This is a genomic window from Desulfobotulus sapovorans DSM 2055 (genome assembly GCF_059569355.1).
Map to the genome: position 1 here is coordinate 1 of NZ_JCANVJ010000024.1, position 57,671 is coordinate 57,671.

52 protein-coding genes and 1 pseudogene (1 of these 53 running past the window's edge) are annotated in these 57,671 nt (G+C 54.5%); 24 read left to right on the plus strand and 29 right to left on the minus strand.

The window, feature by feature from the left end:
- Window positions 1-247, plus strand: a pseudogene (locus BR04_RS13655) (IS1634 family transposase); the annotation flags it as partial.
- A gap of 103 nt (window positions 248-350) precedes the next feature.
- Entirely contained in the window at window positions 351-608 is a 258-nt protein-coding gene (locus BR04_RS13660) for a hypothetical protein (protein WP_496356579.1), read from the plus strand.
- A 174-nt stretch (window positions 609-782) separates the two neighbouring features.
- On the opposite strand, the gene BR04_RS13665 is transcribed toward BR04_RS13660, so the two are convergent.
- Both BR04_RS13665 and BR04_RS13670 read right to left on the minus strand, forming a co-directional pair.
- Window positions 783-2,447: a protein kinase domain-containing protein gene (locus tag BR04_RS13665; RefSeq protein WP_496356580.1), complete on the minus strand. Its 1,665-nt coding sequence runs from the start codon at window positions 2,445-2,447 to the stop codon at window positions 783-785.
- Between the two features lie 134 nt (window positions 2,448-2,581).
- Complete coding sequence (locus tag BR04_RS13670) at window positions 2,582-5,275, minus strand: FHA domain-containing protein (RefSeq protein ID WP_496356581.1); 2,694 nt, start codon at window positions 5,273-5,275, stop codon at window positions 2,582-2,584.
- Window positions 5,276-5,835: 560 nt separating this feature from the next.
- Here BR04_RS13670 and BR04_RS13675 point away from each other — a divergent pair.
- Window positions 5,836-8,895, plus strand: coding sequence for a hypothetical protein (locus BR04_RS13675; RefSeq protein WP_496356582.1), 3,060 nt, complete (start codon window positions 5,836-5,838; stop codon window positions 8,893-8,895).
- Between the two features lie 368 nt (window positions 8,896-9,263).
- Here the strand turns inward: BR04_RS13675 and BR04_RS13680 are convergent, their stop codons facing one another.
- The gene (locus BR04_RS13680; RefSeq protein WP_496356583.1) at window positions 9,264-9,695 is read right to left on the minus strand and encodes a hypothetical protein; all 432 of its coding nucleotides are present in this window, start codon (window positions 9,693-9,695) and stop codon (window positions 9,264-9,266) included.
- Between BR04_RS13680 and BR04_RS13685 the strand changes: the two genes are divergently transcribed.
- The 12 genes from BR04_RS13685 (at window position 9,695) to BR04_RS13740 (ending at window position 19,539) form a co-directional block, all read left to right on the plus strand.
- Window positions 9,695-10,120 (plus strand): hypothetical protein, encoded by a 426-nt coding sequence (locus tag BR04_RS13685; protein WP_496356584.1) that lies wholly within the window; start codon window positions 9,695-9,697, stop codon window positions 10,118-10,120. The genes BR04_RS13680 and BR04_RS13685 overlap by 1 nt on opposite strands.
- The gene (locus BR04_RS13690) at window positions 10,117-11,739 is read left to right on the plus strand and encodes a sensor histidine kinase (protein WP_496356585.1); all 1,623 of its coding nucleotides are present in this window, start codon (window positions 10,117-10,119) and stop codon (window positions 11,737-11,739) included. Before BR04_RS13685 ends, BR04_RS13690 begins: the two co-directional genes overlap by 4 nt.
- Window positions 11,740-11,931: 192 nt before the next feature.
- On the plus strand, window positions 11,932-12,498 hold the full coding sequence (locus BR04_RS13695) for a hypothetical protein (protein ID WP_496356586.1): 567 nt from the start codon (window positions 11,932-11,934) through the stop codon (window positions 12,496-12,498).
- A 294-nt stretch (window positions 12,499-12,792) separates the two neighbouring features.
- Window positions 12,793-13,764, plus strand: a complete 972-nt coding sequence (locus BR04_RS13700) for a cation diffusion facilitator family transporter (RefSeq protein WP_496356587.1) — start codon at window positions 12,793-12,795, stop codon at window positions 13,762-13,764.
- A gap of 5 nt (window positions 13,765-13,769) precedes the next feature.
- The gene (locus BR04_RS13705) at window positions 13,770-15,101 is read left to right on the plus strand and encodes a sigma-54-dependent transcriptional regulator (RefSeq protein WP_496356588.1); all 1,332 of its coding nucleotides are present in this window, start codon (window positions 13,770-13,772) and stop codon (window positions 15,099-15,101) included.
- A gap of 200 nt (window positions 15,102-15,301) precedes the next feature.
- The gene (locus BR04_RS13710) at window positions 15,302-15,646 is read left to right on the plus strand and encodes an ArsR/SmtB family transcription factor (RefSeq protein WP_496356589.1); all 345 of its coding nucleotides are present in this window, start codon (window positions 15,302-15,304) and stop codon (window positions 15,644-15,646) included.
- A gap of 72 nt (window positions 15,647-15,718) precedes the next feature.
- Window positions 15,719-16,891 carry a permease gene (locus BR04_RS13715; protein ID WP_496356590.1) on the plus strand — a complete coding sequence of 391 codons (1,173 nt, stop codon included), beginning with the start codon at window positions 15,719-15,721 and terminating at the stop codon, window positions 16,889-16,891.
- Window positions 16,892-16,964: 73 nt separating this feature from the next.
- A complete protein-coding gene (locus tag BR04_RS13720) occupies window positions 16,965-17,195 on the plus strand; it encodes a thioredoxin family protein (protein ID WP_496356591.1) in 231 nt (76 codons plus the stop codon).
- A gap of 290 nt (window positions 17,196-17,485) precedes the next feature.
- A complete protein-coding gene (locus BR04_RS13725) occupies window positions 17,486-17,968 on the plus strand; it encodes a rhodanese-like domain-containing protein (RefSeq protein WP_496356592.1) in 483 nt (160 codons plus the stop codon).
- Window positions 17,968-18,423 carry a MauE/DoxX family redox-associated membrane protein gene (locus tag BR04_RS13730; protein ID WP_496356593.1) on the plus strand — a complete coding sequence of 152 codons (456 nt, stop codon included), beginning with the start codon at window positions 17,968-17,970 and terminating at the stop codon, window positions 18,421-18,423. The genes BR04_RS13725 and BR04_RS13730 overlap by 1 nt, the downstream gene beginning before the upstream one ends.
- Entirely contained in the window at window positions 18,420-18,788 is a 369-nt protein-coding gene (locus BR04_RS13735) for a thioredoxin family protein (protein WP_496356594.1), read from the plus strand. The genes BR04_RS13730 and BR04_RS13735 overlap by 4 nt, the downstream gene beginning before the upstream one ends.
- A 34-nt stretch (window positions 18,789-18,822) precedes the next feature.
- On the plus strand, window positions 18,823-19,539 hold the full coding sequence (locus BR04_RS13740) for a cytochrome c biogenesis CcdA family protein (RefSeq protein WP_496356595.1): 717 nt from the start codon (window positions 18,823-18,825) through the stop codon (window positions 19,537-19,539).
- 70 nt (window positions 19,540-19,609) lie between these two features.
- Here the strand turns inward: BR04_RS13740 and BR04_RS13745 are convergent, their stop codons facing one another.
- The 6 genes from BR04_RS13745 to BR04_RS13770 form a co-directional block, all read right to left on the minus strand.
- A complete protein-coding gene (locus BR04_RS13745; protein WP_496356596.1) occupies window positions 19,610-20,008 on the minus strand; it encodes a thioredoxin family protein in 399 nt (132 codons plus the stop codon).
- A gap of 222 nt (window positions 20,009-20,230) precedes the next feature.
- Entirely contained in the window at window positions 20,231-21,421 is a 1,191-nt protein-coding gene (gene arsB / locus BR04_RS13750; RefSeq protein ID WP_496356597.1) for an ACR3 family arsenite efflux transporter, read from the minus strand.
- Window positions 21,422-21,499: 78 nt separating this feature from the next.
- The gene (locus BR04_RS13755) at window positions 21,500-21,673 is read right to left on the minus strand and encodes a hypothetical protein (protein WP_496356598.1); all 174 of its coding nucleotides are present in this window, start codon (window positions 21,671-21,673) and stop codon (window positions 21,500-21,502) included.
- Window positions 21,674-22,285: a methyltransferase domain-containing protein gene (locus BR04_RS13760; protein WP_496356599.1), complete on the minus strand. Its 612-nt coding sequence runs from the start codon at window positions 22,283-22,285 to the stop codon at window positions 21,674-21,676.
- A 10-nt stretch (window positions 22,286-22,295) separates the two neighbouring features.
- Window positions 22,296-22,748, minus strand: a complete 453-nt coding sequence (locus tag BR04_RS13765) for an arsenate reductase ArsC (RefSeq protein WP_496356600.1) — start codon at window positions 22,746-22,748, stop codon at window positions 22,296-22,298.
- 80 nt (window positions 22,749-22,828) lie between these two features.
- Entirely contained in the window at window positions 22,829-23,197 is a 369-nt protein-coding gene (locus BR04_RS13770; protein WP_496356601.1) for an ArsR/SmtB family transcription factor, read from the minus strand.
- Window positions 23,198-23,448: 251 nt separating this feature from the next.
- Here BR04_RS13770 and BR04_RS13775 point away from each other — a divergent pair, with 251 nt between their 5' ends.
- Complete coding sequence (locus BR04_RS13775) at window positions 23,449-24,288, plus strand: FecR family protein (protein ID WP_496356602.1); 840 nt, start codon at window positions 23,449-23,451, stop codon at window positions 24,286-24,288.
- A 20-nt stretch (window positions 24,289-24,308) separates the two neighbouring features.
- Here the strand turns inward: BR04_RS13775 and tsaB are convergent, their stop codons facing one another.
- Window positions 24,309-25,019 (minus strand): tRNA (adenosine(37)-N6)-threonylcarbamoyltransferase complex dimerization subunit type 1 TsaB, encoded by a 711-nt coding sequence (gene tsaB / locus BR04_RS13780; RefSeq protein WP_496356603.1) that lies wholly within the window; start codon window positions 25,017-25,019, stop codon window positions 24,309-24,311.
- On the minus strand, window positions 25,016-27,454 hold the full coding sequence (lon, locus tag BR04_RS13785; protein WP_496356604.1) for an endopeptidase La: 2,439 nt from the start codon (window positions 27,452-27,454) through the stop codon (window positions 25,016-25,018). Before lon ends, tsaB begins: the two co-directional genes overlap by 4 nt.
- Before the next feature lie 342 nt (window positions 27,455-27,796).
- Here lon and BR04_RS13790 point away from each other — a divergent pair, with 342 nt between their 5' ends.
- Window positions 27,797-28,564, plus strand: coding sequence for a prepilin peptidase (locus tag BR04_RS13790; protein WP_496356605.1), 768 nt, complete (start codon window positions 27,797-27,799; stop codon window positions 28,562-28,564).
- Between the two features lie 4 nt (window positions 28,565-28,568).
- Here BR04_RS13790 and BR04_RS13795 read toward each other — a convergent pair whose 3' ends face one another.
- On the minus strand, window positions 28,569-29,123 hold the full coding sequence (locus tag BR04_RS13795; protein WP_496356606.1) for a chemotaxis protein CheX: 555 nt from the start codon (window positions 29,121-29,123) through the stop codon (window positions 28,569-28,571).
- A gap of 86 nt (window positions 29,124-29,209) precedes the next feature.
- Between BR04_RS13795 and BR04_RS13800 the strand changes: the two genes are divergently transcribed.
- Window positions 29,210-31,195, plus strand: coding sequence for an acyl CoA:acetate/3-ketoacid CoA transferase (locus BR04_RS13800; protein ID WP_496356607.1), 1,986 nt, complete (start codon window positions 29,210-29,212; stop codon window positions 31,193-31,195).
- Between the two features lie 173 nt (window positions 31,196-31,368).
- Window positions 31,369-31,995, plus strand: coding sequence for a LysE family translocator (locus tag BR04_RS13805; RefSeq protein WP_496356608.1), 627 nt, complete (start codon window positions 31,369-31,371; stop codon window positions 31,993-31,995).
- A gap of 7 nt (window positions 31,996-32,002) precedes the next feature.
- Here the strand turns inward: BR04_RS13805 and BR04_RS13810 are convergent, their stop codons facing one another.
- The 3 genes from BR04_RS13810 to BR04_RS13820 all read right to left on the minus strand — a co-directional run bounded on the left by BR04_RS13810 (window position 32,003) and on the right by BR04_RS13820 (window position 36,973).
- Window positions 32,003-33,817 (minus strand): ABC-F family ATP-binding cassette domain-containing protein, encoded by a 1,815-nt coding sequence (locus tag BR04_RS13810; protein WP_496356609.1) that lies wholly within the window; start codon window positions 33,815-33,817, stop codon window positions 32,003-32,005.
- Window positions 33,818-34,127: 310 nt separating this feature from the next.
- Entirely contained in the window at window positions 34,128-36,233 is a 2,106-nt protein-coding gene (locus tag BR04_RS13815) for an acetate--CoA ligase family protein (protein ID WP_496356610.1), read from the minus strand.
- Between the two features lie 140 nt (window positions 36,234-36,373).
- Window positions 36,374-36,973, minus strand: coding sequence for a TetR/AcrR family transcriptional regulator (locus BR04_RS13820; RefSeq protein ID WP_496356611.1), 600 nt, complete (start codon window positions 36,971-36,973; stop codon window positions 36,374-36,376).
- A gap of 438 nt (window positions 36,974-37,411) precedes the next feature.
- On the opposite strand from BR04_RS13820, the gene surE reads away from it, so the two are divergent.
- The gene (gene surE / locus BR04_RS13825; RefSeq protein ID WP_496356612.1) at window positions 37,412-38,101 is read left to right on the plus strand and encodes a 5'/3'-nucleotidase SurE; all 690 of its coding nucleotides are present in this window, start codon (window positions 37,412-37,414) and stop codon (window positions 38,099-38,101) included.
- Window positions 38,102-38,159: 58 nt separating this feature from the next.
- On the opposite strand, the gene BR04_RS13830 is transcribed toward surE, so the two are convergent.
- From BR04_RS13830 to dnaA, 3 genes are all read right to left on the minus strand, one after another.
- Window positions 38,160-38,447, minus strand: a complete 288-nt coding sequence (locus tag BR04_RS13830) for a ComEA family DNA-binding protein (RefSeq protein ID WP_496356613.1) — start codon at window positions 38,445-38,447, stop codon at window positions 38,160-38,162.
- Window positions 38,448-38,973: 526 nt separating this feature from the next.
- Window positions 38,974-40,359 (minus strand): FAD-binding oxidoreductase, encoded by a 1,386-nt coding sequence (locus BR04_RS13835; RefSeq protein ID WP_496356632.1) that lies wholly within the window; start codon window positions 40,357-40,359, stop codon window positions 38,974-38,976.
- A 44-nt stretch (window positions 40,360-40,403) separates the two neighbouring features.
- Window positions 40,404-41,783, minus strand: coding sequence for a chromosomal replication initiator protein DnaA (gene dnaA / locus BR04_RS13840; RefSeq protein ID WP_496356614.1), 1,380 nt, complete (start codon window positions 41,781-41,783; stop codon window positions 40,404-40,406).
- Between the two features lie 298 nt (window positions 41,784-42,081).
- Here dnaA and BR04_RS13845 point away from each other — a divergent pair, with 298 nt between their 5' ends.
- The 3 genes from BR04_RS13845 to uvrA all read left to right on the plus strand — a co-directional run bounded on the left by BR04_RS13845 (window position 42,082) and on the right by uvrA (window position 46,661).
- Window positions 42,082-42,318, plus strand: a complete 237-nt coding sequence (locus BR04_RS13845; protein WP_496356615.1) for a hypothetical protein — start codon at window positions 42,082-42,084, stop codon at window positions 42,316-42,318.
- 453 nt (window positions 42,319-42,771) lie between these two features.
- Window positions 42,772-43,770 carry a 4-hydroxythreonine-4-phosphate dehydrogenase PdxA gene (gene pdxA, locus BR04_RS13850; protein WP_496356616.1) on the plus strand — a complete coding sequence of 333 codons (999 nt, stop codon included), beginning with the start codon at window positions 42,772-42,774 and terminating at the stop codon, window positions 43,768-43,770.
- A 56-nt stretch (window positions 43,771-43,826) separates the two neighbouring features.
- Window positions 43,827-46,661, plus strand: a complete 2,835-nt coding sequence (uvrA, locus tag BR04_RS13855) for an excinuclease ABC subunit UvrA (protein ID WP_496356617.1) — start codon at window positions 43,827-43,829, stop codon at window positions 46,659-46,661.
- 610 nt (window positions 46,662-47,271) lie between these two features.
- Here the strand turns inward: uvrA and atpE are convergent.
- The 9 genes from atpE to BR04_RS13900 all read right to left on the minus strand — a co-directional run bounded on the left by atpE (window position 47,272) and on the right by BR04_RS13900 (window position 52,780).
- Window positions 47,272-47,556 (minus strand): ATP synthase F0 subunit C, encoded by a 285-nt coding sequence (atpE, locus tag BR04_RS13860; protein WP_320354485.1) that lies wholly within the window; start codon window positions 47,554-47,556, stop codon window positions 47,272-47,274.
- Window positions 47,557-47,650: 94 nt separating this feature from the next.
- Entirely contained in the window at window positions 47,651-48,340 is a 690-nt protein-coding gene (gene atpB / locus BR04_RS13865; protein ID WP_496356618.1) for a F0F1 ATP synthase subunit A, read from the minus strand.
- A gap of 1 nt (window position 48,341) precedes the next feature.
- Entirely contained in the window at window positions 48,342-48,731 is a 390-nt protein-coding gene (locus BR04_RS13870) for an ATP synthase subunit I (RefSeq protein ID WP_496356619.1), read from the minus strand.
- The gene (locus BR04_RS13875) at window positions 48,731-48,949 is read right to left on the minus strand and encodes an AtpZ/AtpI family protein (protein ID WP_496356620.1); all 219 of its coding nucleotides are present in this window, start codon (window positions 48,947-48,949) and stop codon (window positions 48,731-48,733) included. Before BR04_RS13875 ends, BR04_RS13870 begins: the two co-directional genes overlap by 1 nt.
- 123 nt (window positions 48,950-49,072) lie before the next feature.
- Complete coding sequence (selD, locus tag BR04_RS13880; protein WP_496356621.1) at window positions 49,073-50,125, minus strand: selenide, water dikinase SelD; 1,053 nt, start codon at window positions 50,123-50,125, stop codon at window positions 49,073-49,075.
- Window positions 50,122-50,427 carry a hypothetical protein gene (locus tag BR04_RS13885; protein WP_496356622.1) on the minus strand — a complete coding sequence of 102 codons (306 nt, stop codon included), beginning with the start codon at window positions 50,425-50,427 and terminating at the stop codon, window positions 50,122-50,124. Before BR04_RS13885 ends, selD begins: the two co-directional genes overlap by 4 nt.
- A 31-nt stretch (window positions 50,428-50,458) precedes the next feature.
- Entirely contained in the window at window positions 50,459-51,205 is a 747-nt protein-coding gene (gene pgeF, locus BR04_RS13890; RefSeq protein WP_496356623.1) for a peptidoglycan editing factor PgeF, read from the minus strand.
- Window positions 51,202-51,978 (minus strand): carbon-nitrogen family hydrolase, encoded by a 777-nt coding sequence (locus tag BR04_RS13895; RefSeq protein ID WP_496356624.1) that lies wholly within the window; start codon window positions 51,976-51,978, stop codon window positions 51,202-51,204. Before BR04_RS13895 ends, pgeF begins: the two co-directional genes overlap by 4 nt.
- A gap of 43 nt (window positions 51,979-52,021) precedes the next feature.
- On the minus strand, window positions 52,022-52,780 hold the full coding sequence (locus BR04_RS13900; protein ID WP_496356625.1) for a ComFC family protein: 759 nt from the start codon (window positions 52,778-52,780) through the stop codon (window positions 52,022-52,024).
- A 233-nt stretch (window positions 52,781-53,013) separates the two neighbouring features.
- On the opposite strand from BR04_RS13900, the gene BR04_RS13905 reads away from it, so the two are divergent.
- Window positions 53,014-54,606, plus strand: coding sequence for a B12-binding domain-containing radical SAM protein (locus BR04_RS13905; RefSeq protein ID WP_496356626.1), 1,593 nt, complete (start codon window positions 53,014-53,016; stop codon window positions 54,604-54,606).
- A gap of 478 nt (window positions 54,607-55,084) precedes the next feature.
- On the opposite strand, the gene BR04_RS13910 is transcribed toward BR04_RS13905, so the two are convergent.
- On the minus strand, window positions 55,085-56,197 hold the full coding sequence (locus BR04_RS13910) for a PAS domain-containing sensor histidine kinase (protein WP_496356627.1): 1,113 nt from the start codon (window positions 56,195-56,197) through the stop codon (window positions 55,085-55,087).
- Window position 56,198: 1 nt separating this feature from the next.
- Window positions 56,199-57,671, minus strand: partial view of a GspE/PulE family protein gene (locus tag BR04_RS13915; RefSeq protein WP_496356628.1) — the 3' portion only. Its footprint extends 234 nt past the window's final position; 1,473 of the gene's 1,707 nt are visible here — the last part of the coding sequence; the start codon falls outside the window, past its right edge — the gene reads right to left on this strand; it ends in the stop codon at window positions 56,199-56,201.

Sequence of the window (57,671 nt, forward strand, 5' to 3'; positions counted from 1 at the left end):
CATACGAGGTCATGTCTTTTGCAGTTTTCTTGCTCTTTTACTCCGCAAAGAGCTCGCCATGAGACTTGAAGCCGCTGGTCATCACTTTGAATGGGCAACCATCCGCAATGACCTTGAGTCTCTGCAAAGAGTTATTGTGGAAGATAATGGTCGAAGACTTGCACTTCGTACAAGAAGTCATGGCGTATGTGGAAAAATATTCAAGGCTGTTGGTGTGGCCATGCCACAGGCAATTTGCGAAACATAAAAAAGAGCGTTTTGGGAAAACAGGATAACAGGTGGTGCCAAAGGTTTGTTATTGCTTTTTATCGCATTGAATTCATTGGATTATTAAAATTGGACTGTAGAAGATGAGCCAGACTTATACCTTAAAGTCGGAAAATTCATACATCATCGTTGCCATAGGAGATGAGGAAAGAGTTCAGGATATCGATCTGAAAGTCTTGGATGAAAACAACAATGTTGTCGGAAAGGATGATGACTCTGAAAATATCGCCATGGTTCAGGTAAGTCCGAAATCGTCAGGAAATTTTAAGATCAGTGTATCAGCCTATGAAATGGACAACAATGACGCTTTTTACGGTATCATCATTGCAAGAACAAATTAACAATCTGGCAAAGATTAAGCTGAAAGGGGACTGACTCCTTTCAGCCTGACAGCTTCCATGGGGTTAAGACGCTGGAGCGTCTTCAGATGCATTCCCACGCTGGAGCGTGGGAACGATGGGGAAATTGAAAATCCTCAGGTTACAGCTTCACAGGCCACGCCAAAAAGGCAAAAATCACTGTCCGCCGCGCACAAGACGCACCTGGGGGGCGTCACCCTTGCCGTTGTAGTAGACAGCGCCGTTGCCGAAATGGAGGTACCACCCATTGTAACTGGAGTAGGCAGCGGGCGAGGAAGACCAAAACCAGCTTGCCGGGGTATTGGGAAAGATCTCGGCATAAAGGGCAGGCTTCCGGTAATCCCCCCTGCAAGAACCGCTTTTTCCACTGCGTTTCCCGGAACTGCAAACCACCAGAGTGTCCAGTTCTTCGATGGTGGGCACACGCCAGTCCGACTTTCCTACAAAACGATGGGTTCTACCCGCTGCCAGGGCATCCTCCCAGGTATAGTTTCTCGCATTCCCTGTGCAGGTACTGCCGTTCCAGCTCTGGCCTAAAGAACAACGCATCCATTGCAGGCCGGTCTTTGTATCCGTTACCGTACCGTCGCCGTTGTCCCGGTAATCTCCGGCTTCAGGATTCCGCCACGGCGAATCCGTAAAATACGGATAAACAAGTGCCCAACTGCCCCAAACCAGCCCCACAATCCCCAAAAGCCAGAAAATCTTCCTCCCCTTTGACGCCTTCTCCCATGCGGCTATAGACGGCGGCGCTTCCCACCTGCCAGCAGGCATTTTCTGAGGTACGGAAGCCTGGTGACCGGAGGCAGTCACCTTCTCCTCCCTTTTCGGATGCACCCCTGCCCCATGGTTCTTCCCGGCCTTTTCCCGTCTTTCCTCTTCTTTATGAACAGGCGGCAACGGCGCATCATCAAAATCTTCATCATCCTCTTCCCTGCCCGCATCCATCCCCAGAAGGGCTTTCTGCATGGAAAAGGCATCGTCATGACGGTCCCTGGCATAGACGGAAAGCCCCTTATCAATGGCGGCAAGAAAGGCGGGCGTATACCGCTTTTCAAACACAGCGCCCTGAAGGGGTTTCAGGGTATCCTCGGGCACGCGGTCTGTGGCCACATCGGGAAGCCCCCCTGTGATGCCCTGGTACATACAGGCCGAAAGGCTGTAGAGATCGAGGCTGGCCGTGAAATTCCCCTTGCTGCCGTACTGCTCGATGGGGGCGAAATGGGGGGTGAGCACCTGGGTGAGCACCCGGCTTTTCATACCGATGGCCTGACGGGCCGCGCCAAAGTCAATCAGAACCGGCATTCCCCTGGAGGCCAGAAGAATGTTCTCCGGCTTGATGTCCCGGTGCAGAATCCCCCTTTCATGGATGTATTTGAGACCCTCCAGCAGGGGAATGAAGATGGATTCCAGCGCTTTCTGGCCGGGCTTCGGGTTCTCCTTCATCCAGTCATGGAGGGTTTTGCCCTCAATCCAGGGCATAACGAAACAGGCCGTACCATTGGCCTCGAAAAGGTCGGTCACCTTCACGATATTGGGATGGCTCAGGCCATGAAGAAGCTTTGCCTCCTTGAAAAAACTCGTAAGGCCCCACTGAAACAGCTCCTTCTGCCCCTGACTGCGAACGCTGACGTGCCGGGTTCCCGGATCCCGCACCCCGGAATCCGGAAAATATTCCTTGAGTACATGCTGGCTCTCAAGATGGCTGTGCCGCACACGGTAGGTGATACCAAAGGCCCCTTCTCCCAGCACCTTTTCCACCCGGTAGCCATGCAGCAGGGTTCCCGCGGGCAAGGCGTCCTGGCGCTCTTCGCTTTCCATTCTGTTTCCTTTCCATTACCTGAACCGAAATCATGGGCAGAAGCCCGACACATGGGATGCAGGATGTGTTTGTACCCAATCCCTGCCCGCTGCACAAAGAAAATGTGCAGAATGAGGCCCGTTTTTTAAATCGGTCAGACCCCTTTCAGCTTCTGCCAGACCCCGGCAAGGGGCAGAAGAATCAGCAGAAAAAGCATTCCGAAAATCAGGCTCATGGAGGCATGGTGGTTTCCGTAATCCCTGGCCATGAAATCCTGCATCAGCACACAGCGGGAAAGGGCGGGAGCCGGGGCGGAAGGGTATTTTCCCCTGCAATAGTGTTCCGGATCGTTTTTCGCCATAAACACGGCGGTCATGCCTTCCACGGCCCAGCGGGTGGGCGTAAGCTGGGCTGCGGCAAGGGAAAGAGGGTTGGGGTTCTCCCGCATCTGCTTAACACTGATAATCCCGCCGCCAAAAAGAATCATGGGCAGCAGCACCAAAGGAATAATGGCCAGAGCCTGGGCCTGGGTTTTCGAAAGTGCGGAGATCAGAAGTCCAAGGCTGAGACCCGCAAGGGAACTCATCAACAGAAGGATGAAAAAAAGCAGTATGCCGGATCCCAGCTCCAGACAAAAGGGCGTAAAGAGCCAGACCACCAGCAGAAGCGAAAAACTCTGCACCAGACAGAGCAGGGACAGCACAGAAAATTTTGAGGCCACATAGGCCCAGATATGCAGACCGACCCTGCGTTCCCGCTCATAAATGGCCCTTTCCGCCACAATCTCCCGCGAAGCGTTGATATTGCCGCACCACACCGCAGCAATGGCCAGCACAAAAAACAGGGTGGGGGCCATGCCGGGAAAACATTCTGTCCCCCAGTAAGCCTCCCTTGAAAAAAGCATGGCCACCAGAAAGGCGATGACCGGAGCCTGGATCAGGAGCAGCAGGGTTCCCGCCCTGTCTTTCTGCTTCACCTTCATGGCCCGCCGGCACAGAATCCCGAACTGGCGCAGACCGGACAGGCGGATCTCATCACTCTTCAGTTCCTGGGCCTTTCGCCGCCGCTTCGCCACATAGGTCTGATACAACTTCGACTCTCTGTACCGCTGCTGCCAGTAGCGCCCCTTTTCGCTGCGCTCCCGGCCTTCCTCCCTGGCTTCGCCAGCGTGCAGGCCCATAAGTGCCCTGTCCGGACTTGCAGGCAGATCCGGATGTTCAGTACCCGGATTGAAAAAACGGATGGAATCCGGATAACCGGGGCCGTAATAGGCCAGTTTCCCGTAAGAAAGGACAATCTGGTTGTCCATGAGCCGGTAGGTCTCCAGGCTGGGCTGGTGGATGGTAAGGAGGATGGTTTTTCCCTGATCTGCGAGATGCCGCAGAAGCTCCATGACCTTCAGGGCGTCCACTGCGGAGAGGCCGGAGGTCGGCTCATCGAGAAAGAGGATGGCCGGATCCGCCAGAAGCTCCATGGCAAGGTTCACCCGCTTGCGCTGCCCGCCGCTGATGCCCTTTTCCGTATCCGGAGAACCGATGACGACATGGGCCACATCGGAAAGGCCCAGCTTATGGAGAACGCTCTGAATACGGTCTCTGATTTCTTCGGGCCGGATGTCGGCGGGCAGCCTCAGGCCCGCATAGTATTCAAGGGCTTCCTGCACCGTAAGCTCGGGATGCACGATGTCGTCCTGGGGCACATAGCCGATGATTGTGCGAAACATAGGGTAATGCTCATGCAGATCCATTCCATTGATGAAGACACGGCCTTCCGTGGGCCTGTCGTAACCATTGAGAACCTTGAGAAGACTGGTTTTTCCCGCTCCGGAAAGGCCCATCAGCCCCACAAGTTCTCCGGGGTTTACGGCAAGGCTGATGGCGTCCAGAACACAAAATCCGTTGGCTGTGGTTCTGCCGACCTCTCTGGCTTCCAGGATAAAGCCGTCCAGGGTCTCTTTTTTCATCAGAACGCTTTTACCGGCAGTCGCCGCTTCCAGCACAAAGGCATAAAAGCCCAGAAGAATTTCATCCCCATCCCGGAGAAGGGTGGGAGCAGAAATCTGGTTTCCATTCACATAAGTGCCGTTGCTGGAACCCAGATCCTCCAAAAGATAGCCTTGGGCCTGCCTGGAAAGCCTTGCATGGTGCCAGGAGACGGAGGGATGGGAAATGACGATGTCCGCCTCAGGATCACGGCCCAGAATCTGCACATCCGCATCTGCCCGGATACGCTCCGGCTTTTTTTTCTGTGCTGCCTCCAGAAACTGGAGAATTCTTTCGGAAGGCAGCTTGTAGGTGCCAAGGTAAAGTACCTGCTGCGGCTCCAGACGGAACCGGGTCACCTTGTTGTCACGGGTCTGGAGGAAGGTGCCGTTGGAACTGCCCTGATCCTCCCCGTACCAGAAGCCATCCTCTCCTTTCCTGAAAACAAGATGCAGGGAAGACACCACGGATGACTCCACCACAATTTCATTGGTTCTCGCCCTGCCCAGCCGGATCTCAGGCCCCTTTTCTCCGGAAGCGGAAAAAAGAGGTTCTCTCTCCCTTTCCTGCGGGGTTTCCCGGACAAGGATGAAGGAGGATTCCGCAGCACCGAAAGACAGGGTATCCCCCAAATGCACGGCTCTTGGGCTGTGGGGCAAAAGGGCCCTGCCATTCACAAAAGTACGGTTTTTAGACTCGAGATCCTCCACAAGCACCATTTCGCCAGAAACGGTGATTCTGGCATGTGTCCGCGACACATGGGGAAACGCCACCACAAGGGGGTTTTCCGGAGAACGGCCAAGGATCTGGGTTCCTTCTTTCAGGACAAGATCATGATGCCGGTGAAGGCTGCTCTTTAAAATCATGATTTCCCTTTCATGCGCATCATGGCGTAAAGTTTTCTGATTTTTGATGTCATCCGTTCTTGCCAGATATCCCCCAAATGTCAAGAGAGCAAAGACGCATCTGCTTCCCCTTTTTCTTCAGTCAGCGTTCCCGTGCTCCAGTGTAAAAACGCACTACCGGGTGCTCCTGCGCCCAGGGCCAGTATCCTCGGGAATTCCTTCTCCGGGAACCAGGTATTGGCAAAGCACAGGTACGATCCAGACCCAAACATGGGGAGTGTCCGGTTTCTGAACGTCCTACAGGCTTTTGGGCCATGGCAGTGTTCCGGGATTCAAGACGCTGGAGCGTCTCAAGATGCATTCCCACGCTGGAGCGTGGGAACGATGGGCGCATGGCTGAGTCAGAAAAAAAAGGACTTTCCTGTCCGTTTTTCTTACACTCCATAAAAGGAAACGCCCTCTTTCCTGAACCCAAAGCAGCAGAAACCGACACGCCCCCCTGATTTCAAGACTTTCCCATATGAGGCATATTTTTTGCTTTTTGATTTTGGTTTTTTCTGTCTGTGAGCAAAGGAGGCATCATGGGAAAAAAATGGCAGAAACTTTTGTTTGATCCTGCGGATCACCACCTTCTCGAAATTGTCCAGGACATCCGCACCCGAAAAAAGGAACGCAAATACCTGCGTCAGCGTATCGGCCCCTATCTCCACCCCCGGGGCATCAAGGAAATGGCCGCCCCCCGCGAACTGCGCATGGCCTATGCCACGGTGCATCTTCTGGACAGTCTGGATGCGGGCCGGGTGGAAGACCGGCTCACCGCCCTCCAGGCTCTGGTGGAAGAGGTTATGAGTTCCACGGAAAGCGGCCTGCGTAACAACACGGCAAGGGTGATGCTCCAGCTCATGAAAGAACTGATCCGCAGCGAAGGCGATACCCTTCGCCAGCTCACCCTGGCCCATGATTTCAGACGGGCTGCTGCTGGAAAACCCAGGGTCATCCGCAGGCTGCTGCACCATTACCACCTGCTCGAAATGCCCGAAGAGTGGAACCAGATCAGCTTTGATGACCATGTCCACGACGCCAACACCAAGGGCCGGAAAAGCCCCTCCCACCTCATCATGGACGCCTGGATCAAGGGAATCCGGGAAATCCGGGTGATCTACTACAACCACATTCCGCCCCAGGCCATCTCCGAACTCATGAGCGCTGCCGCCATCATGGGCATCAAGGCCAGCATCGGCATTGAATACAGCGTCCCTTTTCGCAACCGCATGGTGCATTTCATCTGGACACCCTCCGGTCTGGACACAGTGGAAGCCATGGCCCGCTTCTTCAGCCTTCCCAGGGTGGAAGCCTTCATGGACAAGGCCCGCAGCGTTTCCCGCTACATGGCAGACGAGGTGCTGAAACGCCTTGCCACCTTCAACACCGTCCAGAGACCGGAGCTGGAAAACCTGCTGGGCATTTCCATCCCCGCTGCCAGAAAGGACGACTTTCTCGCAATGGTGGGATCGGGGCAGCCTGCCCTTCTCCACCTCTCGGCCTATCTGCATCTCCTCCTCACCGGAGCCATCCGCAGTGCCCTTGCGGAAAACAATCCCCCTGATGCCCCGGATCCGGATCAAAAAGACCTCCTGGAAGAACAGGCCCGGAAACTCCGGACAGCCCTTGAGGAGCTGACTCCGGAATCCATTGAACTCCGTTTTTTTTCGTCCAAAGACGAAGAGACGCTCCCGCCCCAGGGAGAAGATGTTCCCGAACTGCTCACGCGACCCGCTGAAATCCTGATGGCAGACCTTGCCGCCCTCCATCCCTCCTTCACCCTCACCCTCAACCTCAAGCACCTGAAGGTAGCCGATGTGGCCGAGCTGCTTTTCCGCTCAGAAGGCCGCATTTCCCACCTTGAAATCTACAATCTCAAGGATCAGGCCCTGGGCAGGGCGGGAGCCTACAAGGACATCAACGCCTTTCAGCTGGCCCTCAATCAGGGCAACATCATTGTCCTCAAACGTATGCTGCTGGACTGCTGTGATACCTTAGAAAACTCACCGGAGCAGGCGGCAAAGGAACAGGGCCAAAGCCTGGAGGAACTCATTTTTCAACTGGATCGTCTGGTGGCCCCTTACCGCAAACGGCCCTTGAAAACCCGGATCGGAACAGACTCCACCGGCAACTCTCCCCGCTCCTATGGCATGGGGCTTGTCCTCCGGGATACCCTCCCCCTGCGCACACGCCGGTATCTGGACCGGAAGATGGGCAAACACCACCACAGACCGGGTATCCGCATTCCCGTACGGCCCCGTACCACCTGGATTCCCGAAAAACCTCCCCTCCAGCGGCTGGCGCCCCTTCTCTACCGGCTCCGCTATGTGCGCCTTCTCCGTCCCATTACCCACAGAGCCGTATCCGAATTCGTTATCAAAAAAGATGCCGTCCGTCTGGAACCCAGGGGCAATGTCATCACCCTGGGCGGCACCCTGAATCCGGCAAAGGGCGCGTCAAAAACCTCATCGCCCCTGCATACAAGCCCCTTCCGCTTTCATCGGGCAAGCTACCTCAACACGGAACTCAGCCAGGGACTGAAGGTGCTCCTTGGCTTTATCCCGGCCTTCCTCACCTTCGCCCTTACCAAAGACTGGTGGCTTCTCGCCTATTTCGGTGCTGTGATCTGGTTTGCCATCACAGGACTTCGCAATATCCTGCAATCCGTGCTGGGCGGCGGGGGAATCCGCCGTTCCCCCCTTCTCAAATGGCACGACCATGTCCGCTGGGGCCGGGTGGCGGACTCCCTTCTTTTTACGGGCTTTTCCGTTCCCCTCCTCGATTATGTGGTAAAAACCCGTATTCTGGATCAGGCCCTGGGCATCACCACCGCAAGCAATCCCGTCGCCCTCTACGCCTTCATGGCCCTGGCCAACGGCGTCTATCTTTCCACCCACAGTTTTTTCCGGGGGCTGCCCAGGGCCGCTGTCATCGGGAATTTTTTCCGAAGTCTCCTCTCCATTCCCGTGGCCATTTTCTTCAGTGCCATCTGCGGTCAGCTTCTTACCGGTGCTGGCCATATCCAGGTGGACGCCATTCTGCAAAAATGGGCTGCGGTCATTTCCAAGGCCGCGTCGGATACGGTGGCGGGCATCATTGAAGGACTCGCCGACCGTTTCCACAACCTCGGTCTGCGCAGCCAGGATTACCGGAAAAAAATGCGGCAGATTTTTGATACCTGCATGAATCTTGAACTGGCCTTTCCCCACTCCCAGATTCTCGCCCTGCTGGCCGATTCCGATAACCGTTCCCTCCCGGAAACCCACCCGGAATCCGGACTTTCCACCATGGTGGCCATCAATGCCCTGGATCTTCTCTATTTTTTCATGTACCAGCCCAGGGCACAGGTAACCCTCAGGCAGCGCATCGACCGGATGTCCAGCGATGAAAGACGCATCTTCTACGCCTGCCATCTGGTTCTCGAAGAAGAAAAACATGTGAGTACCCTGCTCATCAACGGACTTCTGGGAAAAAACTTCGGCCCCGGTCTTTCCTTTTATCTGGCCCATTACAAGGGCTACCTTGAAACCCTGAGACGCTGGATTCCGGAGGCTTCCCTTTCTCTGCGAACAAAGGAAGTTCCGGATCCGCCCCCATAATCCTGTCCTGCCGCCCTTCTGCCGGACTTCCGTCTCGACCAAATTGTCGAGCTTCAACGCTGATTGTCGAACAGGGCTGAAAAAAGCGTAAAAAATCATTGAATTTACTGAAAATCATTATGGCACGTTCTTTGATAAGATAAAGGGGCAGGTAGCCGTATCCGATACCCCAACCCTCTTTCATCAAGGAGATCGACATGAAAATCCCGACAGTGGTAAAAATCAGCATGACAGGTCTGGCCATTGGCGTTATGACCGGCAGCGTATGGGCAGGCCCATCCCTTGAGATGCACACCTCTTCCCTGAAAACACAGCCGGCCTTCAGCGGTACGGTTCTCCACAAAAGTCCTTTCGCCCAGGACGGTCTTTCAGAAACAGGCCAATGGCTGATTGCCAAAGGCGGAAAAGGCAACGGGGGCAGGGGAAACGGTGGACAGGGCGATGGATCTGGTGACGGTGCGGGCAGAGGCGGCAATGGATCTGGCGATGGCACGGGCAGGGGCGGCAATGGATCTGGCGATGGTACGGGCAGGGGCGGCAATGGATCTGGCGATGGCACGGGCAGAGGCGGTAACGGGCCTGGCGATGGCACGGGCAATGGGGGCAATGGGCCCAAAGACGGCACAGGCCCACGGGGACAGGCCGGTACCTGTGTCAACTCCTGATTTCTGCTGAAACCGCAGGGTGACCTTCAGCGTCACCCTGCACGCATCCGTTTTCCGGACACAGGCCAGCCGCCATTGCCATTTCCCCCTCCGTCTCCATGGAAAACAGTCTCCTGCGGGAAGAAAGGGATTCAATGCGGCACATTCTATGGGTTCTCATACTCCTTAGCAGCCTGACAGGTCTTCTGGCTTCAGAAGCTTTCTGCGAAGAAAAGACCCTGTTCGGAAGGGTGCTCTCCGTCAACCGGGACCGGGGAGAACTCCGGCTGGAGACGATGTCCGGCGGAACCCAGGAAGAAGAGATCACCATCGCCTATGACCGGGACTCCTCCCCCCCATCCCTCCTCCCCGGTGATATCGTCCGGATCTGGGGAAATTTTTCAGAAAGCGATCCCCGCCATTTCACGGCCACCCATGTGGGGTTCGGGCAGGTACACAACAACGGCTTCCATACAGGCGAAGATCCCACAGGCGTCCGCTCCAGAATCGGACGGGGCCGGGGAATGGGCAGAGGCTCCCATGAGGGCAGAGGCTCCCATGGAGGCGGAGGACGACGATGAAACATCCCCCTATGGGCGCAGTCTGGAAGGCCAATCTTCTTGTCATCGCCATCCTCATTCTCATCGCCCTTTCCTATTATTACTGGCAGCTCCGTCAGGCCTCCCGAACCTTTTCCACCCATGTGCAGGAACATGTGGAAATGGTGGCCCTGGCCATCCGGATGAATGCGGATCGTGCCATCCTGTCCCAAAAAGTCATGGAAGAGATTCTCACCACCTTCCTCGGCAACACTGCCCGCTTTGTGGACTTTCTGGATGGGGTGGAACCCTTTTCCAACATGGAACTGGCCGCCTTTGCGCGGGAAGCCGGACTGAAGGGAATCCGCATTGAGCGAGACGGAAGTCTGTCCGAAGGCCCGGAAGGCTGGTATCCCCTTTCCGAAAAAAGCTGCCGGAAAAGCGGCCTGTTTCATCTGGAACAGCACCATCTGTATATGATGGCCCTCCCCGGAGAAAACGGCAGCCCCTGCATCCAGGTGGCACTGGAAGATCACCGGCTGGCAGTCCTGGGATACCGTATGGGGCTGGAAAACCTGATGGAAGGGATCTCCCGTCTCAGCGGCATCCGGTATATCCGCATGGAACCCAGAGTCACCGTCCCTCACGAACCCTCCGCTGCGGATCTTCCCGTTCACGTCACCTTTGAAGGGGAAGGGGAAGAGCGCATTGCCCATGCCCGTATGCCCATGGAAGGTCATGTGCTTCTGGTGGGAATGACGGCGACCCCCTTTTCCAGACGCATCCGCCAGCTCGGGCTGGAGTTCTGGGCCTTTACCGTGGTCATCGTGGGACTGGGAGGTCTCTTTTCATGGCTGCTCAAGCGTTTTCACGAAGCCCGTGTCCGGGAAGCCCTCCGCTATGAACAGGAGCTGGCCGCAGAAAAGGAACACGCCGCTCTGGGGCGGGCATCCGCCGCCATTACCCATGAAATCCGCAATCCCCTCAACGCCATCAGCATGGGCATTCAGCGCCTCAGACTGGAATCCGGAGGATTGCAGCCCCGGGATCATGCCCTTCTGGATGCCATGGGCGAAGCTGTCCGCAGAACCGATACCATTGTGGCGGAACTGAAACGCTACGCAAGCCCCCTTGCGCCCCGGAGGGTTCTCACCGATCTTAGCGCCCTTCTCGATACCCTTCTCGTGCTGTACCGGCCTCTCTGCGCTGAGAAAAACATCCGCATCCACGCTGCCCTCCCCTCTCCCTGCATGGTGGAGATGGATGCGGATCTCATGACGGAAGTTTTTGAAAATCTGCTTAAAAATGCCATTGAAGCCCAGGCTGAAGGCGGCGTTCTGCATATAGGTACCCGCCCGAATGAAACGCAGATCGAGCTCTGGTTTGAGAATCCCGGCCTGATCCTGCCACCGGAAGGCCTGGAAACCCTCCTTGCCCCCTATGTGACCACCAAAACCCATGGCTCCGGCCTCGGGCTCTCCATTGCCGTTCGGATTCTCCGTGCCCATGACGGTCATCTGGATCTTCGTCAGTCCCGTCCCGGCTGGCTGGGGGTCAGGGTCTGTCTTCCCCTGCCTTTCCAGAAAAAAAAATCCGCCCTCAGCGAATCCTTTTCCTCCCCTCCGGAAGGTGACCACCATGCGAATACTGCTTGTAGATGATGAAATTCTTAAAAGGAGGATACTTTTACATGATAAAGTAAAAACTTTTTTTCAAAAAATATCAAACTGGTACAAATCCAATGATATACATGCTTCTTTTTAGATATCAAATTTTACATGCATAAATTATTGATTTTTTATGTTTTTAAAAATTCTAACCTAAAATAATTATTTTTCATATGGGAGATCATAATGTACAACCACAAAGAAAAAATAGTCATAACCTTTATTGTTGTTCTGACAGCTTTTATAGTGTTTTCTGCCTTACCTGCTTGTGCCGATAGCGATTCCAAACATAAAAATATAAAAAAATACTCTCAGACGCTAAAAAAAGATCATGGCAATGAATCAAGTGGTGAAATTGCGGCATGGCTGTTCTTTTTAGCAAATATCCCAATTCTATTTCAAATATTTACAAAAACAATCCGCAAACAGAATTTTCTATCAAAGTCAAACCAAGAAACAATAAAATATCTCAATAAAACAAATTCAAAATATCTGATGCCTGCCCACTACGTTTTGAATACAATCGGAGTATTATCAGCTTTCATTCACTTTATGCTGTCATCTTGTGATTCCAGCATACTGCCAGATATCAGTCTCCTGGCTGTCGGCCTAATGGTATTAACTGGCATATCAATAAAATTCAAACTATTATCATCCAGTTACAGAAATTTTACTTATAAAATACACACAAGCAAAATATTGTGCAGCCTGATACTATTCATACTTGTTACTGGACACATAATTATTGATTAATATATACTTATAAAATCTTTAAAATAAAAGAAATACACTCAATTTAAATTATAATTATTTCCAATATGAGTATATTTTTTTTATCATAAATCAATCTCATTACTCCCCTGACTCAGCCATACCGTCTCAGGTGTTACCTCTGCCTCCATACATTTTCCCTGAGTAGGAGAGCAGGCGCAGGATTTACCCTTACAGCATGAAATCCATCGATCCTACGCTGAAGCGTGGGATCGATGGCTGAAGAAGAGTAGTAATCCTTTAAATCAAAACCCATAAATTTGCTAAAAGGCAACAATGGAATCAGAAAAAACGGATACAATACGCTATGTAACTTTCGTTGGTCTTTTGATAAATTTCTTTCTTGTGGCAATCAAATATGCTGCTGGCTGGTGGGGCAACAGCGATGCACTCACTGCGGATGCTCTCCATTCCGCAACGGATGCTATTACGGATATTGTTCTCATTATAGGTGCAGGACTTTGGTCAAAACCTCCTGATTCAGAGCACCCCTATGGACACCAAAGAATTGAAACACTGGTTACACTTACAATTGGAGGACTTCTCATTGCCGCAGCCATTGGTATTGGAATTGATGCTATCCAGAAACTCATTGCAGGAATCCGGTGTGAGCCGCTCCCAATGGCTGCCTATGCTGCTGTTATTTCTATTTTTACCAAAGAAGCCCTTTATCGGTGGACATACAAAGTAGGCCTTACCGTCAAAAGCCCCGCAATGATAGCCAATGCATGGCATCACCGCATTGATGCATTAAGTTCTATACCAGCCTTTTTTGCTGTTTCTACAGCCATTATTTTTCCTTCCCTGTTTTTTGTCGATAGCATAGGTGCTCTTATTGTAGCCATTTTTGTACTGCATGCATCCATCAAGATCCTTTGGTCTCCGATAAAGGAAATCATGGATACCGCGGCTTCACCTGAAATCCATCAAAAAATATCAATGTATACGCTTAAACATCCAGAAGTTCTGGATGTTCATAATATTCGAACCCGATTTTTAGGAACAGAAATACTCGCAGATATGCACCTTGTCGTTGATCAGTATTTAACAATAAAAAAAGCACATGACATTGCTGAGGAAGTACACAAAAACCTCATCAATCAAAATTTCGGCTTAAAAGAAGTCATCATCCATATTGAACCTCAAAAAGAACAGGCTGCACCAGCAAGCAAAAACAATATTTCCCTGCCTTTCCAGAAAAACAAAACCGCCCGTACCCAACCTTTTTCCAACCACTCCGGGGAATAAACGCCATGCGAATACTGCTTGTGGATGATGAGGCGCTTCAGCGGGACATGCTCAGAGGCTTTCTTGAAAATCAGGGATATACCGTGGCTGGAGCCGAAGACGGCCCCTCCGCCCTCCGGCTTTTTCAGGAAAAGGCCTTTCAGCTGGTTCTTCTCGATCAGCGGATGCCGGGCATGACGGGCGATACCCTGCTCCGGGAAATCAAAACCCTGAACCCCACGGTTCGCAGCATCATGATCACGGCCCATGCCTCCGTGGATACCGCTGTCCGCGTCATGAAACTGGGAGCGGACGATTTCCTTGAAAAACCCGTGGATCTCATGGCTCTCCTGGAAAAAATCCAGAAGCTTGAAGAAAACCTCCTCATTGAGGAGGAGTCCGGAGAAGTCAGCGACATGGCCGCCTCAGCCCCCCTTCCCCTGACCCTCATCGGTCAGAGCCCTCCCATGCAGGCCCTCCTTTCCATGGTCGGCCGCATTGCTCCCACCTCTTGGACCGCCCTCATTTCCGGGGAAACGGGCACGGGAAAAGAGCGGATCGCCCGGCTCGTACACATGCTCAGCCCCAGACGGGAGGCCCCCTTTATTGAGGTGAACTGCGCTGCCATCCCGGAAAATCTCTTTGAATCCGAAATTTTCGGCCATGAAAAGGGTGCCTTCACCGGTGCCGTTTCCAGACGCAGGGGCCGCTTTGAGCTGGCGGATAAGGGCACCCTTTTTCTTGACGAGGTGGGAGAACTTCCGCTTGCGCTTCAGGCCAAGCTCCTGCGTACCCTTCAGGAAAACAGACTAACCCGTGTGGGGGCGGAAACGGATCTTGCCATTGATGTCCGGGTACTGGCCGCCACCAACCGCGATCTGAAAGACATGGTACTCCAGGGCCGGTTCCGGGAAGACCTCTACTATCGCCTCAATGTGCTGGAACTCAAGATCCCGCCCCTGCGCCAGCGCCGGGAAGATATTCCCGAACTCTGCGCTTTTTTTCTCGAACGCTATGGTCTCCGGCCCATCAGCTTTCACCCGGATGCCATGGCCACCCTCATCAAATACAGCTTTCCCGGCAATGTCCGGGAACTGGAACACATGATCCAGAGAATTGTCACCCTGGTGCGCGGCAGCCTCATTCGCCCCCAGGATCTGCCCCATGAGGTGCGTTTTCAGGCTTCCGAACAAAAAGGCGCACTGGAAGAACGGCTGGAAGCCATGGAACGGGAAATGCTCACGGAAGCCCTGGAGGCCTCCGGCTGGGTACAGACCCGTGCTGCAGAAAGCCTTGGCATCAGCGAGCGGGTACTGCGGTACAAGATGAAAAAATTTGGCCTGCAAAAAAACGGCTGAATGCCCTTTTCTTTCTTTGTCCCGCAGACCTTCCGGATCTCCCATGCCCCCCTGCGTCTTTCTTCCCGGAAAAAGGCGGCAGACATCCTGCGCTGCCGGTCTCTTCCCCCGTTTTTTTCCAATATCCCCCCAACTTTTCCATTGACAGAATCTCCACACAGGAACATATTGCCATATGTCGATATGATGGAGGATAAACAATGAAACCCCTGATCAAAGTCATGAAGGCCCTCTCCGATCCGGGACGGCTCAAAATGCTCAAAGCCCTGGAAGACCGCAGGCTCTGCGTCTGCGAACTTCAGGAAGCCACGGGGCTTGCCCAGTCCACGGTCAGCAAACACCTAAAAATACTGGAAGAGGCAGGTCTTGTGTCCTGGGAAAAGGACGGCTCCTGGGTGAACTACACCCTGGCTCCGGAAGGGGAAAACCCCTATGCCCAAAGCCTCCTTGCCCAGATGCCGCACTGGCTCAATGAAGACAAGGCCGTAGCCGAAATGCGCGCCCGTCTTCCGGAGATCCACAGAGACCGCATCCGGAAAACATGAACAAAGCGTACCCGCCTGCCCGCCCTGATGACGGACAGCACTTCCCATCCGTTATGGCATAAGGAGAATCCCATGCAGGAAAGAAGCAAATTTTTATGGATCATCGGGCTTTTTGCCGGGGCCTATTTCATTCCCTGGGCCCACCCCCTCACGCGGCAGTCCGGTCTGGAAGCCTTTCTCATGCTTCAGGACTACGCAAGGGAGCATGTGCTCACCTGCCTCATCCCCGCCTTTTTCATCGCAGGAGCCATTGCGGTTTTTGTCTCCCAGGCTTCCGTCCTGAAATATTTCGGCGCTCAGGCCAAAAAGGTGCTGGCCTACTCCGTGGCCTCGGTGTCCGGCGCCATTCTCGCCGTCTGTTCCTGCACGGTGCTGCCCCTTTTTGCGGGTATTTACATGCGGGGAGCGGGTATTGGGCCGGCAACGGCCTTTCTCTACTCCGGCCCCGCCATCAACGTGCTGGCCATTGTGCTGACGGCCCGGGTGCTGGGCTGGCAGATGGGCCTTGCCCGCGCCATCGGGGCGGTGTCCTTTGCGCTTATCATCGGTCTTCTGATGGCCTTCATCTTCAGAAAGGACGACGCCGCCCGCACCGCAGGCCAGTTCTATCTTCCGGATGAAGAGAATCCGGGCAGAAGCCTCTGGCAGGACGCAGGCTTCATGCTGGTCATGGTGCTGATCCTTGTCTTTGCCGCCTTTGCCCGGCCCGGCGAAGGGGAGTCCGCCATCTGGCAGTTTCTCTTCGGAATCAAGTGGTATGTCACCGCCCTTCTCCTTGGCGTGCTGGGCCTCATGCTGAGAGCCTGGTTTGTTCAGGAGGAAAGAAAGGCCTGGGTGGCCTCCACCTGGGATTTTGTGAAGCAGATTTCCCCCCTCCTTGCGGCCGGTGTGCTGGTGGCGGGTTTTCTTCTGGGCCGTCCCGGTCATCCGGCCCTTATCCCCGAATCCTGGATCGCAGAGCTTGTGGGCGGCAACTCCCTTTTCGCCAACTTCTTTGCCTCCCTTGCGGGTGCCCTCATGTATTTTGCCACCTTAACGGAAATCCCCATCCTCCAGGGGCTGGTGGGCGCAGGCATGGGCCAGGGCCCGGCGCTGGCCCTGCTTCTGGCGGGCCCGGCCCTCTCCCTGCCCAACATGATCGTGATTTCCGGTGTCATCGGCATTAAAAAAACCGCTGTCTTCAGCCTTCTTGTCATTGTCATGTCCACCGCTGCCGGAATGTTCTATGGCAGTTTTTTCGTGTAAAGAAATCTGACGGGAAACTGCCGGAAAACGATCCGGGCAGCCCCGTCCCCATCCTGAAAAAGGAGAAGCAAACATGGAAATCAAGGTTCTGGGGCCAGGATGTCCCAAATGTACACAGGCGGAAAAGGTGGTGAAGGAAGCCGTCGCCGAAGCCGGCGTTGAGGCTTCCGTTGAAAAGGTATCGGATCTTCTGAAAATCGCAGGGTACGGAGTCTTTGGCACCCCCGCCATCATCATCAACGGAGACGTGAAAATGGTGGGGAAGGTTCCCAAAAAGGAAGAGGTGATGGGCTGGCTTCGCTGAACGGACAGGGGAAGGGATTCTTTTCTGGCTTCCTTCCCCTTTTTTTTAGGAGATGAAAATTTCCAATATACTCATTGAAATTCGATTCTTCATTTCAGACGAGAGCCGTGAACTTCACGGACGGTATATCCGTATTTTTCAACTCCCTTAGTCCGTTCACCCTGAGCCTGTCGAAGGGTGGGTCGAAAAAAAACAAAGGTCATCCCTTTTGCTTTTTCGTCACGGTTCGACAGGCTCACCGTGAACGGTGTGAGGGAGACAAAGGGCTAATCCATCCCTTAGGGCAAAATATGAAACTTCATGAAATTCTTCAGAAAAGCCTCTGGCAGATTCCCCTCATCCTTGCGGTCTCCACCTTTCTGGCCCTTGGCGTGAACCTTCTCAGAAAAGAGGGCCTCCCCCTTTTCAAAACCCCGGAAGCCCTCATGGAAGCTTCGGGGGAAACCCTTTCCATAAAAGAAGCCCGGAATCTTTTCCTTAAAAATCAGGCTTTTTTTGTGGATGCACGGGACAGGGGAAGCTATGATCAGGGTCATATTAAAGGCGCACGCCTGCTGCCCTATGGCGACGTTGACAGCCATATCGCTGCTTTTTTTGAAGAGGTGGCACCGGAAACCGTTCTTGTGGTGTATTGCGATGGCAGGCACTGCGATTTGAGCCACGGCGTGGCAAGGCTTCTGCGGGAGCTTGGATATAAAAAGGTACGGGTTCTCGTCAATGGCTGGAGCCTCTGGCAGGAAGCGGGTCTTCCCGTGGAAAGAAAGGAGCCGTGATGCAGCATCCGGCCTTATCCCGGAGGGATTTCCCATGGGAGGGACTGGCCCTCGTGGCAAGGGTCAGTCTGGCTCTCATTTTTCTTAGCGCGGGACTCCCCAAAATTCTCGACCCCAGGGGCTTTTCCCAGATGATCGCCCTGTACCAGATTCTCCCCGATACCCTCATCCATCCTGCGGCCCTGATTCTCCCCTGGCTGGAGGTGCTTCTCGCCCTTCTCCTCCTTTTCCGCATCGCCTGGCCGGGAACCCTCATCCTGACCAACGGCCTTCTTCTCGGATTTACCCTGGCCCTTGCCTTCAATCTTTACCGGGGGCTTGACATCGCCTGCGGCTGCTTTTCCACCCAACCGGGAGAAGCTTCCGGAGACACCCTCTTCTATCTTCTGAGAGATGCCTCCTTTCTTCTCCTCTCCTCCTACCTCTTCCTGGATCTTTTAAGGAATAAAGCATGAACTTCTTCAGATTCATCGTATTCGGCCTGGTACTCTGCTCTGTTTCCCCTGCATCCGCAAACACTGGAATTCCCGAACTGCCCGTCAAGGGCATGGTCACCATGATTGATCTCGGTGCGGAAAGCTGTATCCCCTGTAAAATGATGGCTCCCATCCTGAAAGAACTTGAAAAAGAATACGAAGGCCGGGCGGCCATTGTCTTCATTGATGTGTGGAAACATAAGGAAGAAGCCAGAAAATACGGTATCCGGGGCATACCCACCCAGATTTTCTTTGATAAGGAAGGAAAGGAAGCGGGCCGTCATGTGGGCTTCATGGACAAAAAAAGCATTGTAGATGTACTGAAACAACTGGGCGTGGAATAAACAAAAAAGAAATCACCACCGGGAGAAAAGAACCATGTTCCATGACTTCTTCATGACCCTGCATCAATGGATGATGGGCGGTTTCTGGATTGGAGCCGCAGGCAGTTTTCTCTGGGGTGTGGTGAGTGTGCTGCTCTCCCCCTGCCATATGGCCTCCATCCCCCTCATTGTGGGCTATGTGGCGGGCCAGGAAGAAAACCCCAGAGCCTCGCGGGGAGTCTTTTACGCCCTGGCCTTTACCCTGGGACTTTTCATCACCATTGCAGTGCTGGGAGTTCTCGCCACCCTTCTGGGGCGTATGATGGGAGACATCAGCCCCTACTGGACCCTCCTTGTGGGAGTCCTTCTTCTCTGGGTGGCTCTGGACATGCTGGGGGTTCAGGCCTGCTCCATGTCCGGCGGTGCCCTTTCGAAACTGCGGGTGCGGGGGCTTTCCGGAGCCTTCATCCTGGGGCTGGCCTATGGCATTCTTTCCGGCTCCTGCACCTTCGGCTTCATCGCCCCCATCCTCGCCCTCATGACCCTTCAGGAAACCCTGGCCTCGGGCCTTGTCTTTATCGTGCTCTTTGGCATCGGCCACTGTCTTCCCATCGCCATCGCCGGATCCAGCATGGCCTTTGTCCGAAAGGTACTGGAAAATGGTTTTTTCCAGCAGAGCGGTCTGTGGTTCAAGAAATCCGCAGGCCTTGGCATCGGTGTGCTGGGTCTCTACTTCATCCTCAGACCCTTTCTTGCGAATGCCCCCTTATAAACCAGCCGGGACAAAAAAGGTTCTCCCGCTGCTTCGTCCCAGACTCCCTGCCCAAAACGCCTTCCTTCCCCTACAGGCTTTCCAGCACCTCAAGAAATTTTTCAGGCGGAAGATAGCCCTGCCGGTTCAGCAGCACGGTTCCCTCCGGAGAAAGGAAAATACTTGCGGGAACCGTTTCCAGACCAAAGCTTCGGGCCAGATCCCTGGCGCTGAAAACATTGATCTTCACCGGCACAAAATCCGCATTAAGCCTTGTGATGACCGCCTCTGCGGAAAGGGTCTCTTCCGCCATGGTTTTGCACCAGGGGCAGGTGGGCGTATAAAAATAATAATAGACCTTTTTGCCAGAAGCCGCCGCTGACTCCAGCGCCTTTTCAAGCGGCGTCCAGCTCAGGCTTTCTGCGGAAACGCTAAGAACGCTCAACAGCATGAAAACAACCAAAAAAAGCCCTTTGCGAAGTGTCTGCATCAACAATCTCCTTGTATCCGGAATAGGGTGGTCTGGTGTCTGGCCCCGATGGGGAGAAAGGATCCCGCGTGGAACGCTAAAGAAAGGGAAGAACTCTGTCAAGGATGTGGAGCGCGTCATCTCTGCCCTTTTTCCCAAAAACGGCCCCCGCACCTTCCTCAAAAAAAAGGTGCGGGGGATCCTTTTTTCAAATCGTCATCAAGGAGGCGGAGCACCGATCCATCAGGATGTTCTGGGAGAAAACCATCCGGCCGTGGCCTTGCAGAAGGCCACCAGCATGAGCATGAGGGGCACCTCGATGAGCACCCCCACCACCGTGGCAAGGGCTGCACCGGAGGACAGCCCAAAGAGCATCACCGCCGTGGCGATGGCCACCTCAAAATGGTTGGAGGCACCGATCATGGCCGCAGGTGCCGCATCCTCATAGGAAAGCTTCAGCATCCGGGCGGCACCATAGCCGATGGCAAAAATAAGAAGGGTCTGGAGGGTCAAAGGAATGGCGATCCAGACAATGGTCATGGGATTGGCCAGAATCACCTCTCCCTTAAAGGAAAAGAGCAGCACCAGAGTAAAGAGCAGGGCCGTGATGGTCACAGGAGTGAGCACATGGAGAAAACGCTCCTCAAACCAGGTTTTTCCTTTGATGGCCAGAATCCATCTGCGGGAAAGATAGCCCGCCACAAGGGGAAGGGCCACATAGATGGCGATGGAGAGCAGAAGGGCCTGCCAGGGAATGGGCAGACGGCCCACACCGAGCAAAAATCCGCCCAGAACCCCATACAGCACCAGCATGGTGAGGGAGTTGATGGCCACCATGACAAGCGTCAGGCCGTCATTGCCCCTGGAAAGATAGCCCCAGACCAGCACCATGGCCGTACAGGGCGCAATCCCCAGCAAAATACAGCCCGCAAGGTAGGAGCGCCACAGGGGGATTTCCAGCATACGCACCCCTTCATGGAGCACCACCGTACCGGCTCCGTGTGCCGCCCCCAGAGGAAGATCCAGACCCAGAGGCATTCTTACCAGATCCGTGGCTTCAGGCCCGATAAAGCCCCTGAAAAGAAAGCCCAGGAAAAAAAGGGCGATGGCGTACATGGTAAAGGGCTTGATGCCCCAGTTAATGAAAAGGGTGAGAAGGACGGGTCTTGCGCTTTTTCCCGCCTTCACCACACTGGCAAAGTCAATTTTCACCATGATGGGGTACATCATGAAAAACAGACAGATGGCAATGGGAAGGGACACCACCGGGGCTCCGTTCACCGTGAGGGCCATACCATCCAGGGTTCGGGCGAAATCCGGGGCAAGCTTACCCAGAACAATGCCACCCACAATGCAAAGCCCCACCCAGAGGGTGAGGTAACGCTCAAAAAGGCTTTTCATCCGCCTTTCTTCCATTGCCGCCTGCTGTGCCATCTTCTTTTCTCCTTTTACGGTATGAGGGTGCGGAAGTTCAGCTCCCGTAAGGTTCCCCATGAAAAACCGTCCATCCGCTCAGGGTTTGCGGGCCTGAATCCGGGCGCTGCACACACAGGCACCGGCATCCGTACCCGGTACCCATTCCCGGATAAATTCCCGGCTTTCTTCCTGAATTTCAATATGAATATCCGTAAACCCCGCATCTTCAAGGAGCTTCTCCAGAAGCTCCGGGCCAATGGCGCCCGTCACTCAGGCGCAGAGGGCATCGGGATGTTCCAGAAGGGCATCGCTGAAAGGCCGGATCTGCACCACGTCCGAAACGGCAAGCCGCCCGCCCCTGCGCAGCACCCGGAAGGCCTCCCGCAGAACCTGATCCTTTCTTGAGGAAAGGTTCAGGACACAGTTGGAGATGATGACATCCACGGAAACATCCGCCACGGGAAGGTATTCAATCTCGCCAAGGCGGAAGGAAACCTGGGACACCGCCGCCTTTTTTGCATTGGCCCTGGCCTTTTCCACCATCTCCGGGGTCATGTCCACGCCAATGACATGGCCTTCCGGCCCGACCCGCTCCGCCGCAAGAAAGGCATCAAAGCCTGCCCCGCTGCCCAGATCCAGCACCACCTCTCCGGGCTTCAGGGCCGCAAGGGCCAGGGGGTTGCCACAGCCAAGGCCCAGATTGGCCCCTTCGGGCACCACCTTTTCCTCTGCCATGGTATATCCGAGACGTTCTGCCGCGATACTTGCAAAACCACCGTCTCCGCAGCAGCCCGAAACCTTTCCCGATGCCACAGCCCCATAGCGTTTCCGTATCCGAACACCCGGTTCTTCTTCCGGCAGCCCAGCCTTTTCTTCAGACATGCAGCCTCCTTCAGGCAGGGGAATTTCCCTGATTGTCAAGGCTTCCGGGCAGGGTTTCCACAAAGGCCCGGATCTCATCCCGCACCCTGCGGTAGCAGTTCAGTTTTTCTTCAGGATCGTCAAGCTCTGCGGCAAGTCTCGGAGGATCATCAAAGCCCACATGCATGACCCTGGCCTTTCCCGGAAAATACGGACAGGTCTCATGGGCATGGCTGCATACGGTCACCACATAATCAAGATTCACATCCCGAAGCGCATCCAGAAGCTTGGAGCTGTGCCCGGAAATGTCCACCCCTGCTTCGGCCATTACCTGAACGGCATTGGGATTGAGTCCGTGGGTTTCAATGCCTGCGGAGTAACTCTCCAGCACATCGCCCTTCAGATGTCTGGCCCAGCCTTCGGCCATCTGACTGCGGCAGGAATTGCCGGTACACAGGAAAAGCAGCTTCTTTTTTTCTGTCATGACGGGTTTCCTTTCTTGAGGATCAGCACTTTCATATACGCCCTTTATGTTTGCTTTGTGTGGGGCCTTTAAAAATATTGTCAGGACAAGCCCCCACAACAGGAGGCTCCCGTGTAGCCAGAACTTTTAGGTATCTGGTTTCGGACAAACTCCCTGTCCCTCAGGATCACCCCCTCTTCCGGCACATGGATTTTCATCCAGGCAAGAAGGGCGTCTGCCTGCGGGACACCGGAACAAAGGCTGTAATGCATCCATTTTCCGCACTTTCTGGCATCCACCAGACCGGCCTGACGCAACACCCCCATGTGCCGGGAAACCGTTGCCGGTGTAACCCCCAGCATGTCCACCAGATGGCAGGCACAAAGATCCGGAACCTCTGCCAGCACCATCAGCACCCTCAGGCGACTGCTGTCCGAAAGCGCCCTTGCAAGGGCCACAATGGCATCCATGGAACCTCCTTGTTTTGTCATTTAGCCAACAAGCAAAATATAGCAGCACACTCCGCTGCTGCCAAGCCCTTTTTAGCTGCGGATTGTGTGGCCTTGTTTTTCATAAAAGGCCATTATGGGCAATGTCGCCCGTAAGGAAATCCGCAAAAGCCATTTGAATTTTCTCCGTCAAAGGCATAAAACGACTCCGATGTCCGTGAAAACGGTGCGTACACCTACACTCATAGCTCTCGACCCAAAGGAGCCCCGACATGCACGTCCCTTTCCGTCTTTCCGTCAAGATCCTTTTTCTCTGTTTTGTGATCCTTGCATCTTCCGGAACCCGAGGCTTCTCCCAGGGGAGCCAGCCGCCTTCCCCTGAACCGGTCTCCCCTGCGGAGCCTTCAGAACCCGAATCCCCCCAGAAGGCTCTGATACTGCAACGGATCGAAGGAGCCGTACGTATCCTGGAACCGGGATCTCCCTTTCCCAAGCCTCCGGGAACACTTCCCCGCGTTCTGAAAACGGGCGAAAAAATTCAGACCACCCGCGCCGCCAAAGCCCTGATCCTGTCTCCGTACGGGGAAGTGCTTCTCGATGGAGACAGCCTGCTCACCGTGCTGGCCCCGGATGCCACAAAGCTTGAATCCGGTCTGGCTCTTTTTGAAATCACAACACGGGACGGGCGCAGAATCACGGCCCAGACCCCCCTTGTGGTCATCGGTGTCAAGGGAACCCGTTTCATGGTCTCCAGCACGGGAAAACGTGAAGATATCTCTCTTTTCAAGGGAAATGTGGGCGTACAGCGTCAGGACGGACAGGCCATGGCCCATTTCGAGGCAAAATCCCCAAAGGACATGAGCTTTTCCGAATATGCGGCATTTGAAAAAAAGACCTTCGGGGATTATCAGACGGCCATGATGCAGGATTTCATGGATTACAAAAAAATCATGGCCGCAGAATTCAAGGCTTTCAAGGAAGAAATTGACCTGCGCCCGGGAAGGCGTCTGACCATGGGAGGGGGAGAAAAAACCGAGGCTGTGGAAGCAGATCTGGACAAGGCCAGTCAGGAAGCCGCCCAGAGTCTGCAACGCTGGAAAAATCAGCCCTGACTTCCGGCCTTTTCAGCCCTTCAGGCCTGTACCCCGGATTCCTCCCCGTTTTTCCGGATCCATTGCAGCTCCGCATCGGACTGGCGCAGATACAGGGGCAGGATACGGGAAGCAGGCCTGGCAGCATCCAGGCCCTGTAACAGAGCCAGGAAGGCCGCTTCCCTGGCATCCGGGTCATGGGAGAGAAGCCCTGGCCAGAGTGCTCTCTCGCCCATTTCCGCCAGAATCTCTTCCCTGTAGGCAAGGGCGCCGCTGCCCGCAAAAAGAACGGAGCCGTCAAGATCCGCAACAATCCTCCGGGGGTCTGCGGCCATGGGCTCCCCCAGAGCTTCCGGACTTTTTCCCGAAACCCGGAAAAGCTGGGTGTACACTTCCTTTCTCCGGGCATCCAGCATGACACAGACAGGCTGGGGAAAGGCCATAAAACGGGCTGCAAGAACCTCCAGTGTGGAAACTCCCAAAAGGGGCAGGTGCTGTGCCATGGCAAGCCCCTTCAGGGTGCTGACACCGATACGCACCCCCGTAAAACTTCCCGGCCCGATGGTGGTCACCAGAGCCTGTAAATCCTGCAAACCCAGGCCGGAATCCGCCAGGGCCTCCTGAATCATGGACAGGAGGTGACGGGAATGGGTCTCCTCGGGGTGGACAAAACGGGTGGCCAGCACCCGCGTCCCGTCAAGGACACAGACACTGGCCGCCGTACCACTGGTATCCGCTGCAAGAAGCCTCATGCCTCAGCCTTCTTTTTGCGGGGTTTTGCTGTTTTGGCCGCAGGCGGGGTTCCCGAAAGAATATCTTCGGAAATGGCCTGTTTAAGAACCTCTTCCACATCCTTCACCACAACAAAGGAAATCTTACGCTTCACGGCTGCCGGAATTTCCACAAGATCCTTGCGGTTTTTCTCCGGAATCAGAATGGTATGCACCCCTCCCCGCAACGCTCCCAGAGCCTTTTCCTTCAGGCCCCCAATGGGAAGCACCCGGCCCCTCAGGGTCACTTCCCCTGTCATGGCCATATCCTGATTCACGGGTTTTTCCGTGATGACGGAGGCAAGGGCCGTAATCATGGCCACACCGGCAGAAGGCCCGTCCTTGGGAATGGCACCTGCGGGCACATGGATATGAATGTCAAAATCGTCCAGATAATGCGGCCCTTTGCCCATACGCCCCAGATTGGCCTTGACATAGGTGAGGGCTGCCCGGGCGGACTCCTGCATGACCTCGCCGATCTGCCCTGTGATGATCAGCTCCCCCTTGCCAGGCAAAAGGGAGGCTTCAATGTACAGCACCTCTCCCCCGACGGAGGTCCAGGCAAGGCCTGTGGCAAGACCGACCTGATTTTCTTCCTTGTCCATCTCAGGCTGAAATTTGGAGATCCCCAGAAATTTGGAAAGATTGCCACATCCCACCCGCACCTTGCCCGTATGCCCTTCGGCGATCTTCCGGGCCGTCTTGCGACAGATGGTACCGATCTCCCGCTCCAGATTCCGCACCCCGGCTTCTGCGGTATATTCCTCGATAATCAGCTTTAAAGCCGCATCCCCCAGAACCAGAGTCTCTTCCTGCAGTCCGTTTTCCTTCATCTGACGCGGCAGAAGATAGCGCTTGGCAATCTCCAGTTTTTCTTCCGGAGTGTAACCGGGGATCTCGATAATTTCCATGCGATCCAGAAGGGCACAGGGAATGGTATCCGTCATGTTGGCCGTAAGGATGAACATGACGCCGGAAAGATCAAAGGAAAGATTGAGGTAATGATCGGAAAAATCCCCGTTCTGCTCCGGATCCAGCGCCTCCAGCAGGGCTGAGGAAGGATCGCCCCTGTAGTCTGACCCCACCTTGTCAATCTCGTCCATCATGAAAACCGGGTTTTTGGACTCACACTGCTTCAGTCCCTGAAGAATACGGCCAGGCATGGCACCGATATAGGTTCTGCGATGTCCCCGGATTTCCGCCTCATCCCGTATCCCTCCCAGAGAAAGACGGTAGAACTTCCGGCCCATGGCGGCTGCGATGGCCTTGCCCAGAGAGGTTTTTCCCACTCCCGGAGGCCCGAGAAAACAGAGAATAGGCCCCTTGGTGGCGGGATTGAGTTTGCGGACACTCAGGTAATCCAGAATACGTTCCTTGACCCGCTCCAGGCCAAAATGTTCCTTCTCCAGAAGCTTCTGGGCCTTTTTGATATCCAGGACATCCTTGGTAGATTTGTTCCAGGGCATGTCCAGCATCCAGTCCAGATAGGTGCGTACCACAGCGGTTTCCGAGGAATCCGGATGCATCTGCTCCATCCTGCGCAGCTGTTTTCCCGCTTCTTCCTGGGCGGCTTTGGGCATTTTGGCTTTTTTGAGACGCTTTCTGTATTCTTCGATTTCCTGGATGCGCTCATCCGCCTCACCCAGTTCCTTATTGATGGCCCGTACCTGCTCCCTGAGAAAATAATCCCGCTGGGTCTTGGAAATCTCATCCCGGACATCGGAATGGATCTTGGCCTGCATGGCAGAAAGCTCCACCTCCCGAATCAGAAGATCACTGACACGGCGCAGCCTTTCGACAGGATCTTCAATTTCCAGAAGTTCCTGGGCCTCGGACAATTTCAGCCTCAGGTTGGAGGCCACCAGATCCGCAAGACGGCCCGGATCTTCCAGGCCTTCCAGAATGATGCTGACATCCCCGGTCATCTCTCCACGGAAAGACATGATCTTTTCACTCTGATCCCGCACCGTGCGCATCAGGGCTTCCGTTTCCATGGAAAGTGTTTCCATTTCCGCTTCTTCCATCAGCTCAATGCGTACCATAAGCGGCCCATTCTCCGGCAGAAACTCCAGAATACGGGCTTTGCAGATTCCCTGAACCAGGGTTTTCATCCGCCCATCGGGCAGCTTGAGCATACGAAGAATACGGCAGACCGTTCCCACACTGTAAATTTCAGAAGGTTCCGGATCCTCACTGGCCGGATCCTTCTGGGTTGCCATCATCATATAACGGTTGGAAGAAAGGGCCTTGTCCACCGCATATACGGAACGCTCCCGTCCAATGAAAAGGGGGAGCAGCATATCCGTAAAAATCACCACATCCCGCACGGGCATGAGGGGAAGGGTTTCCGGAATATCTTCCACATCATGATCTTCTTCTATGATGCTGATAAGATCATCCTTATCAATTTCCGCCATGGACTCTCCTTAAAATTTCCCACCCACACAAGGAATAAACGCCTGTAGGCTGCAAAAACAACACTTCCAAAAAAAGGGACGGTCTTCCATGAATGGTGAAAAAGACCGCCCTGAAACTTCTCCTGTCCGCATCCTTTCCGGACACAGATTTTCTTATTATAGTAAAGATCGCTCAGGGCGCAAGGGCAGGAAACAAAAATTGTCCGGAAGTAAACATCGGGCAGGGATTGATTTTTAAAAGCCTTGCTCTCATACTGTCGGACTTGAAAGCTGTTTTTGACCGGAATCGCCCCCGAACACGGCCATATGCCCCCCTTTACCTTCGAAAACAAGGATGCTTCCGTGACCTTTTTTCTCGTTTCCGCCTTTATCTTTGGAGCCATTGTCGGCAGTTTTCTCAATGTCTGCATCCTCAGAATTCCTGAAGAGCTTTCCATTGTGCACCCCGCCTCCCGCTGCCCTTCCTGTGAACAGCCCATTGCCTTTTATGACAATATCCCCGTCCTTTCCTGGATTTTCCTCAAAGGAAAGTGCCGCAACTGCAAGATTCCCATTTCTCCCCGCTACGCGCTGGTGGAAGTGCTCACAGGATGCCTGGCAGCCGCTCTGATGTGGCGCTTTGGCCTGCAAGCCATCACCTTAATTCTCTTTGTCTTTAGCGCTGCTCTGGTGGTCATCACCTTCATTGACCTGGATCACCGTATCATTCCGGATGTCATCTCGCTACCCGGCATTCCTCTGGGCTTTCTTGCCAGTTTCTTTTCCATCGGACTCATGAACTCCGGCATCGGTATTCTGGCGGGAGGAGGCAGCCTCCTTGCCGTTGCCCTTGGCTACAGACTCCTCACGGGAAGGGATGGCATGGGCGGGGGTGATATCAAGCTGCTGGCCATGATCGGTGCCTTTATCGGATGGGAAGGTGTGCTGTTCACCATTTTTGCGTCTTCCCTCACCGGAACCCTGGTCGGTATTCTCGCCATGGTGAAACAAAAAAAAGGGATGCGTCTGGCCATTCCCTTTGGCCCCTTTCTGGCTCTGGGGGCCCTGCTCTACATCTTCTGGGGCCCCATGCTGATCCGCCTTTACCTTGAAAGTCTGGGCCGGGCCTGAAACCTTAAGGGCCGGTAAAAAACACCTCCATAAAAAATGCACCGGAAGGGGTTTCAATGGGAATGAGCAGTACAGGCCCCGCCCCCCCATGCTCAATGAGGTGGTTCTCACCGGAAAGCACCCGGCTCAGTTCGGCCTTTCTGGAAATACCGGACTGGGCAAGGCTGTTGTTTGCCTGACCGCAGACCTGGTTCATCATTTCCCCCACCGCGTCCCTGATCTCCTCATTGATTTCCGTAAGCTCTTCCCCGAACATCCGGGATACGGCGGTCAGGATACAGGAGGCGGAAAAGGTCAGGGCCAGGGAAATTTTCGGCTCCCCGGAAAGAAGAATACAGCCCGTTATGGGGCCCAGGGCCTTCTGGTCTTTCTTGATGTAGGGCGGTTTCGTACGCCCCTCCAGGGTTGCCGTGGTTTTCAGTACCTTCAGGGCAGCTTCAATAAAAGGATTGATCAGGGCAGCATCCACACGCTTCTCCTTCCCGAAAAAAGGGGCATACAGGAAAAGGGCATCAGGACGTTTCCTGCGGCCCTTGCCAAACCCTTCTCCCACAGGCATATTTGATACGCCTGATTATAGACATCAGCAGACCAAACCGCAACGAAACCCTCACGCAGAGGTATTTTTTCGATCAAGGAGCCTCCATGACCCAGCCCCGCCATCCCATTGTGTCCAACCTTGCCTCCAGCAGGGTAAAAAAAGGTAAAATCGTTTCCGCCAGGGAAGCCATACGGGTCATCCGCAACGGCGATACCCTGGTGGTCAGCGGCTTTGTCACCACAGGCGTTCCCGAAGAAATCCTCATCGCCCTTGAAGAGGAGTTTCTCACCTCCGGAAAACCCAAAGACCTGACCCTCATTTATACTGCGGGCATCGGAGACAGAAAAGACAAGGGCATGAACCGCCTTGGCCATGAAGGCCTTGTAAAGAGGGTCATCGGCGGACACTGGGGGCTTGTGCCGAAACTTCAGAAGCTTGCCATGGAAAACCGCATTGAAGCCTACAACCTGCCCCAGGGCGTTATCTCCCACATGTACCGGGACATTGCCGCAGGCAAACCCCGTACCCTCAGCCGGGTGGGGCTGGGAACCTTTGTCGATCCCCGTCTGGAGGGCGGTAAAATCAATACCCGTACCCAGGAAGATCTGGTGGAGCTGATCCATTTTGACGGGAAGGAATATCTTGCCTATAAAAACCAGCCCATCAACGTGGCCATACTCCGGGGTACCACGGCGGATCTTGACGGCAATATCACCATGGAAAAGGAAGCCCTCACCCTGGAAGCCCAGGCCATGGCCATGGCAGCCCACAACTCCGGAGGCTTTGTCATTGTGCAGGTGGAACGCATCGCAGAGCGCAACAGTCTCTCCCCCAGAGCCGTAAAAATCCCCGGTATCCTGGTGGACTGTGTGGTGCAGGCCAGCCCGGAAAACCACTGGCAGACCCTTTCCTCCTTTTACAACCCCGCCTACAGCGGCGAAATCCGGGTGCCCTCCCAGTCCCTCGAAGACATGCCCCTGAACCTGCGCAAGATCATTGCACGCAGGGCCGCCCTGGAGCTGAGGCCCAACAGTGTGGTGAACCTTGGGATCGGTATGCCCGAAGGCATTGCATCCGTAGCCCACGAAGAAAAGGTGCTGGATTACCTCACCCTGACGGCGGAACCCGGTGTCATCGGCGGTATTCCTTCCGGAGGTCTCGATTTCGGAACGGGCATCAACACGGATGCCATCATCGACCAGCCTTCCCAGTTCGATTTTTACGACGGCGGTGGTCTGGATATCGCTTTCCTCGGCCTTGCCCAGGCCGACCGTTTCGGTAACCTCAATGTGAGCCGTTTCGGCAAAAGCCTCACCGGTGCAGGCGGCTTCATCAATATCAGCCAGAATTCCAAGCGGGTGGTCTTTGTGGGATCCTTCACCGCAGGCAGACTGGAGGTCGCCATTAAAAATGACCAGCTTGTGATTTTACAGGAAGGAGAAAGCCGCAAGTTTGTTGAAGATGTGGAGCAGATCACCTTCAGTGGCAAGGTAGCCTCCCAGAATGGTCAGGATGTCCTCTATGTGACGGAGCGCTGTGTCTTCCGGCTCACCCCCCATGGTCTGCTCCTGACAGAAATCGCTCCGGGTATGAACCTCGAAAGGGATATTCTGGCCCACATGGGCTTTCCCCCCCGCATTGCAGACAATCTGGAAACCATGGATCCAAGAATCTTCTCCCCCGAACCCATGGGCCTGAAAAAGGATCTGCTGGAGCTTCCCCTGGCCCATCGGCTGCACTACCACAGCGAAGACAATACCTTTTTTGTCAATTTTGAGGGCTTTTCCATCTGGGCGGAAGCGGATATCCGGGACATTGAGGAAGCCGCCACAAGCATTCTGGAACCCCTGGGGCACAAGGTCGCCGCCATTATCAACTACGACAATTTCCGCATCCATCCCGAACTCATGGACAGCTATGTTGAAATGGTGGATCGTCTGGTCAAACGTTTCTATACCGGTGTCACCCGCTACACCACCAGCGCCTTCATGCGTATGAAGCTGGGAGACGCCCTGGCCAGACGGCAGGCAGCTCCCCACATCTATGAAAGTCCGGAAGAGGCCAGAAAGGCCCTGGAAAACTTTATCTGATTCCCCCCTGCTTCAGCTGCCGTTCCCATGCTCCAGCGTGGGAACGGTGGGGTCAGTGCTGTATGGGGCAAAGTACGGCTGTTTCGCCTCTCCGGGAAAAGGCATGGAGGCAAAAACAGGATCTGATACGCCCACAAAGCAGGTAATCCCTGTAAACAAAAAAAGAGGCCCCCATGATCCCCCTGGAAATTCTGATTCCCTTTGTGACCGCATCCCTGCTTTTAGCCCTGGCTCCGGGGCCGGACAACATCTTTGTTCTCACCCAGTCCGCCCTGCACGGCAGCGCCGCAGGCCTCATGGTCATGCTGGGACTCTGCACAGGTCTTGTGGCCCACAGCAGCGCCGTGGCCCTTGGCGTGGCTGTGATCTTTCAGACTTCAGCCATGGCCTTTTCCCTTTTGAAATTCGCAGGAGCAGGCTACCTTCTCTGGCTGGCATGGCAGGCCTTTCGCGCTTCCGGCACCCGGATTTCCGCAGGGATGGAACCGAGACCCGGTCTTCTGGCCCTCTACGGCCGGGGCATTCTCATGAACATCACCAATCCCAAAGTGGCCATTTTTTTCCTGGCCTTTCTGCCCCAGTTCGCATCCCCCTCCAGAGGATCGGTTCCTCTCCAGATCCTTCTGCTGGGTGGTTTTTTCATCCTTGCCACCTTTGTGGTGTTCGGCGGCATTGCCCTCATGGCCGGAACCCTCGGCCAGTGGCTGAACCGCTCCCAGGGCGTACAGAAAATCCTCAACCGCCTTGCAGGAACGGTTTTTCTCGGCCTTGCCCTGGCCCTTGTCCGGGCAGAACGCTGAAAGGCTTCTAGCCCTGGGCCTCCTCCCGCAGGCGCTCCAGTTCCTCCCACCTGGCATAGAGGCTCTCCACTTCCCTCCCCGCCTCTTCCATCTCCAGGCAAAGATGCTGAAGGGCGGCCCCGTCAGACTGAATTTCCGGTGCAGTCAGCCGTAAATTCAAGTCCTGAAGCCGGGACTCCGCGTCGAGAATGCGCTCCTCCATACCATCCAGTTCCCTCTGCAGTTTATACGAGAGCTTTCCAGGACTGGTCTTTTTTTCCCGAACCTGGGTCCTGGGAGGGCTTTCCTTTTTTTCCTTCGGAGTTTCCTTCCGCCTCACATCGGCAAGCCACTGATCCATGGTGGCAAAAAGTCCTGTTCCACCCTCGCCATCAAAACCCAGAACCCGCTGACAGACCGTATCCATGAGATAGCGGTCATGGGAAACCAGCACCACAGCGCCGGGAAACTCCTGAAGACTGTCCTCCAGCACCTCAAGGGAGGGAATGTCGAGATCGTTGGTGGGTTCATCCAGAAGCAGTACATCCGCAGGACGGCGCATGAGATTGGCCAGAAGAATCCTCGCCTTCTCTCCGCCGGAAAGTTTCCCTACAGGCTGGTGAAGCTGTTCAGCCCGGAAAAGAAAACGGGAGGCCCAGCTTACCACATGCAGGCTTCGTCCCTGATAAAGCACGCTGTCCCCGTCCGGGCAGAGCGCCTGTTTCAGGCTGATCTCCGGATCAATGTCTTCCCGTCTCTGATCAAAATAGACCACGGAAAGCCCGTCTGCCCACTTCACCTCCCCTGAATCCGGACGGATCTCTCCTGCCAGCATCCGCATGAAGGTGGATTTTCCCGCGCCATTCCGTCCGGCAAGTCCCAGCCGCATTCCAGGAGACAGCACCAGGGAAACATGGGAAAAGAGACTGCGCTCTGCCACCCTTCCCCCAAGATCCACAAGCTCCATGAGCTTTTTGCTTTTCCGCTCCGTGCTGTCGAATTCCAGAGTGACACGGGTCTGCTGACGGTTCCGGAAACGCACGGCGGAAAGCTCATCTTCCAGCCTGCCCGCGGCGTCAATACGATACTGGGCCTTGGTCGTCCGGGCCTTGGGCATACGACGCAGCCATTCGGTTTCCCGGCGCATCCGGTTTTCCAGGCGGGCTTCCCTTTCCTCCTGCTGCTGCAGAAAAAGCTCCCGCTGCTCCCGGAACCGCTCATACCCCCCATTCATGGAAAAAAAGCCTTCGGGATAGTAGCGGCCCAGTTCCACAATGCGCTGACTGACACGATCGAGAAAACGACGGTCATGGGAAACGGCGATAAAGGCAAAATCCGCTGTTTTCAGACGCTCTTCCAGCCAGAGAATCCCCTCGACATCGAGATGGTTGGTCGGCTCATCCAGAAGAAGCAGTTCGGGAAGACGCACCAGTTCCCGTACAATGGCCAGCCTTTTACGCCATCCACCGGAAAGACTGTCCACCCCTGCATCCAGATCGGGAAACCCCGCCTCGCCCATGATGCGCCGGATTCTGCCGTAGGCTTCAGGGTCTTCCGGGCCTGAGGCTGCGGCATCTTCCAGAATCTCCCGAACGGATCGGCCTGAAGGAAAGCTGTCCTCCTGAAAAAGAAAGGCCAGTCTCAGCCCTTTTCGCATCAGCACTTCACCGGAATCCTGACTCTCCTGCCCCCCCAGAATTTTTAACAGGGTACTCTTGCCGGATCCGTTGGGACCGATCAGCCCCAGACGTTCCCCCTCCGCCACGCCGAGATTCAATCCTTCAAAAAGGATCTGTTCACCATAAATCTTGCCCAGTCCTTTCCACGAAAGCAGTGCCGCCATAACATACGCTCCTGAAAAGCCTCCTCCCGCTGAGACAGAAAAAGGCTCCATGTGATTTCTTGTGATCATCCATCCTGAAATGGAGGGACTCCGCCGGCCTCCGGCCAGAAACCTTGTACATGAGCTGAAAAATGAAAACCAGATCTTTCTGAGACCCCAAAAAAGGGAGCCTGTCCCGCACATGCCGATGCCCTTCCCCGGGCTATGACGCAGAACGGGGAAGGCCAGCGCCTTCCCCGTTCCCCGAGACCTTTTCCCATCACCTCAAAAAACCAGCTATTCCGTCTGATGCGGGCAAAAAATCCCGGATTCAGCCCTCAATACGTGCACGCACATCCAGGGCCATAACCCGCCCATCCCTGAAAATCCGCACAGGATTCAGATCCAGCTCCACAATCTGAGGATGGGCCGCCACCAGGGTGGAAACCCTGGAAACCAGATCGGAAAAGCCTTCAATCTCAACCGCCATCCCCCCCCGCGCTCCCTGAAGAAGGGCATAGGATTTAAGAGATTTAAGACGTTCTGCCACTTTGGACGGGGATGCCGGACAAAGCAGGTTGTCCACATCCTTGAAGATCTCCACAAACACCCCGCCATACCCAAAAAAGACCACTGGGCCGAAGGCAGGATCCTGGCTGGCTCCCACAAACATATCATGCCCTTCCGCCGCCATTTTCACCACACGCACCCCTTCAAAACGGGCCTCAGGAAGGTGCTGAAACAGGGATTCCCGGATAGCGGTAAAGGCGGATGCCACCTCCTCTCCGCTCTTCAGTCCCACCCGGACACCGCCCACATCGGACTTGTGCAGGGCATCGGGACTGACCACCTTCAGCACCACAGGATAGCCCATGGTCTGCGCCGCAGCAACCGCCTCCTCTGCCGTGGCTGCAACACAGTTCTCAGGAACGGCAATGCCATGGGCCTTCAGGACTTCCAGAAACTCTTCGCCCACATCCCCGGAATGGGAAGCCAGAACACGCCCAACCGAAGCCTCGGTCTCTGCGGGCGGAGCCGCCGCCTCCACGGCCAGGGCTGCACGTCGGGCATAATAATCCCGCTGCATGGCCAGGGCCGCAATCATGGATTCCGGGGTATTGAAAAGGGGATAGGCAAAATTACGCTTCAGCCTGTCCATGGTGGGGGCTGTTCCAAGAATCACGGCTCCCAGAGGTTTTCCGGAAGAACGCACGGCACCGACGGCTTCCCGGGAGATATCGGTCTTGAACATCCGGGTGAAAATATCCTTTTCCTCACCCTTGGGCATATCCGGCCACTGGCTCAGAAAAACAACCCCATCCACGCCTTCACTGTGCAGTACTCCATGGAAAATGGGCGCATAATGCGCCATATCATACACATCTCCCAGATCCAGGGGGTTGGAAAACTTAATGATTCCCGCATTGCCCATCTTCTGCATACGGCGGTAAAAGTCCTCTCCGGGATCGGCCAGGATAAAACCGTTCTTTTCGCAGATATCTGCCATGATTACGGCAAAACCACCGGCAGGACTCATGACCATAAGCCGGTTTCCCCTGAGGGGGGGAAGATCAAAGGCCTTGGCTGCGCTGATAAAATCCTCGAAATTGTTCAGCCGGATGATCCCGGCTTCCCTGAAAGCAGAATTCATCACGCCCTCATCGGAAGCCAGAGAAGCGGTATGGCTCATGGCCGCCTTCTGACCCGCCTCCGTGGTATTGGATTTATAGATGAGAATGGGTTTATCGATTTTCCGGGCTGCTTCCACCAGGGCTTTGCCATCGGCAATGGACTCCAGATAAATACCGATCACCCGTGTGTCCGGATCCTTGCCCAGGTATTCCAGAAGATCAATTTCCGTTACATTCAGCTTGTTACCGATACTGGCAAATTTGGCCAGTCCCACATTCTCGTTCCTGAGCTGGTTCCACTGAAAAAGCCCCAGCCCCCCGCTCTGGGAAATCAGGGAAAATCCACCGGATGCAGGTTTGAAGGTCGGGACAAAGGGCAGGCAGAGTCCGTTTCGGGTATTGGCCACAGCCAGACAGTTGGGGCCCACAAAACGGACACCATGTTTTCCTGCAATTTCCAGGGTTTTCTGTGCCAGCCTTTCCCCCTCCTCTCCCAACTCATTGAAACCGCCGGACATCAGGGCCAGATGCCGGATACCGAAGCTGCCACAGGCCTCCACCGTTTCCGGAACATAACGGGCAGGAATGAGCAGCACGGCCAGATCCGGAATCATGGGAAGATCTTCCACACGACCATACATGGAAATTCCGGAAACCTGCTCTTCCCTGCCTCCGGGATGTACACCGAAAATCCGTCCCCTGTATCCCCAGCGCAGCAGATTCTCCAGAATCAGGCGGGGAATATTGTCGGATTTTGCGGACAGCCCGAAAATAACGATGGATTCCGGATTGAACAATTTCTCCATAGCCCTGCATCCTCCTTGACCCCAAAGGGTCGGTATGGTTTTTATAAGTGAGTAAAACTCACTTTTTAAATTTAAAAAAACGGCCCCGGACAGCACCACCCCCGTGACGGGGCGCCCCCGTGGGTACTGTCCGAAACCGTCTATGGGGAAAGCGTAACCCCTTCACGCAGCACACGCACCAGCTGACTTGCCACACCCGCCACATCAAGATCCCTGTGGAAAAGAACCCCCCAGAGACAGGTATGCTCTATGGCTCCCAGCAGAATATCCCGCAAAAAACGCACATCCAGATCCTGACGAATCACACGGGATACCCGCCCTTCTTCCAGAAGAGCCTGCAACATACGGCTGTACACCTGCACACAGCCATAGGCACGGCTGGTAAAAAAATCCGGGAGGCTCCGCACCTCAATAAGAATGATACGGGCAAAAACACGCTGACTGGCATAGACAATGACGGTTTCATCAATGAAGGCATGGAGCTTTGCAAACACATCCGTTTCCAGATCCATACGGGCACGAATCCGCAGAATAACCCCTTCAAACATCTCTTCCAGCACCTGATAAAGCAGATCCCGTTTATCCTTGAAATATTTATAAATCAGTCCCTCGGTTACCCCGGCAAGACGGGCAATTTCAGCGGTGGTGATGGCGTCAAAGCCCTGATCCTCCAGAAGAAGGCGCAGAGCCTGCATGATCTTGATTCTTCCGGGAGGCTGCTTTCTTGGAGGTAGAGCCATGCACATTCTCCTCTACAAAATGGAAACAAAAAGGTGAGCGCTACTTACCCTTTTAAACCAACAAAAGTCAATGGTTTTTTTCATAAAAATCAAATCCTTATATGATTTTAAATTCTATAAACGAATAATCATTCAAAAAGAGCAGATCATGTTCCGCGTTGACCCTGTCCGAATACTCCCATAGAATCCTGTCCAGCCTGAGAATGCCATGCCCTTCTCCCCTTTCCCCATGGGAAGAAAGGGCCAAGGATTCACACCAGCATCCGGCTTTTCTCAAAAAATGAAAAGTTACTCCCCTGGCCAGGCATGCCCTTTCCCTGAAAGGCGAAAACAACCGTTCAGTTGACCATACGGCATTGCCCCGTCGCTCCCATGCTGGAGCATGGAAACGACAGCTGAAGTTAAGGTTATCCTCCGAAAAAGGAAAACAGCAAAGCCATGAAAACTTTTTTAATTACCAATGATGACGGCATGGATGCTCCTGGACTGGCAGCTCTGGAAGCCGCCCTCAGGCCCATCGCCCGTGTCGTAATCCTGGCTCCGGACAGCCCCCAGTCCGGCATCAGCCACAGGGTCTCTCTCTGGGAGACCGTTCAGGTGGTGGAAGAAGGCAAAAATCGCTACAGAATTTCGGGAACCCCAGCGGACTGTGTTCGCATCGGACTCAGCCATATCGTCCCGGAAGCAGACTGCGTTTTTTCAGGTATCAACATCGGCGCCAATCTCGGCTATGATATCTATCTTTCCGGCACCGTTGCCGCAGCACGGGAAGCAGCCTTCCAGGGCAAACCTGCCATGGCCCTTTCCCAGTATATTGCTGCCAACAGTCAGCCCAACTGGGAGGCGGCCCGGATTCTCTTAAACAACCTGGTACCCGAATTCCTGAACCTGCCCATCAAAAAAGGAGAATACCTCAACATCAATCTCCCCCAGACATCGCCCCTTCAAACAAAAATTCCGGAATGGCACTTCTGCCATCCGGAAAAAACGCCCTATGATACCTGCATCCGTATCCACAGCCAGCAATATGCCTATACAGCAGACATCCACGCAAGACCGAGACCTGCTGGCTCGGATGTGGATGTCTGTTTTAGCGGCGACGTTTCCGTCAGTCGCCTTTTCATCTGAACACTGTCTTCAGCAGGAGCCGACACCATTTGTCGGCTCCCCCCAAAAGCGCATGTCGTCAGGAAGGATTTTTCTCTTCCGGTACGGAAACCATGACAAAGGCCCGTATCTTCTCAAGACTTTTCGCACCGATCCCCTTCACACGCTGGAGATCCTCAACACTTTTATAAGGACCATTGGCCGTACGCTCCGCAATGATACGCTCTGCGATGGCCTTTCCAATCCCCTTGATCTGCACCAGCTCCTCCACCGTTGCCATGTTCACATCGACCTTGCCCTCCTGAGCGCCCCCCATCCCCGCAATGGCAAGACTGAAAAAAAGAGAAATCAGAAGCACTGCCCACATTTTTCGCAATCCGTTCATAAAGTATTCTCCTCCTTAATCCATGTTAAGGCATGGGCACAACACCTCCGTCGCCGCAGAGAACATCAGATATAACCAGATGATTTTAAACAGATAAATCAGTTAACTATAAAAGTATGTCTCAACAGGCACAAAGGGAACCCAAGCGCAGATGTTAAAAACCGGATGCCAGTCACCCGGAAACCTGCATAAAAAAATCCAGACCCTTACCCTGAAAAGGTATTCTTTTTTAAAAAAAACTCAAAGGATCTGAAAATAAAGAAAAAATGGCTATAACATCATATAGAAAGGAATAAATCGTGGGAGAGAATTTAAAGAATATCGGGGAAAAGGGCAAGTCTTATTTTCGGTATTTACTTTTTTTAAAACGCACAAAAAAACATCAGAAACTCTTTCAGGATGGGTTCAACGCTGTATGGATCCCATGTACGGCTGTTTTCGTCTTTCATGGAAAGGGCATGGAGGCAAAGGCAAGACCTGAAACGGCATGGCTGAGTCCGGATAACACTCAGAAAATCTTTTGGGGGTTCAGAATCCCTGCGGGATCAAAGGCTCGTTTAAGACGCAGCATCAGCGCCTTTTCATCCGGCCCGATCTCCATATCAATATACGGCTGTTTGGAAGTACCAACCCCATGTTCACCGGAAAGCGTTCCTCCAATGGCCAGGGTATAGCGGAAAAGCTCCTCCACAGCCCAGTTCGCCCGGCGCAGGGCCTTGGCATCGTTTTTATCCAGCATGATATTAAAATGGATATTCCCGTCTCCGGCATGACCGAAACTTACCATCATAAGACGGGTCTTTTCCTTGAGCTCCCGTATTTTCTCCACCACATCGGGAATTCTGGAACGGGGTACCACGATATCTTCGTTGATCTTATGCGGCCCATAGCGGAAAAGGGCCGGAGAAACGGCCTTTCGCGCTGCCCAGAGCCGCTTGGCTTCCTCAGCGGAAGCCGCAACCCGTACCTCCCTCGCCCCCATTTTCCGGCAAAGAGCCGCCACATCCTCCACCATACCTGCGGTTTCCGAGGCCCGCCCATCCACCTCAATAATAAGCATGGCACCGGCATCCAGGGGCAGCTCCCCCGGCATACGGGTTTCCGCACAGGCGATAGCCGCCTGATCCATATATTCTATGGTTCTCGGAATCAGTCCCTGACGGATGATCTCAGAAACCGTTGCCGCAGCCTGGTTCATGGCATCGAACACCACCGTCAGAGTACGTACGGATTCGGGCAGGGGCAAAAGACGCAGGGTCATGGCCGTGATCACCGCCAGGGTACCTTCGGATCCCACAATGAGACGGGTGAGATCATAGCCCACCACGCCCTTGGCGGTCTGCACACCCGTCTGAAGGATCTCGCCTGTGGGCAGCACCACCTCAAGCCCCAGCACATAATCCCGGGTAACACCATATTTCACGGCCCTGGGACCACCGGCACACTCGGCAAGGTTGCCGCCTAAGGTACAGAAAGCGGAACTGGCAGGATCCGGAGGATAAAAAAGCCCCCTGGATTCCACAAATTTATGAAAATCCCCGGTGACGACTCCCGGCTCCACCCGGGCCACCAGGTTGTCCGTATCCAGAGACAAAATACGGTTCATGCCCGCCATGACCAGTACCACCCCACCGGCCACAGGAATGGAGCCTCCGGTCATCCCCGATCCCCCTCCCCTGGGCGTTACGGGAATACCATGGCGGGTCGCAAGCGTCATCAGAGCGGCAATCTGACGGGCATCCTTTGCCCAGACTACGGCATCGGGCAGGGCTTTTCCCGATGTGGCGTCATAGCTGTACAGCAAGCGATCGGCCTCGCTGTCGGAAAAGGCATCCGCCCCCACAGCCCCTTGCAGCATTTCCCGCAGCATCCGCCATCCCGGTTTTTTCTGCATCACAGACGACCTCCGTCCAGAAAGTCCTGTAGAATCCGGCTTCTTTAAAAGTCTCCGGACTCAATCTTGCGGCTTAACACCTCAAATTGTCTCGCCAGAGGTGTTTTTTCACGAATCCCCTTTTCCACGGCATTGATGGCATGGATCGCTGTGGCATGGTAGCGGTTAAAACTGCGGCCTATGGCCTGTATGGACTGATCCGTATATTTTCTTGACAGATAAATCCCCATCTGACGGGCCCGCACCAGGGTCTGTTTCCGGGAAGCCGACACAATATCCTCTGCGGACACACTGAACTCCCGGCAGACAATGCCCTTGATGCCCTCCACCGTAATTTTCCGTTTACGGCAGACAATGGTTTTTACAACACTTTCCGCAAGCTCCAGATCAATGGGAACCCCAAGGAGGGAATGCTTGGCCGTCACCCCGATCAGACCGGACTCCAGCTGACGGATATTGTCCTCCAGCTCCCCTGCCAGATATTCCATCACCCGCATGGGCATGTCCACCAGGCTTTCACGGCTCTTTTTCTTTAAAATCCGCAAACGGGTCTGGAAATCGGGCTTTTCAATGGGGGAAACAAGACCTGAGGAAAGGCGGGAACGCAGCTGTTCATTCAGTTTGGGAATATCTGTAGGCAGGGCAGATCCGGAAAAAATAATTTTCTTATCCGCCTCAAAAAGATAATCCAGAGTCATGGCCAGTTCCTGCTGGGTTCTGTCCTTTCCCGTAAGGAAATGGACATCCTCCATAAGAAGCACATCACACTGGGTTCTGTATTTTTCCTTGAAGACATCCATATTATCGGATCGCAGGGCTCCCACCATTTCATTGGTGAAATCCTCCGCTGTCACATAGTAAATGCGCTCTCCCGGATTTTTACCCAGAATATGATGGCCCACGGCCTGGGAGAGATGGCTTTTCCCCATCCCCGTGTGGGAGGAAAGAAAAAGGGTCTTCAGGGTGCCCCCCCGCTGGGCTGCCAGGGAAAGGGCTGCGGTATAGGCAAAATCGTTGTTCTGCCCCACCACAAAACGATCAAAGGTAAAATTTTTACGCAGCATCCGGCCGGAAAGAAGCTGGGAGGCAATCTGGGGAAGTTCCATCTGCTTTTCCACCGGAGCCGAAGGCCGCAGAATCCGGGGACGGGGAGTTCCTTCCCTTTTCTCCAGAATCTGGGGTTCCTGGGAAGCAATGAACCGCACATCCAGCACTTTTCCGCTGACCTTCTCCATTTCACTCCGGATAATACTTCCGTAATGCTCCTGTACCCGCTTCTGGGAAAAAGCATTGGCACAGGCCAGATCCACCGCATCCCCCTCAAAGCGGGCAAGGCCGATGGGTTCTATCCACATGCGATAGCTGTGCGCAGGTACATGTTCTTTGATACTGGCTTTCACACGATCCCAGATAAGTGCGTCCATAAACCTGACTTCCTGATCTTCCCTTGCCGGGTAAAAAAATGTCAACAATCCCATGCCGCAGGAAAAAACATGCCTGTCCCTTTCCCTTCGCATCACTCAGGGGAAAGGTTTGTGTTGAATCCTTACTTTTCCGGCTTCTAGTTTTTACAGAATGAACATGCCGATGGTGCTGTCCGTTTTCCGGACGCAGACAACCATGGTCCTTGAAAAGTCAGACTGTACATAATCCAGTAGTCTGTAGGCGTCAAACCCGGCCCTGAGGCACCAGCAGGCTTTGGGGACAAAAAGGGGAATAAAGATGAAACCATTTGTTTTTAAAGGGATTTACAACAAATATATCCTTCATGGCTTTAAAATTACACCCTTTTCAAAGATCCCGGCTTTTTATAAGGATTTTAAGAAGATCCCTCTCACAGACGACATTCATCCAATCCTGATTACTGCTATTTTCTCCGTTTTTCTTCATTTTTCTTTGAAATACATCCTTATCAACAAACAAAGGCCTGTTTATCCTTCCTTTTTATCCAGACCATGAACAAGGAAAATGAATGAAAAACGGATCAGAAAGATGCAGGGAATCTGTGTTCAAAACCCATGGAGCATCCTGACCCAATACAAAATAAAATATTGATATTTAAAAATAAAATTAAACAGAACCCTTGTGTTCATAAAAAAAATCATGGGGCTGTAGCTGGCCTTCTCCTTTCAAGAGAGCTCTTATGCCCGGAACTGCCTCTCCAGTAGCCCAAATATTTTTTTAACAAAGTGCCATCATTTTTTTCTTTGTTAGACGCAAAAAATCTGTGTTTTCAGATAGGATCCGGAAAATTATGCCCGCATAAAACGATGGACTCCAAAAAAAATTTTGCCTTCTTTGACGCAGAAACGTACATTGGAATGCTTTGTTTTTTTCAAGCCATTTTTTTCCACTTTATTTTTTTACAGCCCGTCCTTCCCAAAGGCTTTCCACCCAGGAGTACAGAAACATATGCTGCCACTTGTTGTCATTACCATGGGTGATCCCGTGGGTATCGGCCCTGAGATCATCGTCAAAGCCCTCTCCGATCCTTCCGTATATAGCCACTGCCATCCTCTGGTACTGGGGGATTCCGGTATTCTCAAGACCGCCATGGCCCTTACGGGAAAGCACCTGCATATCCGGGAAATCGGGAACGATACCCCCCCTTTTTTCCAGCCAGGTACCCTGAATATCCTGCCTCTGAGCCGACTTTCCGCACCTCCCCTATGGGGCCGTCCGGATAAGGAGACGGGAAAAGCCATGGTGCATTACATTCTCAAGGGGATTGACATGTGCCTTTCCGGAGAAGCCGCAGCCCTTGTCACAGGTCCCATCAACAAACACGCCATGAACCTTTCCGGCTATTCTTATAATGGTCACACGGAACTGCTTGCCGAGCGCACGGCAACCCGGGACTATGTCATGATGCTCGCCGGAGACCGCATCCGGGTGAGCCTTGTCACCATCCATACCGCCCTGCGTCAGGTGGCCGATCTCATCACCCAGGAAAAGGTGCGCACCACCCTGCGCATCACCCACAGGGCTCTGGTGGAGCGCTTCGGGATTCCCGCACCCACCATTGCCGTGGCGGCCTTAAACCCCCATGCGGGAGAATCCGGCATGTTCGGGGATGAGGAAAGCCGTATTCTCCAGCCCGCACTGGAACAGGCGCGCAGTGAGGGCATTGATGCCCAGGGGCCCTTTCCACCGGACACCCTCTTTTACCATGTGGATCAGGGGCGCTTTGATGCCGTTGTGGCCATGTACCACGATCAGGGACTCATTCCTTTCAAAATGCGCCACTTTGAAGACGGGGTCAACACCACCCTGGGGCTGCCCATCATCCGCACCTCCGTAGACCATGGCACCGCCTATGATCTTGCCGGAAAGGGACTGGCGGATGAACGGAGCCTGCTGGCAGCCATCCGCATGGCAGCCCTCCACGCCAGCAATGTCCGGAGACGATAAAAATATTTCCATCCGTATTATGGATATTCCCCGCACCATCAGAAGGATCAGACCACATGGAAACCGATCAAATCCGCATCCGGGGTGCCCGCCAGCACAACCTGAAAAACATTGACGTGGATCTTCCCAGAAATCAGCTGGTGGTCATTACAGGGCTTTCAGGCTCCGGCAAATCCACCCTGGCCTTTGACACCCTCTACGCCGAAGGCCAGCGCCGCTACGTGGAGTCCCTTTCCACCTACGCCCGCCAGTTCCTTGGCCGCATGGACAAACCCGATGTGGACACCATCGAAGGGCTTTCCCCCGCCATTGCCATTGAACAGAAAACCGCCAGCCATAACCCGCGCTCCACCGTGGGGACAGTGACAGAAATCTACGATTACCTGCGCCTTCTTTATGCACGGGTTGGTGTTCCCCACTGCCCCGAATGCCATCAGCCCATCTCCGCCCAGAGCCTTGACCAGATCATGGAAAGGCTGGCCACCCTTCCGGAAGGCAGCCGTATCCTCATCCTCTCCCCTCTGGTCACCCAGCAGAAGGGAACCCATGAAAAGCTCTTTTCCAGACTGAAAAAGGACGGTTTTTCCAGGGTACGGATCAACGGAAAAATCCATGAGCTGGAAGAAATCCCCGTACTGGCCAAAACCAAAAAGCACAGCATCTCCGTCGTTATTGACCGCCTCATCATTAAACAGGGCATTGAAACCCGGCTGGCCGATGCCATTGAGCTGGGCATGAAAGAAGGCTCCGGAGTGGTCTCCGTCCTGATTCCCGAGACGGAAGAAGAACTGCTCTTCAGTGAAAAGGCTGCCTGCCTAAGCTGCGGCATCAGCTTCCCCGAACTTTCCCCGGCAAGTTTTTCCTTCAATTCCCCCCAGGGGGCCTGCCCCGCCTGTGACGGCCTGGGCAGCAGCACGGCCTTTGATGCGGAACTCATTGTACCGGACACCTCTCTTTCCCTGCGGGAAGGTGCCGTTCTGCCCTGGGCAGGGAAAAACTCCATGGCTTTTTCCGAATTTCTCGAAGCCCTGACCACCCATTTTGAAACGGACATCTACACCCCCTTCGAAAAACTTCCCAAAGCCTGTCAGGACGCCATTCTCCACGGTACGGGCAAGGTACAGCTTCCGTTTTACTACGAAAAAAATGGCCGGAAAATCGCCTACAAAAAAACGGTGGAAGGGATTCTTCCCAATCTGGAACGCCGGTATCTGGAAACGGACTCCCCTCAGATGCGGGAGGAAATCCAGCAGTACATGACCTTTATGCCCTGTACGGTCTGCGAAGGCACAAGACTCAATCCTTTGAGCCGTTCCGTACGGATAGCGAAAAAAACCATTGCTGAATTCACGGCGCTTTCCGTGGACGAGGCCCTGAGCTTCAGTCGCAGCATCTCCCTCGACGGCAGCAAGGCCCAGATCGCAGCCCCCATTTTAAAAGAGATCGGCGATCGCCTTGGGTTTCTTGCCAATGTGGGGCTGGGGTACCTCACCTTAAGCCGCAGTGCCACTACCCTTTCCGGCGGAGAGAGCCAGCGCATCCGCCTTGCCACCCAGGTAGGTTCCAAACTCACGGGTGTGCTCTATGTCCTGGATGAACCCAGTATCGGACTCCACCAGCGGGATAACCTGAGACTGCTCGCCACCCTCATGCAGATGCGGGATCTCGGCAATACGGTTCTCGTGGTGGAGCATGATGAAGACACCATACGGGCTGCGGATTTTGTGGTGGATATGGGGCCCGGCGCAGGGGTGCATGGTGGAGAAGTGGTTTTTGCGGGAACGCCCAAGGCCATGATGGCGTGTACCGCCTCCCTCACGGGCCAGTTTCTTTCGGGAAAGCGCAGCATTGCCGTACCCGCCGTCCGCAGAAGCCCCAAAGGGTTTCTCCGGGTGGTGGAAGCGTCGGCCAACAATCTCAAAAACATCACAGCCGCCTTCCCCTTAGGCTGCTTTACCTGCGTTACCGGGGTTTCCGGTTCCGGAAAATCCACCCTTGTTCTGGAAACCCTGAACAAGGCTCTGGCAAGACGCTTTTACCGTTCCAGGGTAGTGGTGGGCAGACACAGCCATATGGAGGGACTCGAAGCCGTGGACAAGGTCATCAACATTGACCAGTCTCCCATAGGCCGCACCCCCCGCTCCAATCCCGGTACCTATACAGGACTCTTCACCCACATCCGGGAACTCTTCGCCCAGACCGCTGAAGCCAGGGCCAGGGGCTACAAGGCCGGTCGTTTCAGTTTCAACGTCAAGGGCGGACGCTGTGAAGCCTGCACAGGGGACGGCATCATCAAGATTGAAATGCACTTTCTGCCCGACATCTACGTAGCCTGCGATGTCTGCCGGGGCCAGCGCTACAACCGGGAAACCCTGGAAGTCCACTACAAGGGCAAGACCATTGCCGAAGTTCTCGACATGACGGTGAATCAGGCCCTTCAGTTCTTTGAAAACATCCCCGCCATCCGCAACAAACTGGAAACTCTTTCCGATGTGGGCCTTGGCTATGTACGCATCGGCCAGTCCGCCACCACCCTGTCCGGAGGCGAGGCCCAGCGTATCAAACTTTCCAAGGAGTTAAGCAAACGGGGCACGGGAAAAACGGTTTATATTCTGGATGAACCCACCACAGGCCTGCACCTTGAGGACGTGGCAAGGCTTCTTTCCGTACTCGACCGTCTGGTGCAGAACGGCAATACCATCATCGTGATCGAACACAACCTGGATGTAATCAAGTACGCGGATCATATCATTGATATCGGGCCGGAAGGCGGAGACGGCGGGGGAGAGATTCTTGCCGCAGGTACACCCGAGGAAGTGGCGGAGGTGACGGCCTCCCACACGGGTCGTTTTCTGAGACCCCTGCTGGGCCTCGATCCGGAGCTGTCCTGAAACGGAAAAAACCCGAAGTAAGGCATCTTGTATTTATTCAGTAAAATCAAACATTTTTCTTTTTTAAATCTGATTACCATCTTTCTTCAGCTATCGTTCCCATGCTCCAGCGTGGGAACGCACTTCCGGGCGCTCCTGCGCCCAAGGCCAGTATCCTCGGGAATTCCTTCTCTGGGAACTGGGTATTGACAAAGCACCGGGATGATCCAGACCAAAAAAGATGGAGCGCATCCAGTTTCTGAATGCCATACAAGCGTTTGGGGCATGACAGTGTTCCGGTATTCAAGGCGCTGGAGCGTCTCAAGATGCATTCCTACGCTGGAGCGTGGGAACGATGAGTTCAATGCTGCATGGGCAAAATCTGCGATTGCATGGCTGAGTTAAGGTGGTAATGAAATTTTGAAATGGGCCGAATGTGAGGGAAAAAAGCTGTAAAAGGCATCTGCCCATTGACTTTTTCTGAAGATTTTAAAGGGCTGCCAAAGTCAGGAAGGCCCTGCTGAGTCGTTACGGCATCGTGCAGAAACAGCAAGGGCCGGATTCCCAAAATGGGAATCCGGCCCCTGTTTCTGTCTCTCTTTACTGCCAGCCCCAAAGGGGCCTCAACTGCTTACTTGGCGCCCAGAAGGGAGGCAATCACCTCGGCCTGGGGGTGTGCATAGATCAGAATCAGGGACACAACCAGTGCATAGATACACAGGGATTCGATCATGGCCAGACCGATGAGCATGGTAACGGTTACCTTACCGGAAGATTCGGGATTGCGGGCGATGCCTTCAACGGCGGCCTTCAGACCCATACCCTGGGCCAGACCACAGAGGGATGCAGCAATGGCCAGACCAAAACCAGCGGCGGTAACACAGGCGATGAAAAACTGCAGTGCATTTGCTTCCATTGTAAAGCCTCCTTGACTTCTTTCAATAAACCCCAAAAATCAGTAATAGGTGATATCGAAAACAGGACCCCAAGTTTGCCTGTTGTTCGCTGAATCAGTGTGCATGCTCCATGGCTCCGGTAAAGTACATGACCGAAAGCAGGAAGAACACAAAAGCCTGTACCAGAGCCACAAAGATGCCCATGGCCATGATGGGCAGGGGCGCAAAGAAAGCACCTGCCAGAAAAAAGAGAATCATCAGAACCAGTTCATGCCCCATCATGTTACCGAAAAGACGGAAGGAGAGGGAAAGAACACGGGCCAGATGGCCAATGATCTCAATGGGAAGAATAATGGGTATCATCCACCATACAGGGCCTGTGAAGTGATGGATATAATGAATACCATGGTACTTCACCCCGATGAAGTGGGTCATAAAAAAGACCACCAGAGCACAGGAGGCTGTGGTGTTGAGACTGGCCGTAGGCGGAAAAAATCCGGGAATCAGCCCCACCAGGTTGCTCACAAACACATAGATGAATACCGTACCCACGATGGGAAAGAACCAGCGGCCTTCTTCTCCCGTGTTTTCCACCATGAATTCCTCAATATTGGAAATGAGAACCTCAAAAAAGTTCTGCAATTTCCCGGGTATCATGGTGATACTGCGGGCTGCCAGAAAACCGATGCCGATGAGCAGGGTCATGACCACCCAGGAGTACACCACATGGGGATAGGCATGGGCAAAATGCCCCAGCCCGATCTTTTCAAAAAGCCAGCTGAAGATAAGAAAGGGATGCTCCACGTTACGTCGCCTCCTTACTGGAGAAAATTTTAATCAATGCCACGATCGTCGCACAAAACAAGGTGACGACAACGACCGAAAGTCCCAGAACCAAGCCTAAGGGCGACACAAACCGCCCGAGAATCAAAATGAAAATAACGATACCACTGAGGATGAAACGCAAATAATACTTGGCAATAATGCTGTGTACAGCAGCCAGATGGGGAGGCTTCAGAGCTTTTTTCAGGGTTCGGGCCAAAAGATGAAAATTAAGGGCCACAATCAGCCCTCCAAAAAAAACGCCCCGGAAAAAGGCCGGATCTCCCAGCCAGAGGGCAAAGAGACAGAAAAGCGCCAGCACCACCCAGTTCCCCCGGGAAACAAAAAGAACCAGACGTTCCTGAAACTCCATCAGGCTCTCCCCATTCTGCGGATCATCCAGAGAATATGCCGAAAGGCTGCCGCAATCCCCAGAAGAAGACCTCCAAAGGTGCCAAAGGGCTGAATTTCCAGCCAGCGATCCAGCAGAACTCCCATAAAAACACCAATGAAAACGGAAAAGGCCACACTCATGCCCAGGCTTCCATAGGTCGCCAACTCCCGCATCATTTTAAATGTTTCTTTTTGCATGATATTCCTTACGGAAATCTTTCAGAAAACCATACCGCAAAGAACCTTCTGCAGCAGAATGGGCTTCCAATACCACAGGCTTCAGGGCCAGGTCAATGTGAAATTCTTTTTTAACGGGCTTTTTCATGAAAAGAACACATGCCCACAGCTTCCTTCTTCCGCCACCTGACCGATACCCACAGCAGCAATTCCCGCATCCCGCAGGGCCTGAAGACAGTCTGCGGCTACAGCCCCGTCCAGAGCGGCAAGGAGCCCCCCCGAAGTCTGAGGATCCACCATAAGATCCTGCAAGCTGCGCTCCACTCCAGCCTCAAAGGAAATTCCCTCCCCACAGAACTCCCGGTTCCTGTAAGCCCCACCGGGGATAAGCCCCATGGCCGCATAGTCCCGGACTTCGGGAAAAAGGGGAACCGCCGCCGTCTGCACCCGCAAGAGGCAGCTGCTGGCTCTTGCCATTTCCAGGGCATGGCCTGCAAGGCCAAAGCCCGTGATATCCGTCATGGCATGGACGCCAAAACGGCAGAAAATCTCAGAAGCCCCTGCATTCAGGGTTTTCATGGCAGAGATCAGGGTTGCCGCAGCCCCGGCTGAAGCCAGTTTCCCCTTGATGGCCGTGGTCAGCACCCCCGTACCGATGGGTTTGGTGAGGATCAGCACATCCCCCGCCACAGCCCCACCGTTTCGCACCATCTTCTCCGGATGCACAAGGCCTGTGACGGAAAGTCCGTATTTGAACTCCGCATCCTCCACACTGTGTCCGCCGAGAAGCACGGCTCCGGCTTCTTCGATCTTCTCAAGACCGCCCGCCAGCACCTCCTGAAGCAGGGATTCCGGCAGATCCCCTGCGGGAAAGCAGACGATATTGAGGGCGGTAATGGGCCTTGCCCCCATGGCATAGACATCGCTCAGGGAGTTGGCTGCGGCAATGCGGCCAAAATCCATGGGATCGTCCACCATGGGGGTGAGAAAATCGAGGGTCTGCACCAGGGCAAGATCGGAAGAAAGACGAAAAACCCCCGCATCCTCGCTGTTTTTCGTTCCCGCCAGCACCTCCGGCGGACATTTGGGCTTTAAGCCCGCCATCACACGCTCCAGAACCCCCGGAGCCAGTTTGGCCGCTCAGCCTGCAGCCCTGACCTTTTCCATGAGAAGCGGTCTTTTCACCTCCGTCTTCATTGTTTTTTCTCTCCCTTGAGATAGCCATGGCGGACCGCATAGCCCGGAAAAAGCCTTACCGCATCCTTCAGGGGAATAAAGCCCATGAAGGCCCTGGCCCGCATCATGCGGATGCGTCCGGGAATGCCCATAAATTTTCCAGGCCCCCTTTTTCCAAAGAGGGAAAAATCCGGAGAAAAATTGCGGTTGTTCACCCCGAAATGCTCCGTTGCCAGGGCCAGATGCACAATCTGCCGCCAGTTTCGGGCAACATACCCCATACGGAAAAGCATTTCCTTCAGTTTTTTTTCATATTTTCCCATGTTCAGGACTCCTTCATGTCCAGTCGTTCTCTTATTCAAGGCCGATGACCGCACCCAGCCGCCCCGTCCGGCCTTCCCTCCGGTAGGAAAACCAGCGATCCTCGCAACGGGTGCAGGCTCCCAGATGGGCGATGTGGTCTGGCTTCAGCCCGCAGCCCTCCAGCTGCATCCGGGTGATGCCCCAGAAATCAAAATGGCTGTCCCCCCTCTGAAAAGCTGAAAATTCCGGAGGCAGTTCCTGTCGCCAGTGGATAAACTCTGCACAGCAGGGCCCCAGAGAAGGCCCGATCCCCGCACGGATATCCTCAGGACGGCAGCCGAATTCCCCCATGAGGGTTTCCACGGTTTTTGCCGCAATGTTCTGAACACTGCCCCGCCATCCGCTGTGGCTTGCGGCCACCACCCTTTTCACGGGATCGGCAAAAAGAATGGCCTGACAGTCCGCCGTCTGGATCAAAAGGAGTTTTCCAGGAATGTCGGTACACAGGGCATCCGCTTCCTCAGCGTCGGAATCGGCCAGACCATCCCCCCTGCCGTGGGAAGCCCCAATCCGGATTACCCGGTCTCCATGCACCTGCTTCAGGCCCACAAGATCCATCCCACCCCCGAAAAAAGCCAAAACCCGCCTGCGGTTTTCCGCAACATAAAGATCTCCCTCACCATGGGAAAAATTAAGACTCGCCATGGGCGAAGGACTCAGGCCGCCATGACGGTCAAAAAAACCATGCAACACACCGGGAAGCTTCAGGATGTCCAGAGTATGGGGAGAAAAAATCATGGGGCATAGACCTCCGGCCTGCGCTCCCTGAGGCAGGGAATGGTCTGGCGGTAGTTCTCCAGCAGGGAAAAATCAAGCCTTGCCGATGCAGCCCCCGGATCCTCACCGGGATCGCTGAGGATCTGGTCTGTGGGCGACACCACAAGGGAACCGCCCGCATAGGAAAGCTCCCCATCCTGGCCGCAGCGGTTGGAGGCCACCACAAAAAGCTGATTTTCAATGGCCCTGGCCCTTGCCAGGGTGCGCCAGTGACTTTTCCGCATGGACGGCCACTGGGCGGATACGGCAAGGAGCTTTGCCCCTTTGTCCATGAGGGTGCGGGCCAGTTCGGGAAAGCGCAGATCATAGCAGATCAGAACCCCCAGAGGCCCTGCCGCGGTCTCAAAGACCGGGGCCGCATCCCCTGCGGCAAAGCCCCGTCCCTCCCCCCCTGCGGTAAAAAGATGGGTTTTGCGGTAAAACCCAGCCACACGACCGTCACTGTCCAGCACATGGGCCGTATTGAACACCCTGCCACCGGAAAACTCCGGCAGGCTGCCCACGATGACAAGCTTTTTCTTTACGGCAATACCGGAAAGTTCCTCCAGAATTTCAGGGCTTTTCCGGGCATGGTCTTCCAGGTGGGGATAATCAAAACCGCAGGACCACATCTCCGGCAGCACCACAAGACCGGGCGGACAGTCTTCCAGAGCCTGCATCACGGTGTTGCGGTTTTCGGCCATCCGGCCCCGAAGCACATCGAACTGAAACACGGTTGCCAGCAGCTCTTGCATACAAAAACTCCTCTTTTGACAGAATATCCATGGGTTTCAGCCCCTAAGGCCTGTGTCCTGCGGTGAGCACGGAAACGGACAAAGCCCCGGCGGCCCTCAGCACCCTGGCGCAGGCTCCCACCGTAGCCCCCGTTGTGAAGACGTCATCCACCAGCAGAAGATGTTCGCCATCAGCCCCGGCTGTCACGCCAAAGGCATCCTTCACATTGGCTTTCCGGGCTTCCCTGCCAAGGCCGGTCTGGGATTGGCCCTGATGGAGGCGCACAAGACTTCGGGTATCCAGAAGGGGGCCATGCCCCTTTTCCCACCCTGCTGCCTCCATGAAGGCCATCGCCAGAAGGGATGCCTGATTGAAGCCCCGCTGGCGCAGGCGTTCGGGGGTCATGGGCACGGGCAGCACCCGATGGGGAAGCCGAAAATTCTGCTGATAAAAGGTTTGAGCCATGAGTATCCCCAGGGGAGCCGCCAGTTCCGTCCGGCCACGGTACTTGAGGCGGTGGATGATGTCCACGAGTTTCCCCTCGTAAAGGCAGGGGGCCCTTGCCATCAGAAAGACCGGAGACGATTCAAGGCAGCGTCCGCAGACATGATCCTCTGCGGCGGACGGCAGGGGCAGCCCACAGACCCGGCAGAGGGGGGAAACAAGGGGAGATACTCCCGTCTTGCAGTCCGGACAGAAAAAGGGAGCCAGCAGCGTCTCCCCCACCCCGGCATCAGGCCAGGAAAGGGGCCTGCGACAGAGCCGACAGGCATCGGGTAAAAGCCCTCGGGCACATAAGCGCAGCCAGGAAAAAAATGTCACCCTTCCCTCCATCCGAATCCCATTCCGTTCAGATCCCCTTCCATGCCAATGGCATAGGCGGCGCGGCTTCCCATGTCAAACATTTTCACCTTTCCTGCCTGCCTTCCCTCCCCATGACCCCGTTCATCCCCTTTTTCATCCTTGACGCCCGTCTTCTGCCAGATTAGGAAAAGCAGCAGTTTTCACACCTGTCCCCCAACCCCCCATCCGCCCCATGGCAGTCAAGGAGCCCCATGCGCATCATACTCATTGCCCCCCCCTACCCCCTGCAACAGGCCCCATCCCCTCCCTTAGGCCTCTGTTATGTGGCAGCCGCCTGCCTTGCCCAAGGCGCTGAGGTGAAGATTCTTGACTTTATTGTGGCTCCCTGGAGCCCTGAAATCCTTCAAAAGAGCTTTGAGGAGTTTCAGCCCGATGTCATCGGTATCACCGCCGTCACCATGACCGCTCCCGAAGCCGTGGAAATCCTCCGGGCCGCCAAAAAAATCCGCCCCCAGACCCTCTGTTTCATGGGAGGCCCCCACGCCACCTTTGACGCCGAAAATCTTCTGAACGATACGCCGGAACTGGATCTCATCGTTCTCGGAGAAGGGGAGGCCACCCTGGCCGAGCTTGTGCCCCGGCTCCGGAATCCCGGAACCTGGAAAGATATCCCAGGGCTTGCCTTCAGGGGAAAAGAAGGCCTTGTCTTCACTCCCAAACGCCCCCACATTGAGGATCTCGACACCCTTCCCCTGCCCGCACGGCATCTTCTGCCCATTTCCCGGTATCAGGCCCTGGGCTTCCCCGTGAGCATCATCACCAGCCGGGGCTGCCCCAATGGCTGCATCTTCTGCCTTGGCCGCAAGATGGTGGGAGCAAAAGTCCGGCACCGCAGCGCGCCTCTGGTGGTGGACGAGATTGAAGGGCTGCTTGCCATGGGCTTTTCCTACATCAATATTGCAGACGATCTTTTCACCGCCAATGCCCAGCGGGTGGAGGCCTTCTGCGAGGAAATCCGCAAACGGGGCCTCAGCTTTTCCTGGAGTGTCTTTTCCAGGGTCAATACCATCAACGCCCATCTTCTGGGTCTCATGAAGGCCGCAGGCTGTGTGGCCGTGAGCTTTGGCATTGAGTCCGGATGTCCGGACATGCTCAAACGGGTGAAAAAGGGCATTACCCTGGATCAGGCCCGTGAGGCGGTGGCCGCCTGCCGGGAGACGGGTATGCGGGCCCACGCCTCCTTCATGGTGGGGCTTCCCGGCGAAACGGAAGAAAGCCTGAGGCTTACCCAGGCTTTTCAGGATGAATTGGGCATTGAATCCGGGTATCACTTCCTCTGCCCCTTTCCCGGCACCACGGTACGGGAAAAAATTGAAGACTATGACATGGAAATTCTCACCAGCGACTGGCGGCTTTATGATGCGGACAGCCCTGTGGTGCGTACAAAGGGCGTTTCCCCGGAGCGCATGATGGCCTTTGTGGAAGAAAGCTACGCCCCCCTCCATGCGGAATGGAAGGTGATTCAGGACAGAGTGGCCGCAGGCGGGGGCACGGAAGAGGAAAAGCTCCGGGTGCTGGGCAACCGCCGCATGGAGCTGATCTTCGCCATCCTTTCCAAAGATCTTCTGGAAGAAGCCGGGATTTTTTCTCCGGAAGAAGATCCCCTTCCTGCCCTCAGCAAAGCCATCAGCCGCCTGACCGGAGAAGAAGAGGAGTTTTCCACCTTCATCATGGAAGACCTTGCCCGCAAAAACCTCATCGTCCGGGAGAAAAACCGCTGGATCTGGGCGGAGCTTCCCTTTGCACAGGAAACAGGGGCAGGTACTGTGAAGCGCAGTGCATGAAAACAGGGATGAGAATGCCCAAAGAAAATAACCGTAAAGAAAGTGGGGTGGATCGGACTTTCCCTCTGGATTCTGGTCATCACTTTTCTTGCAGGGCTGATTCTCCGGATTTTCTGATTTCATCTCAAAACTAAAACTGATTACCATCTTTCTTCAGCTATCGTTCCCATGCTGGAGCATGGGAACGCCATACCGGGCGCTCCTGCGCCCAGTGCCAGCATCCTCGGGTATCCCTTCTCTGGGAAATGGGTATCAACAAAGTGCCGGGACGATCCAGCCCCAAACATGGGGCGTAGACGCTGGAGCGAGGGAAAAGGCATGGCTGAGTCAGAGTCGTAATCCGTAAGAAAACAGACTCTGCATGGTCATTTTTGAGACAGCAAATGGTATGGAAAAATCATGAAAGCACTGTTGCGCCAATACGCTTCAGACTTTCAAAAGTCACCTTCATAGCCGTTTCGAGCATAACGCCCCGCCTCTAAAGTGGGTACAAACCATAAAAGGTGGTACCGTCCCCTTCCGATGAGGTGAAAAAAACCTCCCCCCCGAGATAACGCTCCGTCAGAAGTTTAATGCTGTAGGTGCCAAGGCCCCTGCCTGCGCCCTTGGTGGAAAAGGAACGCTGGAAAACCTGAAGCTGGATGTTCCTTGGCATAAAGGCAGGATTGTGAACGGAAAAACGGATTCTGTCCCCTTCCCTCCGGCAGCCAAGGGTGACGGTATCACCGGGCTGTGAGGCTTCCAGGGCATTTTTGGTCATGTTGCCCAAGACCCGGAAAAGGAGGGCCTTGTCACTTTCCAAAACCACATCCTCCGAATCCGGATCGAGATGCAGTGTTTTTTCCTTTCCAACCTCATGACTCTGATAAAGACCGGCAATTTCTTTTATGAAATCAAGAGAATGAATGGTAACAGGCTGCACCTGAAGTTCATTGTTCTCCGCATTGGCAAGATCCCTCTGGGAACGAATTTCCTCCACAAGCTTGGCCGCACCGCTGTAGATCATACTCCTGAACTCATCCAGGGTTTCCGGTGAGGATACGGAGAGAAGCTCGGAAAGCCCGCGTACGCCCACTGCGGTGTTCATGATGTCGTGAAAAAAAATCCTCTCCAGAATGCGTCTGCGCTTGTCTGCACTGATATCCTTTACGGCATAAACCGTATAGTCAGTACCAGCCACCTGCAACTGCGAGGTTTTCACCTGAAGATCCAGGGCATCGCCGGAACCCTTCTGAAGAATCCGGCATTCCTTGAGAGCCGGCATCCCCCTCTGGGAAGACAAAATACCCTGGGCGACCCCGCATTCCCGGCAGAATTCCGTGGTGCCGCAGCCTCCTTCCGTTTCAAAAGCATGGACACAGCGCAGGGCCTCACCGGGACGCAAGCCTTTGATGGCTTTAAAATCCACTCCCAGGGCGGCAAGAAAACTCCCGTTGGCATAGACGATCTGCCGTTCCGGGTTCAGGATCAGCAGGCCTTCGGAGATGCTGTCATAAAGCTTTTCAATATACGGATGATCCAGAAGTGAAACGACCTGCTCTTCCACGCTTTTCTCAGAAGCCCTTTCAGGCGGGGCAAAATCCGTTTTCATGCTACACATCTCCCATGGTGACCCGTTCCAGTTCATCAAGGCTGGTGAGACCCGCCAGCACCTTTTTCATGCCATCGTACCGCATGGGCCGAAAACCCGCCTCCCTTGCCATTTCATTGATTTCAAGGATGGATGCCCCTCTGGCGATGAGGGCACGCACAGCTTCCGTCATCACAAACACCTCATGGATGGCAAGCCTGCCGCTGTAGCCCGTGTCGTTGCACTCCGCGCATCCTCTTCCCCGGTAAAAAAACACTTCCGACAGATCCATGGAGTCGTCCCAGTGAAAGTATCTTCTCAGCACCTCCCCTTCAGGCCTGTAGGCTTCCTTGCAATGGGTACAGATTTTCCGCACCAGACGCTGGGCCATGACGCCCACAATGGAAGGGGCCACGAGGTAAGGCTCCACCCCGATTTCCATGAGCCGGGTCACGGCCTGAAGGGCCGTGTTGGTGTGCAGGGTGGCCAGTACCAGATGCCCGGTCAGGGCCGCCTGGGAAGCGATTTTCGCCGTCTCCAGATCCCGGACTTCCCCCACCAGAATGACATCGGGATCCTGACGGAGAAAAGCCCGCAGGGCGGAGGCAAAGCCAAAATCAATGGCATGGTTGACCTGCACCTGATTCAGACCGGGAAGCCGGTATTCCACGGGGTCTTCTATGGTCATGATATTGATGCCGGGTCTGTTCAGATACTTGAGGACGGAAAAAAGGGTGGTGGATTTTCCCGATCCCGTGGGGCCTGTGACAAAAAAAATCCCGTTGGGCGCATCGGCGGTTTTTTTTAGCCCCAGATAACTGGCCTTTGAAAAATTTAACTTTTCAAGATCCGGCACCTCCGTATCCTGAAGCTGGCCCAAAGCCCTAAGAACGATTTTCTCCCCGTAAATGGCGGGAACGGACGACATCCTGAAATCCACGGAGCGTCTGGTTAAAGGAAGACTGACACGACCGTCCTGGGGCCTGCGTTTTTCCGTGATATCCAGCCCTCCCATGATCTTCAGACGTGAGCTTAAGGGGGCTGCAAGGGTTTTGTCCAGCTTCAGCCTGTCCTGAAGAACCCCGTCAATGCGGAACCGTATGCACAGCTCCTCTTCCTGGGGATCCAGATGGATGTCACTGGCCCTTTCCTTCAGGGCAAGCAACAACAGATTTCTGGAAAAAGCGATAATGGCCTGATCCCTGGAAAAAGCCTCCACCTGTTCCAGACTGAGCCTCTCCCTGTTTTTGAAAAGAGGGCTTTCCGACAGGGCCGCAAGCTGACTGTTCAGGCTGTCATCGGACTGATACTGCACATCAATGGCGCTTACAATCTCATCGGGCAGGGCGAATACGGGGCTGAGCTGACAGCCCGTAAGCCGCACAGCCTCGTCAAGGATATGGATGTTCAGGGGCGAAGCCATGGCCACCGTGACCACACCATGACCCTCGTAGAGGGGAAGAATAAGATGCTTTCTGGCAAAAGCCTCGGGAAG

Bases quoted from the DNA above. Each gene is read 5' to 3' on its own strand.
- BR04_RS13660 (WP_496356579.1), top strand. From the start codon at position 351: ATGAGCCAGACTTATACCTTAAAGTCGGAAAATTCATACATCATCGTT.
- BR04_RS13665 (WP_496356580.1), bottom strand. From the start codon at position 2,447: ATGGAAAGCGAAGAGCGCCAGGACGCCTTGCCCGCGGGAACCCTGCTG.
- BR04_RS13670 (WP_496356581.1), bottom strand. From the start codon at position 5,275: ATGATTTTAAAGAGCAGCCTTCACCGGCATCATGATCTTGTCCTGAAA.
- BR04_RS13675 (WP_496356582.1), top strand. From the start codon at position 5,836: ATGGGAAAAAAATGGCAGAAACTTTTGTTTGATCCTGCGGATCACCAC.
- BR04_RS13685 (WP_496356584.1), top strand. From the start codon at position 9,695: ATGCGGCACATTCTATGGGTTCTCATACTCCTTAGCAGCCTGACAGGT.
- BR04_RS13690 (WP_496356585.1), top strand. From the start codon at position 10,117: ATGAAACATCCCCCTATGGGCGCAGTCTGGAAGGCCAATCTTCTTGTC.
- BR04_RS13695 (WP_496356586.1), top strand. From the start codon at position 11,932: ATGTACAACCACAAAGAAAAAATAGTCATAACCTTTATTGTTGTTCTG.
- BR04_RS13700 (WP_496356587.1), top strand. From the start codon at position 12,793: ATGGAATCAGAAAAAACGGATACAATACGCTATGTAACTTTCGTTGGT.
- BR04_RS13705 (WP_496356588.1), top strand. From the start codon at position 13,770: ATGCGAATACTGCTTGTGGATGATGAGGCGCTTCAGCGGGACATGCTC.
- BR04_RS13710 (WP_496356589.1), top strand. From the start codon at position 15,302: ATGAAACCCCTGATCAAAGTCATGAAGGCCCTCTCCGATCCGGGACGG.
- BR04_RS13715 (WP_496356590.1), top strand. From the start codon at position 15,719: ATGCAGGAAAGAAGCAAATTTTTATGGATCATCGGGCTTTTTGCCGGG.
- BR04_RS13720 (WP_496356591.1), top strand. From the start codon at position 16,965: ATGGAAATCAAGGTTCTGGGGCCAGGATGTCCCAAATGTACACAGGCG.
- BR04_RS13725 (WP_496356592.1), top strand. From the start codon at position 17,486: ATGAAACTTCATGAAATTCTTCAGAAAAGCCTCTGGCAGATTCCCCTC.
- BR04_RS13730 (WP_496356593.1), top strand. From the start codon at position 17,968: ATGCAGCATCCGGCCTTATCCCGGAGGGATTTCCCATGGGAGGGACTG.
- BR04_RS13735 (WP_496356594.1), top strand. From the start codon at position 18,420: ATGAACTTCTTCAGATTCATCGTATTCGGCCTGGTACTCTGCTCTGTT.
- BR04_RS13740 (WP_496356595.1), top strand. From the start codon at position 18,823: ATGTTCCATGACTTCTTCATGACCCTGCATCAATGGATGATGGGCGGT.
- BR04_RS13745 (WP_496356596.1), bottom strand. From the start codon at position 20,008: ATGCAGACACTTCGCAAAGGGCTTTTTTTGGTTGTTTTCATGCTGTTG.
- arsB (WP_496356597.1), bottom strand. From the start codon at position 21,421: ATGGCACAGCAGGCGGCAATGGAAGAAAGGCGGATGAAAAGCCTTTTT.
- BR04_RS13760 (WP_496356599.1), bottom strand. From the start codon at position 22,285: ATGTCTGAAGAAAAGGCTGGGCTGCCGGAAGAAGAACCGGGTGTTCGG.
- BR04_RS13765 (WP_496356600.1), bottom strand. From the start codon at position 22,748: ATGACAGAAAAAAAGAAGCTGCTTTTCCTGTGTACCGGCAATTCCTGC.
- BR04_RS13770 (WP_496356601.1), bottom strand. From the start codon at position 23,197: ATGGATGCCATTGTGGCCCTTGCAAGGGCGCTTTCGGACAGCAGTCGC.
- BR04_RS13775 (WP_496356602.1), top strand. From the start codon at position 23,449: ATGCACGTCCCTTTCCGTCTTTCCGTCAAGATCCTTTTTCTCTGTTTT.
- tsaB (WP_496356603.1), bottom strand. From the start codon at position 25,019: ATGAGGCTTCTTGCAGCGGATACCAGTGGTACGGCGGCCAGTGTCTGT.
- lon (WP_496356604.1), bottom strand. From the start codon at position 27,454: ATGGCGGAAATTGATAAGGATGATCTTATCAGCATCATAGAAGAAGAT.
- BR04_RS13795 (WP_496356606.1), bottom strand. From the start codon at position 29,123: ATGCCTGTGGGAGAAGGGTTTGGCAAGGGCCGCAGGAAACGTCCTGAT.
- BR04_RS13800 (WP_496356607.1), top strand. From the start codon at position 29,210: ATGACCCAGCCCCGCCATCCCATTGTGTCCAACCTTGCCTCCAGCAGG.
- BR04_RS13805 (WP_496356608.1), top strand. From the start codon at position 31,369: ATGATCCCCCTGGAAATTCTGATTCCCTTTGTGACCGCATCCCTGCTT.
- BR04_RS13810 (WP_496356609.1), bottom strand. From the start codon at position 33,817: ATGGCGGCACTGCTTTCGTGGAAAGGACTGGGCAAGATTTATGGTGAA.
- BR04_RS13815 (WP_496356610.1), bottom strand. From the start codon at position 36,233: ATGGAGAAATTGTTCAATCCGGAATCCATCGTTATTTTCGGGCTGTCC.
- BR04_RS13820 (WP_496356611.1), bottom strand. From the start codon at position 36,973: ATGGCTCTACCTCCAAGAAAGCAGCCTCCCGGAAGAATCAAGATCATG.
- surE (WP_496356612.1), top strand. From the start codon at position 37,412: ATGAAAACTTTTTTAATTACCAATGATGACGGCATGGATGCTCCTGGA.
- BR04_RS13830 (WP_496356613.1), bottom strand. From the start codon at position 38,447: ATGTGGGCAGTGCTTCTGATTTCTCTTTTTTTCAGTCTTGCCATTGCG.
- BR04_RS13835 (WP_496356632.1), bottom strand. From the start codon at position 40,359: ATGCAGAAAAAACCGGGATGGCGGATGCTGCGGGAAATGCTGCAAGGG.
- dnaA (WP_496356614.1), bottom strand. From the start codon at position 41,783: ATGGACGCACTTATCTGGGATCGTGTGAAAGCCAGTATCAAAGAACAT.
- BR04_RS13845 (WP_496356615.1), top strand. From the start codon at position 42,082: ATGAAACCATTTGTTTTTAAAGGGATTTACAACAAATATATCCTTCAT.
- pdxA (WP_496356616.1), top strand. From the start codon at position 42,772: ATGCTGCCACTTGTTGTCATTACCATGGGTGATCCCGTGGGTATCGGC.
- uvrA (WP_496356617.1), top strand. From the start codon at position 43,827: ATGGAAACCGATCAAATCCGCATCCGGGGTGCCCGCCAGCACAACCTG.
- atpE (WP_320354485.1), bottom strand. From the start codon at position 47,556: ATGGAAGCAAATGCACTGCAGTTTTTCATCGCCTGTGTTACCGCCGCT.
- BR04_RS13870 (WP_496356619.1), bottom strand. From the start codon at position 48,731: ATGGAGTTTCAGGAACGTCTGGTTCTTTTTGTTTCCCGGGGGAACTGG.
- BR04_RS13875 (WP_496356620.1), bottom strand. From the start codon at position 48,949: ATGCAAAAAGAAACATTTAAAATGATGCGGGAGTTGGCGACCTATGGA.
- BR04_RS13885 (WP_496356622.1), bottom strand. From the start codon at position 50,427: ATGGGAAAATATGAAAAAAAACTGAAGGAAATGCTTTTCCGTATGGGG.
- pgeF (WP_496356623.1), bottom strand. From the start codon at position 51,205: ATGATTTTTTCTCCCCATACTCTGGACATCCTGAAGCTTCCCGGTGTG.
- BR04_RS13895 (WP_496356624.1), bottom strand. From the start codon at position 51,978: ATGCAAGAGCTGCTGGCAACCGTGTTTCAGTTCGATGTGCTTCGGGGC.
- BR04_RS13905 (WP_496356626.1), top strand. From the start codon at position 53,014: ATGCGCATCATACTCATTGCCCCCCCCTACCCCCTGCAACAGGCCCCA.
- BR04_RS13910 (WP_496356627.1), bottom strand. From the start codon at position 56,197: ATGAAAACGGATTTTGCCCCGCCTGAAAGGGCTTCTGAGAAAAGCGTG.